Source organism: Aquitalea aquatilis (assembly GCF_005155025.1).
Lineage (GTDB): Bacteria > Pseudomonadota > Gammaproteobacteria > Burkholderiales > Chromobacteriaceae > Aquitalea > Aquitalea aquatilis.
Window position 1 is genome coordinate 745,378 of the sequence record NZ_CP039731.1, and the last position, 57,671, is coordinate 803,048.

The 57,671-nt window shown below is 54.0% G+C and carries 47 protein-coding genes (2 of these 47 only partly in view); 25 read left to right on the top strand and 22 right to left on the bottom strand.

Going from position 1 to position 57,671, the window contains the following annotated elements:
- Positions 1-702, bottom strand: partial view of a sensor histidine kinase gene (locus FAZ30_RS03420; RefSeq protein ID WP_199731053.1) — the 5' portion only. It extends 1,428 nt beyond the left edge of the window; the window shows 702 of its 2,130 coding nt (coding positions 1-702); the start codon lies at positions 700-702; its stop codon lies beyond the left edge, outside the window.
- A 183-nt stretch (positions 703-885) separates the two neighbouring features.
- On the opposite strand from FAZ30_RS03420, the gene FAZ30_RS03425 reads away from it, so the two are divergent.
- Positions 886-2,217 carry an MFS transporter gene (locus FAZ30_RS03425; RefSeq protein ID WP_124644532.1) on the top strand — a complete coding sequence of 444 codons (1,332 nt, stop codon included), beginning with the start codon at positions 886-888 and terminating at the stop codon, positions 2,215-2,217.
- 1,150 nt (positions 2,218-3,367) lie between these two features.
- On the opposite strand, the gene FAZ30_RS03430 is transcribed toward FAZ30_RS03425, so the two are convergent.
- Positions 3,368-3,697, bottom strand: coding sequence for an ArsR/SmtB family transcription factor (locus tag FAZ30_RS03430; protein WP_124644531.1), 330 nt, complete (start codon positions 3,695-3,697; stop codon positions 3,368-3,370).
- Between the two features lie 158 nt (positions 3,698-3,855).
- Between FAZ30_RS03430 and FAZ30_RS03435 the strand changes: the two genes are divergently transcribed.
- The 6 genes from FAZ30_RS03435 (at position 3,856) to FAZ30_RS20560 (ending at position 10,009) form a co-directional block, all read left to right on the top strand.
- Positions 3,856-4,893 (top strand): ScbA/BarX family gamma-butyrolactone biosynthesis protein, encoded by a 1,038-nt coding sequence (locus tag FAZ30_RS03435; protein WP_124644530.1) that lies wholly within the window; start codon positions 3,856-3,858, stop codon positions 4,891-4,893.
- Position 4,894: 1 nt separating this feature from the next.
- Positions 4,895-5,575: an HAD family hydrolase gene (locus FAZ30_RS03440; RefSeq protein ID WP_124644529.1), complete on the top strand. Its 681-nt coding sequence runs from the start codon at positions 4,895-4,897 to the stop codon at positions 5,573-5,575.
- The gene (locus FAZ30_RS03445; protein ID WP_137008728.1) at positions 5,572-6,789 is read left to right on the top strand and encodes a cytochrome P450; all 1,218 of its coding nucleotides are present in this window, start codon (positions 5,572-5,574) and stop codon (positions 6,787-6,789) included. The genes FAZ30_RS03440 and FAZ30_RS03445 overlap by 4 nt, the downstream gene beginning before the upstream one ends.
- An 18-nt stretch (positions 6,790-6,807) precedes the next feature.
- Positions 6,808-8,334, top strand: coding sequence for an MFS transporter (locus FAZ30_RS03450; protein WP_137008730.1), 1,527 nt, complete (start codon positions 6,808-6,810; stop codon positions 8,332-8,334).
- 217 nt (positions 8,335-8,551) lie between these two features.
- Complete coding sequence (locus FAZ30_RS03455; RefSeq protein ID WP_124644526.1) at positions 8,552-8,797, top strand: helix-turn-helix domain-containing protein; 246 nt, start codon at positions 8,552-8,554, stop codon at positions 8,795-8,797.
- 465 nt (positions 8,798-9,262) lie between these two features.
- The gene (locus FAZ30_RS20560) at positions 9,263-10,009 is read left to right on the top strand and encodes a hypothetical protein (RefSeq protein WP_205676643.1); all 747 of its coding nucleotides are present in this window, start codon (positions 9,263-9,265) and stop codon (positions 10,007-10,009) included.
- Positions 10,010-10,106: 97 nt separating this feature from the next.
- Here the strand turns inward: FAZ30_RS20560 and FAZ30_RS03465 are convergent, their stop codons facing one another.
- Positions 10,107-10,994, bottom strand: a complete 888-nt coding sequence (locus FAZ30_RS03465; protein ID WP_137008732.1) for a LysR substrate-binding domain-containing protein — start codon at positions 10,992-10,994, stop codon at positions 10,107-10,109.
- Between the two features lie 103 nt (positions 10,995-11,097).
- Between FAZ30_RS03465 and FAZ30_RS03470 the strand changes: the two genes are divergently transcribed.
- The gene (locus FAZ30_RS03470; protein ID WP_137008734.1) at positions 11,098-11,355 is read left to right on the top strand and encodes a carboxymuconolactone decarboxylase family protein; all 258 of its coding nucleotides are present in this window, start codon (positions 11,098-11,100) and stop codon (positions 11,353-11,355) included.
- Between the two features lie 10 nt (positions 11,356-11,365).
- Positions 11,366-11,929, top strand: coding sequence for a DUF4865 family protein (locus tag FAZ30_RS03475; protein ID WP_137008736.1), 564 nt, complete (start codon positions 11,366-11,368; stop codon positions 11,927-11,929).
- Between the two features lie 148 nt (positions 11,930-12,077).
- On the opposite strand, the gene FAZ30_RS03480 is transcribed toward FAZ30_RS03475, so the two are convergent.
- A complete protein-coding gene (locus FAZ30_RS03480; protein WP_124644522.1) occupies positions 12,078-12,755 on the bottom strand; it encodes a carbonic anhydrase family protein in 678 nt (225 codons plus the stop codon).
- A 107-nt stretch (positions 12,756-12,862) separates the two neighbouring features.
- Here FAZ30_RS03480 and FAZ30_RS03485 point away from each other — a divergent pair, with 107 nt between their 5' ends.
- The 3 genes from FAZ30_RS03485 (at position 12,863) to FAZ30_RS03495 (ending at position 17,389) form a co-directional block, all read left to right on the top strand.
- Positions 12,863-13,777, top strand: coding sequence for a LysR family transcriptional regulator (locus tag FAZ30_RS03485; RefSeq protein WP_137008738.1), 915 nt, complete (start codon positions 12,863-12,865; stop codon positions 13,775-13,777).
- 253 nt (positions 13,778-14,030) lie between these two features.
- A complete protein-coding gene (locus tag FAZ30_RS03490; protein ID WP_124644520.1) occupies positions 14,031-15,650 on the top strand; it encodes a methyl-accepting chemotaxis protein in 1,620 nt (539 codons plus the stop codon).
- A 650-nt stretch (positions 15,651-16,300) separates the two neighbouring features.
- Positions 16,301-17,389, top strand: a complete 1,089-nt coding sequence (locus FAZ30_RS03495; protein ID WP_168190807.1) for a polyamine ABC transporter substrate-binding protein — start codon at positions 16,301-16,303, stop codon at positions 17,387-17,389.
- A 93-nt stretch (positions 17,390-17,482) separates the two neighbouring features.
- On the opposite strand, the gene FAZ30_RS03500 is transcribed toward FAZ30_RS03495, so the two are convergent.
- A complete protein-coding gene (locus FAZ30_RS03500) occupies positions 17,483-18,376 on the bottom strand; it encodes a LysR family transcriptional regulator (protein WP_124644518.1) in 894 nt (297 codons plus the stop codon).
- A gap of 110 nt (positions 18,377-18,486) precedes the next feature.
- Between FAZ30_RS03500 and FAZ30_RS03505 the strand changes: the two genes are divergently transcribed.
- Genes FAZ30_RS03505 through FAZ30_RS03520 form a run of 4 tightly spaced genes read left to right on the top strand, consistent with a single transcriptional unit; the run spans position 18,487 to position 22,734 of the window.
- The gene (locus FAZ30_RS03505) at positions 18,487-19,554 is read left to right on the top strand and encodes an agmatine deiminase family protein (protein WP_124644517.1); all 1,068 of its coding nucleotides are present in this window, start codon (positions 18,487-18,489) and stop codon (positions 19,552-19,554) included.
- Positions 19,547-20,479: an N-carbamoylputrescine amidase gene (aguB, locus tag FAZ30_RS03510; RefSeq protein ID WP_124644516.1), complete on the top strand. Its 933-nt coding sequence runs from the start codon at positions 19,547-19,549 to the stop codon at positions 20,477-20,479. Before FAZ30_RS03505 ends, aguB begins: the two co-directional genes overlap by 8 nt.
- Before the next feature lie 17 nt (positions 20,480-20,496).
- Positions 20,497-21,573, top strand: a complete 1,077-nt coding sequence (locus tag FAZ30_RS03515; protein WP_205676644.1) for a polyamine ABC transporter substrate-binding protein — start codon at positions 20,497-20,499, stop codon at positions 21,571-21,573.
- Positions 21,574-21,627: 54 nt separating this feature from the next.
- On the top strand, positions 21,628-22,734 hold the full coding sequence (locus FAZ30_RS03520) for an agmatine deiminase family protein (RefSeq protein WP_124644514.1): 1,107 nt from the start codon (positions 21,628-21,630) through the stop codon (positions 22,732-22,734).
- Between the two features lie 329 nt (positions 22,735-23,063).
- Here FAZ30_RS03520 and FAZ30_RS03525 read toward each other — a convergent pair whose 3' ends face one another.
- The 3 genes from FAZ30_RS03525 to FAZ30_RS03535 form a co-directional block, all read right to left on the bottom strand.
- Complete coding sequence (locus FAZ30_RS03525) at positions 23,064-24,305, bottom strand: bacterial transcriptional activator domain-containing protein (protein WP_124644513.1); 1,242 nt, start codon at positions 24,303-24,305, stop codon at positions 23,064-23,066.
- A gap of 89 nt (positions 24,306-24,394) precedes the next feature.
- Positions 24,395-26,083: a FecR family protein gene (locus tag FAZ30_RS03530; RefSeq protein ID WP_158613615.1), complete on the bottom strand. Its 1,689-nt coding sequence runs from the start codon at positions 26,081-26,083 to the stop codon at positions 24,395-24,397.
- Positions 26,067-26,900, bottom strand: coding sequence for a DUF6502 family protein (locus FAZ30_RS03535; RefSeq protein ID WP_137008742.1), 834 nt, complete (start codon positions 26,898-26,900; stop codon positions 26,067-26,069). Before FAZ30_RS03535 ends, FAZ30_RS03530 begins: the two co-directional genes overlap by 17 nt.
- Positions 26,901-27,013: 113 nt before the next feature.
- On the opposite strand from FAZ30_RS03535, the gene FAZ30_RS03540 reads away from it, so the two are divergent.
- From FAZ30_RS03540 to FAZ30_RS03570, 7 genes are all read left to right on the top strand, one after another.
- Positions 27,014-28,063 (top strand): VirK/YbjX family protein, encoded by a 1,050-nt coding sequence (locus FAZ30_RS03540; protein ID WP_168190808.1) that lies wholly within the window; start codon positions 27,014-27,016, stop codon positions 28,061-28,063.
- A 38-nt stretch (positions 28,064-28,101) separates the two neighbouring features.
- Positions 28,102-28,749, top strand: a complete 648-nt coding sequence (locus FAZ30_RS03545; protein WP_124644508.1) for a hypothetical protein — start codon at positions 28,102-28,104, stop codon at positions 28,747-28,749.
- 1,376 nt (positions 28,750-30,125) lie between these two features.
- A complete protein-coding gene (locus tag FAZ30_RS03550; RefSeq protein ID WP_137008746.1) occupies positions 30,126-31,076 on the top strand; it encodes a hypothetical protein in 951 nt (316 codons plus the stop codon).
- A gap of 1,132 nt (positions 31,077-32,208) precedes the next feature.
- On the top strand, positions 32,209-33,426 hold the full coding sequence (locus FAZ30_RS03555) for an ABC-three component system protein (protein WP_137008748.1): 1,218 nt from the start codon (positions 32,209-32,211) through the stop codon (positions 33,424-33,426).
- Positions 33,423-33,911, top strand: coding sequence for a three component ABC system middle component (locus FAZ30_RS03560; RefSeq protein WP_137008750.1), 489 nt, complete (start codon positions 33,423-33,425; stop codon positions 33,909-33,911). The genes FAZ30_RS03555 and FAZ30_RS03560 overlap by 4 nt, the downstream gene beginning before the upstream one ends.
- Positions 33,908-35,869, top strand: coding sequence for a DUF3732 domain-containing protein (locus FAZ30_RS03565; protein ID WP_137008752.1), 1,962 nt, complete (start codon positions 33,908-33,910; stop codon positions 35,867-35,869). The genes FAZ30_RS03560 and FAZ30_RS03565 overlap by 4 nt, the downstream gene beginning before the upstream one ends.
- Before the next feature lie 100 nt (positions 35,870-35,969).
- A protein-coding gene (locus FAZ30_RS03570) for an IS3 family transposase (RefSeq protein ID WP_137008754.1) occupies positions 35,970-37,120 on the top strand; the annotation gives its coding sequence in 2 pieces (ribosomal slippage) (positions 35,970-36,207 and positions 36,207-37,120; 1,152 coding nt in all).
- Here the strand turns inward: FAZ30_RS03570 and FAZ30_RS03575 are convergent.
- Positions 37,107-37,466 (bottom strand): hypothetical protein, encoded by a 360-nt coding sequence (locus tag FAZ30_RS03575; RefSeq protein WP_205676645.1) that lies wholly within the window; start codon positions 37,464-37,466, stop codon positions 37,107-37,109. The two genes, FAZ30_RS03570 and FAZ30_RS03575, sit on opposite strands and share 14 nt — an antisense overlap.
- Before the next feature lie 603 nt (positions 37,467-38,069).
- On the opposite strand from FAZ30_RS03575, the gene FAZ30_RS03580 reads away from it, so the two are divergent.
- Positions 38,070-38,693: a hypothetical protein gene (locus FAZ30_RS03580; RefSeq protein ID WP_137008758.1), complete on the top strand. Its 624-nt coding sequence runs from the start codon at positions 38,070-38,072 to the stop codon at positions 38,691-38,693.
- Positions 38,694-38,867: 174 nt separating this feature from the next.
- Here FAZ30_RS03580 and FAZ30_RS03585 read toward each other — a convergent pair whose 3' ends face one another.
- From FAZ30_RS03585 to FAZ30_RS03635, 11 genes are all read right to left on the bottom strand, one after another.
- The gene (locus tag FAZ30_RS03585) at positions 38,868-39,521 is read right to left on the bottom strand and encodes a hypothetical protein (protein ID WP_137008760.1); all 654 of its coding nucleotides are present in this window, start codon (positions 39,519-39,521) and stop codon (positions 38,868-38,870) included.
- Between the two features lie 461 nt (positions 39,522-39,982).
- On the bottom strand, positions 39,983-40,879 hold the full coding sequence (locus tag FAZ30_RS03590; RefSeq protein ID WP_137008762.1) for an AbiTii domain-containing protein: 897 nt from the start codon (positions 40,877-40,879) through the stop codon (positions 39,983-39,985).
- Between the two features lie 297 nt (positions 40,880-41,176).
- A complete protein-coding gene (locus tag FAZ30_RS03595; protein WP_137008764.1) occupies positions 41,177-42,922 on the bottom strand; it encodes a protein kinase family protein in 1,746 nt (581 codons plus the stop codon).
- A gap of 5 nt (positions 42,923-42,927) precedes the next feature.
- Positions 42,928-43,656: a protein phosphatase 2C domain-containing protein gene (locus tag FAZ30_RS03600; RefSeq protein ID WP_137008766.1), complete on the bottom strand. Its 729-nt coding sequence runs from the start codon at positions 43,654-43,656 to the stop codon at positions 42,928-42,930.
- Positions 43,657-43,664: 8 nt separating this feature from the next.
- Positions 43,665-44,501: a vWA domain-containing protein gene (locus FAZ30_RS03605; protein WP_137010180.1), complete on the bottom strand. Its 837-nt coding sequence runs from the start codon at positions 44,499-44,501 to the stop codon at positions 43,665-43,667.
- A 241-nt stretch (positions 44,502-44,742) separates the two neighbouring features.
- Entirely contained in the window at positions 44,743-45,030 is a 288-nt protein-coding gene (locus tag FAZ30_RS20985) for a helix-turn-helix transcriptional regulator (RefSeq protein WP_137008768.1), read from the bottom strand.
- 481 nt (positions 45,031-45,511) lie between these two features.
- Complete coding sequence (locus FAZ30_RS03615) at positions 45,512-47,782, bottom strand: transposase family protein (RefSeq protein ID WP_137008770.1); 2,271 nt, start codon at positions 47,780-47,782, stop codon at positions 45,512-45,514.
- 44 nt (positions 47,783-47,826) lie between these two features.
- A complete protein-coding gene (locus FAZ30_RS03620; RefSeq protein WP_168190809.1) occupies positions 47,827-48,753 on the bottom strand; it encodes a PDDEXK family nuclease in 927 nt (308 codons plus the stop codon).
- Entirely contained in the window at positions 48,729-50,069 is a 1,341-nt protein-coding gene (locus FAZ30_RS03625) for a TniQ family protein (RefSeq protein WP_137008774.1), read from the bottom strand. Before FAZ30_RS03625 ends, FAZ30_RS03620 begins: the two co-directional genes overlap by 25 nt.
- Before the next feature lie 214 nt (positions 50,070-50,283).
- On the bottom strand, positions 50,284-52,026 hold the full coding sequence (locus FAZ30_RS03630) for a TnsD family Tn7-like transposition protein (protein ID WP_137008776.1): 1,743 nt from the start codon (positions 52,024-52,026) through the stop codon (positions 50,284-50,286).
- Entirely contained in the window at positions 52,023-53,399 is a 1,377-nt protein-coding gene (locus tag FAZ30_RS03635; RefSeq protein WP_137008778.1) for a hypothetical protein, read from the bottom strand. The genes FAZ30_RS03630 and FAZ30_RS03635 overlap by 4 nt, the downstream gene beginning before the upstream one ends.
- 867 nt (positions 53,400-54,266) lie before the next feature.
- Here FAZ30_RS03635 and FAZ30_RS03640 point away from each other — a divergent pair.
- Positions 54,267-54,785 (top strand): DUF6471 domain-containing protein, encoded by a 519-nt coding sequence (locus FAZ30_RS03640; RefSeq protein ID WP_137008780.1) that lies wholly within the window; start codon positions 54,267-54,269, stop codon positions 54,783-54,785.
- 566 nt (positions 54,786-55,351) lie between these two features.
- On the opposite strand, the gene glmS is transcribed toward FAZ30_RS03640, so the two are convergent.
- Complete coding sequence (glmS, locus tag FAZ30_RS03645) at positions 55,352-57,181, bottom strand: glutamine--fructose-6-phosphate transaminase (isomerizing) (RefSeq protein WP_124644489.1); 1,830 nt, start codon at positions 57,179-57,181, stop codon at positions 55,352-55,354.
- Positions 57,181-57,671, bottom strand: partial view of a DeoR/GlpR family DNA-binding transcription regulator gene (locus FAZ30_RS03650; protein WP_124644488.1) — the 3' portion only. 301 nt of this gene lie beyond the right edge of the window; the window shows 491 of its 792 coding nt (coding positions 302-792); its start codon lies off the right edge, out of view; the stop codon is at positions 57,181-57,183. The genes glmS and FAZ30_RS03650 overlap by 1 nt, the downstream gene beginning before the upstream one ends.

Genomic DNA, 57,671 nt, shown 5'->3' on the forward strand with positions numbered 1-57,671 from the left:
TTGGCGATGGCCGGTAATCCAGCGCACATCAGCCGGCGGCACCGGCTGGATACTCTGAAACAGCCATTCGGGCACCGCGCTTAGAAAGACAATGCCATGGCCATCGCGCAGCACCACCGGGTCGCTGCCACGCATCCACGCGGCCTGCAAAGGCTCCAGGCTGATCTTGACCACCACCACGCCCAGGATGACGCCCTGTACCCGCACCGGCTCGGCAATGAACAGGCCCGACTGCCCGGTGGTCAGGCCAAGACCGTAAAACAGCCCCCGCCGGCCATGCAGGGCATCTTCGAAATAGGGCCGCTGCCGATAAGACTGGCCGACAAAGCTCGACGGCAGCTGCCAGTTACTGGCGGCAAGCGTCAGCCCGCCACGGTCGATGAGAAACAAGGCGGCCGCTCCGGTGGTGCGCTGCAGATCGGCAAAGTAGGCATTGACCCGGCCCTGCAAGGCGGCATCCTGCGGGGTGTCGAGCAGGTTTTGTACGTCGGGCTGGCGGGCGGCGGCATAGGGCAGAAAATCGTGTTTCTCCACCAGGCCACGCAGACCCAGCACATGTGCAGCGGCGGCCTGGCGCAAGGCCACCGTTTTGGATTGCATCTCATGCTGCGCGGCCCAGTTGCCCGATGCCACGATCAGAACGAGTGCGCCGGCCAGCGTGATCAGCCTGCGCCAGTGGCGTGCATTGAACCAGGCAAGCATGGCATTTCCCACAAGGCAGAGCAGACGAACATAACAGCTGCCCCCACGCTTTGGAACACTTCTCCGTAGTCTTACGGAGAAGCATGCGACGAAGTTGCGGATGCTCGCCCGGCCCGTGGCTGCGATAGTAAAAGGCCAAAAACGGGGGAAACATGCCATCTCCCGCACAACAAAGGAGACAATATGAGCACCGCTTCCACCAGGCCGGCCAGCCAGAGCCAGGCCAGCGAACGCATTTCCGGCAAACGCTTGCGCGCCATCTTTGTCGGCTCGGCCGGCAATCTGGTCGAATGGTTCGATTTTTACTGCTATTCCGCCTTCGCCCTGTACTTTGCCAGCGCCTTTTTCCCGGCGCAGGACCCAACCGCGCAGATGATGTCCACCGCCGGCATTTTTGCCCTGGGCTTTTTCGTACGCCCCCTGGGTGGCGTGCTGTTTGGTCACCTGGGTGATCGCCACGGCCGCAAGACGGCACTGATGACTTCGGTGCTGCTGATGTGCTTTGGCTCGCTACTGATTGCCTGCGCTCCTACTTATGCCTCGGTCGGCATCCTCTCGCCGTGTATCCTGCTGCTGGCACGCCTGCTGCAAGGCCTCAGCCTGGGCGGCGAGTACGGTGCCAGTGCTACTTATCTGTCCGAAATGGCCGACTCCAAACACCGGGGTTTCTATAGCAGCTTCCAGTACGTCACCTTGATTGGCGGCCAGTTGCTGGCACTCTTGCTGCTGCTAGTGCTGCAGAAATTCCTGCTGGATGCCGCAGAACTGCGCGCCTGGGGCTGGCGCATTCCCTTTGTCATCGGTGCCGGGCTAGCCATCCTGGCCCTGCGCATGCGCCACAACATGCCGGAAACACAGTCTTTCGAAACCGCCCGCAAACAGGCAAAACCGATGGGCGGCCTGAAGCAGCTGGCACGTCACCCCAAGGAAGTGTTGCTGGTGGTGGGCCTGACCATGGGCGGCACACTGGCCTTCTATGTCTACACCACCTATATGCAGAAATTCCTGCGCCTGTCGGTTGGCCTGACCGACGGACAAACCACCGCCGTCTCCGCCGCCTCGCTGCTGTTCGCCATGTGCTTGCAACCCCTGTACGGCGCGCTGTCCGACCGCATTGGCCGCAAGCCGCTGCTGATCGGCTTTGCCCTGTTCGGCACCCTATTTACCGTGCCGCTACTCACCGCCATCCGTCACGCCAGCGGCCCGTGGGAGGCCTTTGGCCTGATTGCCTGCGCCTGGATCATCGTCTCTGGCTATACCTCGATCAATGCGCTGGTGAAGGCCGAGCTGTTTCCCGCCACCATTCGCGCCACCGGAGTGGGCGTCCCCTACGCCTTTGCCGTATCGGTGTTTGGTGGCACTGCCGAATACCTCGCCTTGTGGTTCAAATCGATCAATATGGAAAGCGGCTTTTACTGGTATGCCACCGCCGTGATCGGCTGCTCTTTGCTGGTCTGCTGGTTTATGCGTGACACCGCAGCCCATTCGCAGATTGATGCGGAAGCACGAGGATAAGCATGCGGCAGCCAGCCCGACCACAGCGGCCGGGAAGGGCTGGGGCATGACCGAATGTGGCAGCCGTCGGCAGGGGGCAGGTCACTCAGGCGATGACTGAGCGCGGTAATTTACAGCGCGCCATTGCATGAGGCCAAAGGCCCACTTGGGTCATGCTGTTCACACAATAATTTTTGGCTAGCGTTTTGACTGAAAGAACCGCTGAAAACACCAAAAGCACCGTTTCCACTATATGGAAAGGGTGCTTTTTTTAATCGCAGCAGACGATGAACAGGTTCTTACCGTCTGCACTGTTGTTTGAACAGTTTTTGCCTTGCCGTCACTGGACTTGGCACAAGAAGACGGCAATCCAGACAGAAACCGATCAAAAATCCCGGACCTAGCGACGACACCTTCGTCCCCGTCAAGCATGCCGACGGGTGGCACTGCTGCGGTTTTAAACGGCTGGCTGTTTGAGCGATTGGACGTTAGCCAATCGCGAGTTCCAGCCGTGCCGCAGCAGTGACGGGCCCCGGAGGGGAGCCGCAGGCCATGCTTGCCCGGGGTGGCCTGGGAGGTGAAGGAGGGATTGGCCACACAATCCCTCCTTCCCGTTTGCCGCGCGGCAGCGGCGTGAAAAACATCATCCGCGCTAGCGGATACCAGCCCGGTGTTCTCCAGCGCAAGTGCAAGGACAAAGCCAAGTTCGCGGGTCTCGCCCCGCCGTCGAGCTTCTTTCTTTTGCTTCGCCTGCCAAAAGAAAGAAGCAGCCAAAGAAAAGGCAACCCGCAGCGCTTCGAATTCCCGCCCCGGCCACACCGCCCAGCCGGAACTGGCGGCGCACTAGCGTCGCGCCGCTGCGAACAGCCGACCGCTTAAGACCCTGGGCGACATATCCGTGTCGGCTCGCACTGACGGGACCGGGTGGCAGCGCTTTTGTTTTGGCTTGCCGCAAAATAGGGCTTCTGCAGCGAATGCCATGCAGTTAAAGACTACGTGCTGGTTCTTCTGCTGGAGGAGTCGCTGAAATCACAAAAAAGCACCGTTTCCCATACTTCGAGACGGTGCTTTTTTATTAAGTAAACAGCCCTAGCCCACTTGGGCATCTTTGATTTACCGCCACCCGCAAATAGCAGGCTTGGCTACCCCACCGTCGCCGGCGGACCACGCTTTATGGGGCAATATCCTTGTCGGCTTCTTGCAGGATCAGGCCAAGCAAGCCCGGAAAGCGTTGTTCAATATCCTGACGACGCAACTGGGCCATGCGGCTGTTACCGCGATCCACCTGACGGATGAGGCCGGCTTCACGCAGGATGCGAAAGTGGTGTGAACGCGTCGCCTTGCTTAACTGCAAGCCAAACGAAGTGCAATGCCGTTCGGCATATTCCACATCTTCCAGCAGCGCCTTGACCACCCGGCGACGTGTCGGGTCTGCCAGTGCCATCAATACTTTACCCAGTTCAATTTCATCCCGTTCAGGGTGGCCTTGCTCATCCGGCATTCGTTCCTCTCCAAATAATTCATTTGACATACTGCATGATGCTGTTCTATAAAGCACTAGTTCGAAGATATTCGAACCTTCGACAAGTGTCAAACCATATGCGCATGACGATAGTGCGAGCCGCAAGATCTAGTGCACTTAAGAGCAGGAGTTGATCGATGAAGATTGATCTTGGCCACGCATCGCCGGGCCTGGCTTACGAAAGCACCGTTCCGCGTCATATGGTGCACCGCGCCGCAGTCAGCGAAGTGTTTCTGACTGGCGGCCTGCCCTGCAGTGATCTGCATTTCCAGTGCAGTGCGCAATTACCGCGCGCGCACCGCTATTTTAGTGATCACACCCACCCGCAGTCACACTACGACATGCTGCTGTTGCTGGAGGTGTTCCGCCAGGCTTCCATTTATGTCTCGCACGCTTTTCTGCATGTCAGCATCCAGGACAAGTTTATCTATCTGGATGGCGATACCCGGCTGCTGCAACGTTCCGCGCTATTGATGCGGGATTGCCCGGCCACCGCGCTGGTGGATGTGAAAGTAGTGGATGAGTATGTGCGCAACGGCGTGCGTGCTGGCGTGACGCTGGACATGACCTTGCTGATCCAGGGCGAGGCCGCCGCGCACAAGCGCATGGGCATCCGCTGGCTGGATGATGCAAGCTGGAGCCGCATGCGCGCCAAGGCAATACATAAAGTTGTCGTCAATAGCGACCCGCAGATTCAACTGCCCGCTCCTGCGCAGCCCTCGCTGGTGGGACGGGCTTACGCGGGTAATGTCGTGGTGGGAGGCGCTATCCAGGAGCAGGCTGGCGCGCTGACCGTCCCGGTGATTGTCGATCAGGGCAATGCCGGCATTTTCGATCATCCGCTCGATCATATTCCCGGCATGTTGCTGCTGGAGGCCTTCCGTCAGACCGCGCTGATCGCGGCCAATCGTTACCAGGGCATCAATCCGGAAGAGGTCTTGCTGTCGCGCTGCCAGGTGCGCTTTACCCGCTTTGGCGAATTCGGCCTCGCCACCACTTGCCGTCTGACCAGCGATGCGGTGTGCCTGGCCGACAACCATGAAACGGTGATGATGTCCTTGCTGATCGAGCAGGAAGGCCAGGTGATCGCCACGGCGTCGCTGGAACTGGCGGCGCTGGCCGCCAGTGCCGATGTGCGCCTGACCGCGCCGCTGACGCAGACAGCAGGGGTGTGAAATGCGTACTCCGAAAATGATCTGGTTTGATTTCGGCGGCGTGCTGTCGCCACCCATTCCGGCATTGTTCCAGCAATACCAGCACAAGACCGGCCTGGCCCCGGCGGTATTGCAGCAAGCCATGCGTGATGTGGCCGATGACATGCACCTGCCCATGCTGGCCCCGGTGGAAAATGCTGTCATCAGCGAGGCCGAATGGGGCGAGCGCCTGGAAAACGCCTTGCGCATGCGCCACCCGGACATCGATTTGTCACGCGCCCGGCTGCGCGAATTCGGTGCGCAGTGGTTTGCCGGTGTCACCCCGAATCGGGCCATGGTACAAGCGGTACGCCGCCTGAAGGCGGCGGCATACCAAGTGGGCATCCTGACCAATAATGTGCTGGAGTGGGAGCCCCACTGGCGGCCCATGCTGCGGCTGGATAGCGTGGTGGACCTGGTGGTGGACTCATGCAAGGAAGGCTGCCGCAAACCCGATGCCCGCTTTTTTGCCATTGCAGCGCAACGGGCCGCTGTCGAGCCGGCCGATTGCCTGCTGATCGATGACGTGGGCGAAAATATCGAGGCCGCGGCCAGTCTGGGCTGGCAAACCCTGTTGTTCCAAGACAATGCCCAGGCACTGCTGGAGCTGGAAAACATCACCCGGGTGGTCCTGCGTGAGCAAATGGAGCTGGCCGCATCATGAACGCACCTGTCTCTGCCTTGGCACCGGTACGGGTGGGCGACATCCCTCATCTGGATGCCACACCGGTATATCAAACCACCAGCCCGGCCAACGGTATCGCGCGCATCATCTTGCCCAGCGGCCATGTGGCTTATCACCTGACCCGCTATCAGGAAGTGCAGCAAGCGCTGACCGATGCCCGCTTGGTGCGGCGGCCCTGCAATACCGAGGACGGGCCGAGCTTTCTGCCCACCATCACCCCCAACGAGCTGTTACTTAACAATGATGGCGCCAGCCATGCGCGCTTGCGCAAGGTGGTGGTGAAGGATTTCAGCGCCGCCGGGGTGGCGACACTGCACCATGCGGTGGTACGGGCCACCCACGCCAGGCTGGATGCCCTGCAATCGCGGACAGGTGCGGTCGACTTGCTGGGCCTGGTGCTGGAGTCCATTCCATCAGAAGTGGACTGCCGTTTGCTGGGTATTCCACTGGCGGATCGCAGCTATTACCGGCCGTTGACCCATACCGTACAGATTGCCGACCCGCGTGATGTGCCGGAGTTGTTGCGCCAGTTCTGGCTGGTATACGACTACCTGATGGATCTGGTGACCGGCCGCCGTACCACAGTCCCCGACGGGCTGATTCACCGCTTTGTCGCCGCGCGGGACGAAAGCACGCCCCCGCTGAACGATGAAGAACTGGTCGGTATTCTGCTGGGCATTCTGATTGGCGGTGACCAGAACATCCTGACCGTGCTGTGCAAGGTGGTCTATACGCTGCTGGCCGCACCATCCTTGTGGCAGTCGCTGCATGAGCAGCCAGAGGATATTCCCGCCATGGTGGAAGAACTGCTGCGGCTGATTCCGCTGGGGACCACCTCTACCTTCCCGCGCATCGCCCTTGAAGATGTCCATGGCAGCTTTGGTGTCATCCCGGCAGGCAGCGTGGTGTATGCCGATGTGTTTGCGGCCAATCGCGATCCCGAGGTGTTTGCCGACCCCCTGCTGATTGATCCACAACGCAATGGCAGCAAGCATTTGCAGTTCGGTTACGGCATGCATCACTGCATGGGTGCCGCGCTGGCGCGTATGGAAATCACCACCGTGCTGGAAATACTGCTGCAGCGCATGCCAGACCTGCAACTGGCGGTGCCCGCCGCCAGCGTGCCATGGACCGACGGCACCATTCTGCGCAGGCCCTCATCCCTGCCGGTCTGTGGGTCAACCCTTCGTTAACAGGAAACGAGAATTACCATGAAGCAATCCATTGCAGACAAAGGACTGCTGGCGGTCATTTTGCTGGCCATCTTTGTCGTGCCCAGTTCCATTTCCGGCACCGCCCTTGCACTGCCAGCCATTGGTCGAGACATCCATGCCCCACTGACCAGCCTGCAGTGGGTGGTGAATGCCTTCAACCTGACCTTTGCCTGCTTCACCCTGTCATGGGGGGCGCTGGCGGACAGCTTTGGTCGCCGGACCTGCTTTAGCCTGGGCGCGGTGCTGTATGCGCTGGCTTCCTTGCTGTCGGCGCTGGCAGACAGCCCCATGCTGCTGGATCTGTCGCGGGCGCTGGCGGGTATTGGGGCGGCGGCGGTGTTCTCCTGCGGCATTGCCATTCTGTCTACCCGCTTCGAAGGGGCGGCCCGCTTGCGCGCCTTTGCCCTGTTCGGCACCGTCGCCGGGCTGGGCGTGAGTCTGGGCCCCACGCTGTCCGGGCTGATTCTGGAGCATTTCAGCTGGCGCACCATTTTCTGGTGCCACACCCTTGCCCTGCTGCTGGTCTTGCTGGGCAGCTCCATCATTCCGCGCGATCTTCCCCATCTCGGGCAAGGGCTGCAGTTTGATACCGTGGGTGCCGGCCTGTTCGTTCTGATGCTGCTCGCCCTGATGACTGCCATCGTGCAAAGCTCGCAATGGGGCTGGAACAGTGCGGGCATTCTGGCCCTGCTGGCGTTGGCCGTGGCCCTGCTGGTGCTGTTCATCTGGCAGGAAAAGCACCACCCCAAGCCCATGCTTGATCTCTCCTTGCTCACCAATCAGCGCTTTGTCGGCATGGCACTGGTGACGGTGGCCGCGTCCTTCGGCTTTGTCACCTTGCTCACCTATCTGCCCAGCTATCTTGCTGGCGTACTGCAATTGGCCCCCACCCGCACCGGGCTCACCATGTTGCTGCTCACCCTGCCCATGCTGGTCTGCCCGCTGCTGGCGGGCAAGCTGGTGGCCCATGGCGTATCCGCCAACCGCGTGCTGCATGCCAGCCTGCTCAGCTTGTTGCTGGGCATCATCTTGCTGGCCGCTGTCAGCCATCCGTCCAGCAGTTGGTGGCAACTATCCCTGCCCATGCTGCTGCTGGGCTGCGGCATGGGCCTGTCAGCTGGGCTGGTGGATGGGATGGCGCTGAAGATGGTGCCGGCGGAAAAGGCGGGCATGGCCGCTGGTTTGCTCAACACTTTCCGTCTGGGCAGCGAAGCGGTGGCCGTGGCGCTGTATGGTTCGCTGCTGGCCACGCTGCTGGGTGATGCGGCACACGGTGCGCTGACTGCCATGAGCAGCGATGCGGAACAAATACGCAACTGGATCAATGATGCAGCGGCAGGCAATCTGGCAGCGCCCGCCTCGCTCGCGGCCAGTCAGCTACAGGGCATTCTGATCCAGGGCTATGACCAGGCCTTCCATGGCGTGCTGTGGGTGCTGACCGCCATCATCATGGTGTTGACGGTGCTGATTGCCTGGCTGATCCGCCCGGCAACACAGCCCTCAGCAGCCACGCAGTCCTTGTAAGCAGGCGAAAACCCGACAGGGCTAGCCGCCGCCGGCAGACCGGTTTGGCGGAGCCTTGTCATCAGCGCCGCTAACAACACCTCGCCACGTACCTGGGCCAAAGTGCCACGCAGGGGCGGGGGTTTTGTTAGCGGGTCTTAGTGGTAACAAGACTGATCCAGCCATGCGGCAACATCAGCATGCTTTGCTATCTGGCCAAATTACTGTCGGGGGCTTTATGTCCAAGTTAGTTATTGATGATGGAAAAGTGCTGCTTGATCCACTGCGCCTGAAAAAATTGCGCAAAAACAAATGCTTTAGTCAGGATGACCTGGCAAGGCATGCCAGCAACAGTCGCTGTCCGGTATCCAGCGCCTCGATCAAACGGGCCGAACTGGGCTCGCCGGTACGCTACCGCACCGCCAAAAACCTGGCCTTGGCCCTGGATGTGGAAGTCGACAGCCTGTTTGCCCGCTTCGAATAATAAATCGACGATAATCATTTGCGACCGGTTTGATATTTATCTGATACCAAGATGATGCGGATGTGATGCTGAAAGTCATTCTCCAGATTTGTATATTTAATGTGCTGATGACTCAGCATATTATTCATTTTGGAGAAATTGCAAATGGCACAGACTTACAATATCTATGTAATCAATAAATCAGCAAATACACAGAATTTCTGGTTGTTTTTGAAACCACCGCAAGCGCTAGAGGCTGACCCTGCCGTATTTGCCAATTCCAGCGCTTGCCTGACTATCGACAGCAATTCGCAAAGTTTGAATAATTTCGGCGTTCCGCTGCAATATCGTGTGGGCTCGGGTGCCAGCAATCAGGCTGTCGGCCTGGAGGTGCAGATTTCTTCCAATGTTTCACTGGATGCAGATATTAACCAGGCCTTTCAGGCCAATTACCAGGAAACGGTTCCGCCAAAAAAAGGGCCGACCATGAAACAAACCGGTGCTTCCACTAAGGATGGCACCATTCAGATCACCAGCAATAATTTTGACAAACCCGGCAACGAAGAAAACAGCTGGTTTTCCAATATGAGTTTCGGCATTCAATCGGCAGCCGGTTTTATTGGCATGACCTGGTCGCCGGCACCGGGCATGACCCGTACCCTGGAGCCGAAGTTTTCCTTTTATATCAGCACCGGCTCCTTCGATTACAACTCACTGGCGCAATGGACCGATGTATCCAGCCAGGCGGCTACCGTGCAGCTGTCCGACTTCAAGCAATTCAATTGCACGGTGACCCTGCTGCCCAATGGCACATGGACTGTTTCCCCGGGCCGCCCGCCGCAGCAAGTCTCCGCCCAGGCTTATCAGGCACTGGTTTCCAGCCACCAGGCACTGTGCAATTCCCATGCCGAACTGATCAGCCTAGCTGATGCCATTGCTCCGCTGGGTGACGGCCTTGCCGCCACAGCCCAGCTGGATGTGATTACCGAAGTGGACTGGGATAATCAGCTCAAAGCAGTGAACGGCCCCCTCACATTCCTGTCCGGCCGCCTGCGCGTGGGCACGGCATTGGCAGCCGGCTTTGGCTTTTTCATCCTCAGCGGGGTGCGCTTTACCATCAAGAACGGTAGCTCGGGCGGTACGCAATTCGACTTTGAATACAACGGCACCCAGAGCGCCCAAAACATCAAGGATCTGCTGCATGCCGGAGTAGAAGCAGAATTCCGTAAATAAACCGGCATCTCGCCACTGACCCGGCCCGGATGTCGCGCGATGTCCGGGCTTTTTATCTGGCGGGCCTGGCTTGGTTAATCAGTATCCAAAGAAATACTCAGTAGCGCCGCAAACCATGCAGATAGCCATCCACAGCATGGCTGACCACTTCCGACAAACGTTCACAGCCCGTGGCAGCCGCTGACTCTGCACGATAGAGCATGAGGCGAATCTCTGGCAGTGCGGGTAGATCCTGACGCAGCTGCAGCGTATCCGGCAGGCCAAGCGGAGTCCGTACCGTCAGCCCCAGCCCGGCGGCAACCGCGGCCCAAATGCCACTCAGGCTGCTGCTACAAAACGCCTGCCTCCAGCCAAGGCCGGCTTGTTCCAAGGCAGTACAAGCGGCAGCGCGCATCAGGCATGGTGCCTCAAACGCCACCAAGGGAATGGCGCTGTCTGGCACACAGGTCACAGGGCTGGACTTGCTGTCTATCCAGCACAGCGGCAGCGTCCCCATCACCTGCTGATAGGGCCATTGCTGGCCACCATCCCAGGCCAATACCAGATCCAGCTCTCCCCTGGCCAATCCATCCAGCAGTTGCTGATTGCGCGCCACTTTTACATCCAGACGAAACTGCGGATGGGCCCGCGTGAATTGCCCAAGAATGGCCGGCAACAGTGATTCGCCAAAGTCGTCCTGCATGCCGAAACGTAGCCATCCTTGCTCCAGCCCGCTGCCCTGCACGGCTTGCACCGCCTCATCATTCAGTGCCAGCAGCCGGCGTGCATAGGCCAGCATGATTTCCCCGGCGGGCGTCAGCGCCAGTCCCCTGCCCGCCTTGCGCATCAGGGCTTGGCCAGCCTGTTCTTCCAGCTTTTTCAGTTGTGCGCTGATGGCCGATGTCGACCGGTTCATCCGCTGCGCGGCCAGCGCAAAGCTGCCCAGCTCCACACCAGCGACAAAACTGCGCAACACATCCAGATCCAGACTGATGCGACTCGCCATGACAGTCCTAAAAAATTGAACAATTAATCAAAAACATTTTGATTATCAAAATTATTCTGACTGGCTAAGCTGGCTTCTGTCAAAACCGGCCAAGGAGTCCACCATGACCACCGCTTCGTCAAACAGCATGCAGAGCATGGCCACCGCAGCGGCCAAGCTGGCCAACATCACCCCATCACTGTTAGTTGGCGGCATCTGGCAACGCACGCGACTCAGCCCGCAGAAGCGCAGTATCGCGACAGTAGCGGCGCTGATCGCGCGGTACCGGCGGGAGCAGCTGCCCTGTCCTTTGCAGCTGGCCATGGATAACGGCGTCAGCCGTGGCGAACCGGGCAAACGCATCACCCACCTGGCCTTTTAGGAGTAAACCCATGCTTGCCATGCAATACCGCTTTACCCTGCCAGCCGACTACGACATGGCCATCATCAGGCAGCGCATCCATGAGCGTGGACATCTGCTGGATGGCTTCCCCCACCTTGAGTGGAAGGCTTATCTCTGGTCGCAAAAGGATGGCCGACACCCAGGCTCGGTCAATGCCTATGCCCCGCTTTATCTGTGGCAGGACAACGCAGGGATCAACCAGTTTCTGGCCAGCCCCGGCTTCCGCGCCGTGTGCGAAGACTTTGGCAGGCCGCAAATCGATATCTGGTCGGTATGGGACTGCACGGGAAACCAGGCCATGCCTGCTGCTGCGATTTGCTACCAACAAACGCAAGCCATTGCACCAGGGACATCGCTCGCCGCGCTGCGCCAGCAGGAACACGAACAGGCCGCCAGGCTGCTCCAGCAAGGAGCCTTGTCCGTGCTAAGCGCTTACGACCCCCAACAATGGCGCACATTGCGCATGTCGGCTTGGCCTAATGAGCAAGAGTTCATGCCACAGCCAATCCACGGCGAGTGCTATCAGATTGGCTATGTGGCGATGAAGCGATGATGGCGCTGAATTACCATGCAGGAGACGCCTCCAGCATGGACTGTCCAGCATCCTGCAAACCTTGAAACCGGAAATTTCCTGGCCATCCAGGCCAGCAATAGCCAGCGCGGTGGCCGCGCCATTCACAAATGGTCAGTCGGCCGCGCCACTACCCGGCCACCATGCGCTGCATCGATAGCTCATCGTGCAACCAGGTGTCGTCGAAGAAGGTCACTTCGCCAGTGGCCAGATTGTGTTTGGCACCGATGATGCCGATCTCGCCGGCGGCGATCATCTGCCCAAGGATGTAGCTGCGGTTGATGATGGACCGCACCGAGCGGCGCACATTGAGGTCGGCAACATTCTCCACAAAGGTGGTGTTCTGCGAATTGCGCCTGGCCGGGTCCAGGGTGTGGCTCTCTTCGTACACCGCAGGCTGGATCTTCGACAGTAGCTCGGTCAGATTGCCCAGCTCCACATGGTCGCAGGCCCCCTTGATTGCGCCGCAGGAGGTGTGGCCGAGCACCACAATGAGTTTTGATCCGGCCACGTGGCAGGCAAACTCCAGGCTGCCGAGGATGTCGGTGTTGATCACATTGCCGGCAATGCGTACCGAGAAGATGTCGCCCAGGCCTTGGTCGAAGATCAACTCGGCCGATGTGCGGCTGTCGATACAACTGACGACGGTGGCAAATGGCCATTGGCCGTCGCGCGTCTCGTTGGCCTGCTGCAGCAAATCGCGGCTGGCACGCAGGTTATTGACGAAGCGGGCATTGCCTTCCTTGAGCAACTGCAAGGCAAGTGGCGGGCTGCAAGTGGCTTGGGTTTCGGAGGTATGTGTTTTCATGGCCGGACGTATCTTGATTGGCGACAATGGCGTGTGGTGGCCATGTTAACCACAACAGAAAATAATTAATAATCGATAATAGTTATCCCACGTATAGTTAAAAACCTATGAATGCCACTTTTCGCCAGCTACGCCTGTTTCTGGCACTGGCCGAGCACGGCAGTGTCACTGCAGCCGCCAAGGCATGCCATGTCACCCAGCCCACCGTGTCGATGCAATTGCGCGAGCTGGCCGACGCCGTCGGCCTGCCCCTCTATGAACAGATCGGCAAGCGCCTGCATCTGACCGAAGCTGGCGAAACGCTCGCCAGGACGGCGCGGGCCATGCTCGACGAATGGAGGGAGTTCGAGCAGGACATCAATGCGATGAAGGGGCTGGAGCAGGGGCGCTTGCGCGTGGCCCTGGTCAGCACCGCCAAGTACTTCGTCCCGCGCTTGCTGGGCAGTTTTTGTGCCCAGCACCCAAACATCGAGATTGCGCTGGAGATTCTCAACCGCGATGGCGTCGTCGCACGCCTGCGCGAAAACCGCGATGATCTTTACATCATGTCGATGCCGCCCGACAGCCTGGACCTTGAGCAACATGCCTTCCTGCACAACCCCTTGGTGTTGATTGCCCCCGCAGAACACCGGCTGCAAGGGCGGCGGCTGGCGCTCACAGACCTCCAGCAAGAACGATTCATCCTGCGGGAACGCGGTTCTGGCACGCGCCTGGCCTGCGATGCCTGCTTCGCACGCAGCGGCTTCCAACCGGTGGTGCGGCTGGAGTTGGGCAGTAATGAGGCGATCAAGCAGGCCGTATCCGGTGGCCTTGGCCTTGCGGTGATCTCGCGTCATGCACTGGCCGCCCGCCTGGAGGATGATCAACTGACCATTCTCGATGTGGCCGGCTTCCCGCTGCAGTCGCACTGGTTCACCCTGTATCCGCGCGGCAAAAGGCTTTCCCCGATTGCGGCCGTCTTCCTCGAGCATCTGCAGCAGTCGGCAGCCGAATGGAGCGAGCGCCGCGAATCTGGCATATAGCAAAAGCCAATGCCGGCTGCCTGCCTGCAAGTAGCCATCGTGGGCCACGGTTCGTGTCAGTTCCGGCTATTGGGGCCTAGCGGCCGGACAGGGCGCCTTCGCTTGCGAGAGGATTGGCAGCAGCGAGCCAGCTGCAGCCATCAACACATGATGTAGAAAGCCGACGTTTAGTCAGTTGCAGCGCTGACAAAATATCCGTCTACCATAAGTAGTGTTTGCATCTGTCCAATCCTTGTTCTGGAAGGCCCTGATAATGGGAAATCTCAAGATTTCAAGTCGGCTATACATATTGCTGGTGATTACGACGGCAGCCTTCTCGCTCATGCTGCTGATTACCCAGTTCGGCATGAGCTATCTTGGTGACCTGCAGGACGCTGGCTATAAACGCAACAGCGAAAGTAACGAGATGCTGATCACCGCAAAGATCGGCCCGGTCATGTATCGGGTCATTGCCGACAGCATCATCAACCGCAATTTGACTGAATCAGCCAAAGACTGGGCTGAAATCAAGATCACGACAGAAAAGATGCTGGCCCGTGCCAGCGAGCTTGCGGATACCCCGGAAGAGAAGAAGTCGGCAGAGCAGGCCAAAACGGCTCATCGGGCACTCATCTCCTTATACGAATCGCAAGTTCTGCCCCTCCTCAAGGCCGATGCCGATCTCAAGCAAATCAGGCCGCTTGACGACGAAATGGACAAATATGTCACCGCCATTAACGACGCCTTGACCCCTTTTGCCTCATCGCTGACAGCGGACGCCGAGGAAGCAGACAAGCAGTTTGATGCGACACGCGCACGCATCATCTCGGGCAGTCTGGCCACGGCCCTGGTGATGCTCAGTGCCTTGATCACCATCTCGCTGTATGTCAGAAAAAGCATTATTCAACAGCTGGGTGGGGAACCACGTTATGCCATGGAGGTTTCCCGCCGCATTGCCGCTGGTGATCTCTCGACCCGCGTGGAGATAGCGGGTACCAGCCAGGACAGTCTGATGGCCTCGATCAAGGTCATGCAGGAGCAGTTGGCGCAATTGATCCGCAAGGTGCTGACCAGCTCGGCCAATGTCTCCAGTTTGGCTGCCGAGCTGGCTGCGGCCTCCAGCCAGGTGTCAGCCAGTGCATCGCAGCAAAGTGATGACACCGTGTCCGTGGCAGCCTCGATTGAACAACTGACAGTCAGCATCGACATCGTGGCGGGGAATGCCCAGGAAGCTGAACAGATTGCCACGGAGTCAGGTAGCCGCTCTGACCAGGGGGCATTGCAAGTCAAGGACGCGACGGACGAAATGACCCGTATTGCCCATAACGTCAAGGAAACAGCCCAGCAAATGGCTACGCTCACTGCGCAGTCGCAACAGATCAGTAGTATTGCCAACGTGATCAAGGAAGTTGCCGACCAGACCAACCTGCTGGCCCTGAATGCAGCCATCGAGGCCGCCCGTGCTGGCGAGCAAGGCCGTGGATTCGCCGTGGTGGCCGATGAGGTCAGAAAGCTCGCGGAACGAACGACCCGATCAGCAGACGAAATTTCATCGATGATCGCCAGCATCCAGAGCCACACTGAGCACGCCACAGCGGCAATGCAACAAGGCAACCAACGGGTAACGGAAGGCGTGGTGCTGGCCGGCCGTGCGGGTGACTCGATGCGCCTGATCAGTGAAGGCTCCAAAGGTGTGGTGCAGGCAGTGACCGGGATTTCTCACTCTTTGCGTGAGCAAAAATCAACGAGCGGTGCCATTGCCAAGCGTGTCGAGCACATCGCCCACATGACTGAAGAAACCAGTACGGTGGTCTCGCAGGTGGCGGCAAATGCCGATCGCCTCAAGTCAATGGCGGATGAACTTAAACAGGCCGTTGCGGGTTTCAGGGTCTAGCCTGGACAGGGCGGCATAGCCGCCGATAAACAGCGGAAGACTAATTAAAGGGTAGCTTTCACCGGCCGTTTCTGACGCGAGAAGATCAACTTTAATCTTCTCGACAGACCAAACTGGGTCGGCAGCCATCGCTCACCCGTGGCGCATTGGCCGACCGCTTTGTCCGACGCACTGCCCCTCATCCCTTCCCCGCATCATCCCCAACGAAAAGAGGCCCTTGCGGGCCTCTTTAGATGTGCATCTGTTGGCAACAAGCTGGTCAGGTCAACGTCCTGCCGACTTCATTCTTTCTGACCACCCGTCACCTGACTACACCGAATCAAGTTCGTCGGAACATGGCAGAAGTATTTGATTCCAAATCACCTACATCTCGTTCGAAAGTCCGTCGGAGCCTAGCCCTAGTTCCTACCCACATCTGAGCTGCGAAATAAAAGTTTGTCGACCAATCCATACGTTTGCTGTGCTATCGCAGATAGGTTTCTAGTATTCGATGCATGAAAATAGTTGATCATTTCAATTACATAACATCACTTTTTTTCATCACTGCTTGATGGCAAAAATGTCAGCTCAAGAAAGCCAAGGCGCAGGTAGCAGCCTGGCTGCCATGACGTCAACAAGGGATGAGGAAATCGATGATGAAATCAATGCCAATGGCGAGCATTCTGCTAACCGGCTTGGCCATGCTGTTGCACAGTGGATTGGCAGCAGCCGATGACAAGCAATTGAATGTGTACAACTGGTCTGACTACATTGCTCACGATACGGTACGCGGCTTTGAGCAGAAGACCGGTATCAAGGTGAAATACGATGTGTTTGACAGCGACGATACGCTGCAAACCAAGCTGCTAACCGGCAAAACCGGCTATGACGTGGTGGTGCCGTCATCCACCGCCATGGCGCGTCAGATAGAGGCCGGCATTTACCAGAAGCTGGATAAAAGCAGGATGCCCAATTTGGCCAATCTGGACAAAAGCCTGATGCAACTGGTGGCCAGTGCCGATCCGGGTAATCAATACGGCGTGCCGTGGGCCTATGGCACGGATGGTCTGGGGTATAACCTGACTCGCGTACGTTCCGTGCTGGGCAAGGATGCCGTGCTGGATAGCTGGGATGTTCTGTTTGATGTTGAAAAGCTAGGCAAGCTCAAAGGGTGTGGCGTGTCCGTGCTGGATCAGCCTTCGGAAATTTTCCCCATTGTTCTCAATTACCTGCACAAGGACCCGAATAGTCACAATGCCGCCGATTATCAAGCAGCGCTGGAGCTGTTGAAAAAAATCAGGCCCTACATCACCCAATTCAATTCCAGCGGCTATATCAATGATCTGGCCAATGGGGATATCTGCTTTGCCGTGGGCTGGTCTGGTGATGTGAATATTGCCCGTCACCGTGCCCAAGAGGCCAAGCGCCATTATCAGATTGCCTACATCATTCCGCGCGAAGGTGCGCCCGTGTGGTTTGACGTGATGGTGATCCCCAAGGATGCACCCCATCCGGAAAATGCCATGAGTTGGATCAACTACATCCAGTCGCCGGAAGTCAACGCGGCCATTACCAATGAGGTGTTTTACCCCACGGCCAATGCGGCAGCGAGAAAGCTGGTCATGCCTGATGTGGCCAATGATCCGTCTATTTATCCGGGAGAGCAGACCCGGAAAATCCTGTTCTCCCTCAAGCCGATGCCGCCGGATATTTCCCGACTGGAAAACCGGCTGTGGGCCCAGTTGAAAACCGGTCGCTAAGGAGCAGTGCCCGTCGTGGAGACGTTTTCAGGCTTCTGGCCATGACGGTTTCGGGCTGCCATTGTGCAGCCCGCTTTTCTTGCGTCCCTGTGCCTATGCCTCGTCAGGCATGGCTGCGTGAGCACGCAACCAGTCAAAAACCTGACTGACCTTGGCCGAACGCGCCTCGCCCGCTACCCGGGATAGCCACCAGTTCTGACCGGGTAAAACCGGATAGCCGTTTACCCTTGCCAGCTTCCCGCTTTGCAAACTGTCCATGGCCGCCAGTTTTGACACCAGCGCCATGCCCCGTCCCCGTTCTACGGCATCCAGTACGCAGCGCTGGTCATCATAGATGGCCGCCATGTGAAAGCGTTGCAGCCATTGCCTGAATAGCGGTCCGGTTTGCTCGCCGGTGAGGTGTTCCTCCAGACATACCAACGGACTGTGCACAGCGTGCTCCTCAAGTGGCAGCGTATTCAGTCGCTCGGCGATGTCCTGTCTTGCCACGACGACCCATTGGTCTTGGAACAGCGGCACCTCCAGCAAGTCGGGCTGCTGAATGGGACGGTTGCCTATGGTGATGTCCACATCGATTTCATCGACATAGCGGGCTGTTTCATCGGTAGACAACAGCGGGCACAAGCCTGGCAAGTCGTGTTGCAGCTGTTCCAGTTGCGCTTGCAGCCAGCCATGCAGCAGGGGGGCCGGACACACCAGTACCACCAGACCGGGGTCCAGATAAGTGGCAATGCGTCCAAGCCCGCTGCGCAGGGTTTCCAGCGAGCGTTGCACCGTTCTTTGCAGTACCTCCCCCGCCATGGTCAGCTCCACCCCCCGTCCTATCCGGCGGAACAGGGCCTGACCGGTTTGTTCTTCCAGCTGCTGTATCTGATGGCTGATGGCGGATTGGGACAGGCACAGCTCGTCCGCTGCCCGGGCAAAGCTGCCCAGGCGCGCGGCGGCTTCAAAACCCATCAAGAGCTTGAGGGAAGGAATACGGTGCATGATCGCAACTCATGAGAAAAGTTGATCTATTTAGCCAATAAACGTCAATTTTTATCAAGAGTGATTGGTTTCATACTGCGTCTACCTACCCAATCCCGAGGAGACAAAAAATGATGTCATTTGATGCCCGCCGTAGCGGCTTTCGCATGCCCGCCGAGTGGGAAACCCAGCAGGCCACCTGGCTGGGATGGCCGGTGGCGGAATACCGGGAAGGGCTGTGGGGTGAGCATTACCCGCAGGTCTGCGCCGAATTTGCGCTGGTCGCCCAAACCATTGCGCGTTTTCAACCCTGCATCGTCACGGCCCATTTCAGTCAGGCAGAGCAGGCACAAGCGCTGTGCGGGCCGACAGTGCAAGTACTGGCAGTAGCTGCTGAAGATAACTGGGTACGCGACTGTGGCCCGATATTCCTGCAAGGCAAGCACGGGCAATTGGCTGCCGCCGTGTTCCGCTTCAACGCATGGGGCGAAAAATACCAGCCTTACGATGGTTGCCAGCAATTGGCTCAGGATATGGCCCGTTATGCCAATGCCACCATTTTCAATTCCCACCTGATCCTGGAGGGTGGCTCGTTTTACGTGGATGGGCAAGGCACTTTGCTGACCACGGAAAGTTGTCTGCTACACCCCAACCGCAATCCGGCATGGAGCCGTTCCGAAATCGAGACCGAGCTGCGCCGTATGCTGGGGGTGGAGAAAATCATCTGGCTACCGGGTAACCCGGACGAAGTGGAAACCAATGGCCACGTTGACGGCATTGCCTCGTTTATTGCGCCGGGCAAACTGTTGTGCCAGTCGGCCACGGAAGATCAGGGCGAGTACTACCGCATCATGCGGGAAAACCGCCGAGCGCTGGAACTGGCAAGTGATGTGCATGGCAACCGGTTTGAGCTGCTGGACCTGCCTTCCCCCATTGTCAGCGAGCGTTATGAGTCGGAACGCTACTGCGACTGTTACGCCAACTACATTCTGGTCAATGGCGCGGTGATCTCAACGGCGTTTGGCGGCCCGGAAGACGAGGCGGCAACACAGGTATTTGCCCAGGCATTTCCTGACCGGGACGTGATTCTGCTGCCGGTTACCCATATTTCCATTGGCGGCGGCAGCATGCATTGCTCCACCCAGCAACAACCGCGTGTTGTGGCCTCTCATTGGAAACAAGGAAATACACATGACTGAACGAACCCTGACGGTGGCTTCGGTACAGATGGCATCCGGTAGCTGGCATCTGGAAGACAATATGGCACGGGCGGAGCGGCTGATTCGGCAGGCAGCCAAACAGGGGGCCCAGCTGGTGTTATGCCCGGAATTGTTCATGATGCCGTACTTCTGTCTGGACCAGAATGCACGCCATCTGGAGCTGGCCGAGCCTTTTGCCGGCAATGCCCGCATTACCCGGTTTGCCGCATTAGCCGGTGAATTGGGCATTGTGCTGCCGATTGGCTTCTTTGAGCGCGCCGGCAATGCGGCTTACAACTCCATCGCCGTGGCCGATGCTGACGGCACGGTGCTGGGTGTCTATCGCAAGACCCATATTCCGGATGGTCCCGGCTACACCGAAAAATTCTATTTCACACCGGGCGATACCGGCTTCAAGGTATGGGATACGCGCTTTGGCCGTATCGGCATTGGTATCTGCTGGGACCAGTGGTATCCGGAAACGGCCCGCACATTGGCGCTGATGGGCGCAGAGGTACTGTGTTTCCCCACCATCATCGGTTCCGAACCGTTTGATGCCGCTTACGACTCCTCCGGCCATTGGCAACGCACCATGCAAGGCCATGCCGCCGCCAATATGATGCCGGTGGTTGCGGCCAACCGTATTGGCGCAGAGACCGGCTTTGGCAATGGCAACGACAGGCAGCAAGGACTGACCGGGGTATTTTATGGCTCCAGCTTCATTGCCGACCATACCGGTGCCAAAGTGGCCGAGGCCAATCGCAGCGACGAAACCATCCTGCTGCACACCTTTGACCTGGATGCCATCAAGGCGGATCGTCAATCCTGGGGATTCTTCCGCGACCGTCGTCCGGAAATGTACCGCACTTTGCTGACCAGCGACGGGCAGGCCTCCTGTTATCGCAAGACCGGAGAGTCCGCATGAAATCCAAACGCCTGGTATTGCTTGCTGCGCTGATCTTGTCGTCCCTGGCACACGCCGCAGAGGAAAAAGTCCTTAATCTCTACAATTGGTCCGACTATTTTGCCCCCGATACGCTGGCGCAATTCCAGAAGGAAACCGGCATCAAGGTGCGCTATGACAGCTATGACAGTGATGAAACGCTGCAGGCGAAGCTGTTGACTGGCAACAGCGGCTACGATCTGGTGTGGCCAAGTAATGACTTCATGGCAAAACAGATAGAGGCTGGAGCCTTTCGCAAGCTGGACAAGAGCCGGCTTGCCAATCTGGCTAATCTTGATCCTGCACTATTGAAACTGATGGCTCACTCCGACCCGGGCAATCAGTACGGTGTACCCTATATGTGGGGCACCGTCGGAACCGGTTATGACCGCAAGAAAGTAGAATCCATCCTGGGCAAGGACATGCCGGCTAACAGCCTGGATTTGTTGTTCGATCCGGTGATCGCAAAACGACTGGCTGCTGGCCACTGCGCATTGGGGCTGCAGGACTCTGCCAGCACCATCTTGCCGCTTGCCCTGCACTATGCCGGACGCAAAGTGCAAAATGCGGATAGCAAGGATTATCAGGCGGTGCGCAGCATGTTGATGAAGGTTCGGCCGGCCATCAGCCTGTTTGCCAATTCGGCCAACGCCAATGAGCTGATGGATGGAGAACTATGCGTGTTCGCCGGGTATTCGGGAGCAATCAATCTTGCCGCGCAAAAGAATCGCGAAGCGGGCAAGGGACGCGAACTGGTGTACAGCATCCCCAGCATAGGCACGCTGATGTGGTATGACAGCATGGTGATACCAAGAACAGCCCCCCACCCGGGCAATGCCCACCTGTTCATCAACTTCATCCTGCGGCCGGACGTTATTGCACATATTTCCAATGCCACCCGCTACGCCAATGCCAATTGGAAGGCGCAGCCGCTGCTTGACCAGGCGCTGCGCCAGAATCCGGGGGTTTACCCCCCAGAATCCGTGCGCCGTACCTTGTTCACACTCAGTACCCAGAGTGCAGAAAGCAGTCGGCAAGAGAACCGGCTATGGACTGCATTCAAAACCGGAAAGTAATGGCAAACCCGTACTGCCAGCCAGGCTGGCAGTATTTTGCAAGGAAAATACCCGATGAATAGCCGACGTGATTTTATCAAGCAGAGCCTGATACTGGCCGGAGGCGGTTTGCTCTCTGGCGGCATGGGCCTGATGGCAAACGCTTCCCAGGCTGCATCCACAGCGTGGCGGATGCCTGATGAGGGCGAATCACATGCTGCCACCTGGATGGCATTCGGGCCGGATGAAGAAATATGGGGTAGTCGCCTGCAGACAGGCGCTAGAGAGGCACTGGCCGAAATTGCGCGTGCCATTGCGCAGTTTGAACCGGTCAACATGCTGGTTCGACCTGAAGAATACGATGTGGCAGCACGCATGTGCGGTGACAAGGTCAAGCTGATTGAAGCGGCCATGGATGATTTGTGGCTGCGCGATACCGGGCCTGTTTTCGTAAAAAAGGCGAATGGAGAACGTGCGGCGGTCAGCTTCAATTTCAATGGCTGGGGTAACAAGCAGCCTCATGCGGATGACGCCAGGCTGGCCGGGCTGATTGCGGACAAGACTAGCGTTTCGCTACTGCACAGCAAGCTGGTACTGGAAGGAGGCGGTATCGAGGTGGATGGTGAAGGCACCGCCATCATTACTGAAAGCTGCGTACTCAATCCAAACCGCAATCCCGGGGTGAGCAAGGCCGCTTGTGAGGCCCAACTGAAGGCACTGCTAGGGCTGGACAAGATCATCTGGTTACCCGGCATTGCGGGTAAGGACATCACCGATGGCCATACCGATTTTTATGCCCGTTTTGCTAGCCCTGGCGTAGTGGTAGCAGGACTGGATAACGACCCGTCTTCGTATGATTATGCGGTTACCCGTCGTCATCTGGGCATATTGCGCAATGCCAGCGATGCCCGTGGCCGCAAACTGAAAATTGTTGAAATGCCTGGCCCATCGTCAATTCGTAAAAAATACGAAAATGACGAGTTTGCCGCCGGCTATATCAATTTTTATGTCTGCAACAAGGCGGTGATTGCCCCCCAGTTTGGTGATACCAAATCGGACAGCAACAGTCGAGCTATCCTGAGAGAGCTATTTCCTGGTCGCGAAGTTATCCAACTCAACATTGATGCCATTGCCGCAGGTGGAGGCGGGATTCATTGCACGACTCAACAACAGCCTGGATAGCTTTGGCGATGGCGATTGGTCCTAATGCCTGTAGACATCACCCCGGACTGCTTTACATCGCAAAGCAGACAGTCTCTTTTAATAGGCTCGAATAACAACTCAGGCCGATGATGGCTCAGTTGGCAGTGAAGACTCGCTGCCAACCATTGGCCTCGTGCCAACACCTATCTAGATTTCAATCTGCTCTGAAATTCCCAGAGCATGATCGACTTCGATACTGAATGGCTGTATTTCTCTGCAGCTTAGGTCGCTTTCGACTCTCGAAGAGACGTTCACATTAATGGAACTCAGACTTTCGAGAGCATTGCAATGAGGGATGCGGGCGGTCTTTAGCTACCAAAATCGTAACGCACACTAAAATTTGAATCAGCTCTACGATAATCGAAAAGGCGGATATTAGAGCGCTGACGAGAAGCTGATACCTGGCCGCGAATACTCAGTCCACGATAAATGTTCCAATTAAGCCCCACTGTCAAGTCCTCGAGAATATCGTATCGTTTTTCCATAAAGACCGGGTTGCTGTGATGATAATGACTATCTACTCGGCCAAACCAGCTGAACCATTCGAAATTTCTGAAAAGAGGACCACTTGCCAATAGCCGCATTCCGACCATATCCCGGTTACCATCGGCTCGTCGTACCGTGGCGGCATCTTGTCCGGCTAGTAGTGCCCAGCCAATAGAATTACGTCCAAGAGGAAAGGTATTGCTTATGGTCAGTACTCTCTCAACAAAACCATCCATTGCCGGCGGCCCCCCTATATAGTGGTAGTTACCGATATCCATGCCAATGACTGGCCAGATTGGGGAGTTGCGCACCGCTTGCCAATTCAGACTGCCAGTCAGTGATCTGCGTACTTGCTGACCTGCTTGCAATAATTGTCCATACTGCATTCCCGCAGACCATGCGCCCATGACCGTAGAATAATTGCCATTCGCACTCATGCTACGATCTTCTGTCGAAAAAACATGCAGATCATCATAGTTTCTGCGCGTATAACCTGCACTCAAATACACATCCATCGTAGGCGACAGCACCCATTCTCCACGGGCATGCACGGCGTTTCCCCAATAGTTGTCACCATTCTGGCGTGACAAGGGGTTAAGCTGAAAGCGTATATTTCCAAGTGCCGGCACTATAATTGAAGTCACATCGGTTGCCTGATTGGCATTACTATCGTACCCACGCACGGCCTCCACGCTAAAACCCCAATGTAGACCGCCACTCCTCATCTTCCCTGCAGGGAGTTCCGGAGAGTTATGCAAGGCCTCTAGTACAGCTTCGTCATCACCCAGCATTAACCAGGCCTGCGCTAGTGCGCGCCATCCTGCCTTATCCTGCGGGGCTTGTGTTACTGCACGCTCCAGTGGCAATAAGGCATCGGCGGGTCGCCCGGCCATCAGTAGTGCCTCGCCCAAAACGAGGTTATTTCTGGCCCTATCGGCACATTGCAGCTCTTGCTGTTGTAATCGGTGGGCTACTTCGATGACTCGACCTGCACGCCAATCTGCCTCCGCACCATCCAGTACTTCTTCACATACGCCAGCCATCGCCCGTGGTACTTGCAGCATGCCCACGCTGCACCACACCAATGGCAAGAGCATCAAGCGCCAAGGAGACCCAATACTGTACCGGCTGCAGTATCCTACTCCTGATGCAGTCATGGACGGCTGACCACCGCCGCTCCGCCAACCTTCTGCCCGCTGGTAATCTGCAGCCCGTAACTGGTGATGATGCCTTTGCCGGAGTTGCCGATAATCACTCCAGCAGCACTGCCAGCGCCTGTTCCACTACCGCAACCGTCACCACTGCATTGCACAGTAAGCGGCAACTTTCCCGCCCGGAATGTTGGCAGATCGACCGAGCCGTTGAATTGCGCATTCCATGTCCGCGCCTGGCTATCACTGGCATTAAGCTGATACGAAGTAACCCTTATTTGCGGACCGAATTGCACGCCGATTTGCAATGCATTGAGCTGTCCCCCTGCACCACCGCGCTCGTCGGACAGCATGGTCGAGCCGACCAAATTACCGAATGTTGCCGTTCCGGACAGATTATTCAGCACGGCACTGGGGGTAACACCGCCGGGTGCGTAAACAAAGTGATGGAAGTCAACATTGCGAATTGCACCACTGCCCGGGTCCACATCATTACCCCCGCCATACAAGCCCCAAATTACATCGGCGCCATCGACTTTGGCGAAGCCAAAATCGTACAAAATACTTACATCATCGGTGAAAAAATTAAATCCATTACTGGTATCGGCCACTGCAGATGGCAAACCCCACACTGGATCAAGCACAATTACCGATCGATTGCGGCGATGATTGATAACACCACCCACTCGAACGTCGTTGCCATCTAGATCCTGACTTGAGCCGACATAGGCTGATCCTCTCGGAGCCTGCGTTGTCATGTCGACATTTTGTACAATCGTATTCAGCGGCTTAAGAAAAATGGCAGCGGATCCCGAATCATCCACACTATTCAACTGATTGATGACCGCCTGAGCGGCCGTTGGATGCATAAGAGCCGACGGCAAATGCTGTAACAATTGCGGCGCTCCACCCCCCAGTGGCACAAATCCGGATTGGGATGGATCCAGATCAAGCGAACCTGTGCTACTAGTCAGCGTAGTACCACCTGCAAGTACGCGGTTGTAGGTGCCGGCAGCCACACCCGGCAGTGCTTGCGGAACATGAAATACCTCATGCGACGTCCCCCGCACACCGATTTGTGCCAACGGGGTATACAAGGCATACAGCTCTTTATGGATATGGCCGATTGCACCGGTAATGGCGTGTACGCTTCCCCAGGCCAAGGTGGCAGAGAAGCGCTCACTGCCATTCATGCTGTCCGGCAAGACAAAGTGATCAAGATGCAAGCGGCTGTGTGCACGCAAATCCAGTCGTCCACCATCCGCCATTGCCAGCTGCACCTGGCTGCCCTGTCCGGTATCGATACGGTCACCTTCACAGATCGGTTGGCCCGAGCTTAGGTTACGCGTTCCACCCACGCTGTTTTCTGCCAGTACGGTGCCATGGGCAAACATCACGCTGCCGGCAAACGGAACCCGGATTGGTGTACCAGTTCCTCCGATTCCCCCGTTGCCATTGGCAGCAAGTGCTGGCGTCGCCGGTGCGCCGCTGCCCCCGATACCACCTGTGCTGTTGGCCGACAATGCGGGGCCGGCCGGGGAGCCAGTACCACCGAGACCACCACGACCGGTATCACTATCCAGTACGAGTACTTTGTGTGAAACCGGATCGATTTCACATATCGGTGCAGCCATTGCCGCGCTTCCGATTAGCGCGAGCATTAGTAGACTAAGCTTAGCGAGGTTCTTCATCGGAGGCCTCATGATAGAAATACACTCCGAAATTAAAGCGCTCACCTTGTTCTGCCTTATCGCCATTTGATTCGAGCATTTGCTGCGCCAACCTGTTTACTTCGTGCAAGGCATCCATTGCACGTTGCGTCGCAAGTGTCTGCAAGACCGAGATTTGTTCTGGCGTCAGTCCGTCATAGAACACACAGCGCTCCATGAAGGGAGAGGGCGTTTCACGCAAGTTGGCACCGATGGCGGCCAGGTGGTCATGCACATTGCGTCCCATGAATTCAAGCTTGTCGTGAGCACTAGCCAACGGTACCGCGGCGCTCACATGCAGATGTACACCATCATTTTCATCCAGGGTGACCACTCCTGCATTCAACCACTCGTCTAGCAGCGCTCGCGGACGAATGTCTTTGCTGACCGACTGCACCAAAGATTCAAATGAAACCTCAAGCCCGGGACGGGCAAAGCGTGGCAACACGCGCGCTTGCTGCTGCTCATCCAGATAGCGGGCATCACCGGTCCAGCGTCCTAATACCTGTGCCGCCAGTGGTGCATCGAGCTTCGCCGGTTCCGCCCCATCACTACGCAGGCGTTTGACATCTTTCCGATGCACGCCAGTCAGCAGACTGATGCGACTGTCGGTTTGGGCCTTGCCTTGCAGTTTGAAATAACGGTCGGCGACATGCACATAGCTGGCTTTCAGTAGCTCGATCTGCGCGGGATAGCTCACGCCATGATCCAGCAGCAGGCGGACCAGCGGCTGCAACAGATGTTCGATGGTGCTCAGAAAGCGCCGTTCAGTCTGTAGAGGAGGTGGCGTATCGGACATGGTTGTACACGCTGAAAATATTGAGGCAATTCTAGCATGCTCATTGATGTGTGAAATATTCCCACGTATAATTTCATAAAACGCGGGAATATTTCCCACAAATGGAGCGAAATATGCTGAGTACGCTGTGGAATGCCACCTATCTGTATGGCCGTGAAAGAAACAAAATCTCCCTGCTGCGCCGCACAAAGTTCCTGTTACGCGCATTGATACAACTACCTCACTCGGTACAGTGGTTCCGCTTCTTGCAGGAACAGCCGGAGCTGGCCGCAGCGCTACCGCAACAGCGGCAATGGCTGCACAAACTGCAGCGTCCTTATCTGTGTGCAGACTATGACAGCCATAGCAAGCTGCAACTGCTGCATCAGCACTTTTCCATTTTTCTGCGGCTAATGCCAAAAGAGTTGCGTTTATCATTACTGCAAAATCAGGCTTTGCGAATGGCGTCGATAACAGGCAAAAATGGCGCGCTCTACCACATCAAGCTTTCACTGACGCAAACGATGGATAAAGAGGGTGAGTTGATGCTCACGCTGGTGGAGGAGTCCGGTGGATGCAACCTGGCCACGCTGGCTTTTTCCTTTGGCATTGACCAACAACAGGCGGCCAGAATCCATATCGGCTGTTTGCAAGGACCAAGCCATCAAGGTGGACGGGAACAATTCCGCGCGATCACCAAAGATCTGCACGGCTTGATGCCCAAGGCATTACTGATGAAGGCCTTGTATGCGCTGGCACGGCCGATGAACATCGATACCGTACTGGCAGTCAGCAACCGTGCGCATGTACACCAAGCTGCCTGGCACCGTTACACCGTCATTCAGGCAGATTACGATGCATTCTGGATCATGTTGGGCGGCTCCAGGCTCAATGATAGGCACTTCCAGCTAAAAACCACCGCTATAGAACGCCCACTCACGGAAGTCCCCGCCAATAAACGCGCGCAATACCAACGACGCCGCGCACTTGAAAACAGTATTGCCCAACAGTTCGCGGAGTTTTGGCAAGTAGAGCAAGAGGTAAAGTACTCTCAAACCACAACCCGTTCGGTCCTGGCAGGTTCAGCCTCCCCCGGCACAGACGTCCCTGACCACCGCAGGAACAGCTGGCCGCAATCTCCGCAAACCACCCCGAGCCATGAAGCGGGCCTGAGGCTGGCTTAAGTGTTTCGTACAGTCCATTCAGCATGCAGCAAGCACACGTGGCACTGCGGCTCGAAATCCGCATACTTCTGGCATTGCGCGGAATTATCGATGTGGCATTGCACTCCAGCATCAGCCACCCGCCATACGGCATGCTTGGCGATGGTTTTGGCCGCTGCGCCGACTATGCCATTCTTGGCAGCAGGATTCTGAAGCGACTTACCGGTGGCGGCTATCACACCGTGGCGGGTTCAGAGATGCTCAACTGCCACGAAGGCAAGCGGCTGTCCATCTCCGCAGACCGGAAAAGCCGCCGTACGGCCACACATCTGTCACCGCTATCCATGTTCCATTGCTGGATCGAAGCACAACACCTCGTAGGTACCCCCAACATCCGTGAGGAAATCATCGACTTCATCATCCGGCATGCGCATGCAACAGCCAACCAACTGGGTATTTCATACACGCTAGCGCCTCCTTCGCAACCTTTTCAATGGATATGGCGTGACGAGTTACGCCTGCCGGACCACCGGTGTGGACATCCGAGGCTGCGAAATACCGATGCCAGCCTGAAAACAGCCGATGTCGACTGCACCCGTTTATTGCATGCGTACGAAGTAGAAAATCCCATCTACTTCAGTCAACTGGAAGCCAGCGCCATGGAGCGCCGTGTCGACCAACTGATCCTGCCCCACGCTGAGACTTAGCCAGATGCCAAGCCTCCGACTCGCTCTCGCTGTTGTATTGCTGCTGATCCACACCAATATCAGCGAAGAAATATTGCCAGCCTCCGACATGCCAGGCGGATCCCGACTTTACCTTCACGGACCAGTTCTCCATGCAACGGGGCACGCATGCGCGTTCTGGATTCGGACCTGGCGAGCCTATTGTTTGCTCCGTAAGCCACGGCAGTCTAGATGATCACTCTCTGGCCAAAGAGTGTCAGAAATATTGTATAAACCCGCCGTTACTCCCCGCCTAGCGGACCGTTTTGGCCAAAAGCCCCCTTCCTCGAGCTTTCTGCTTGCACTTCTCTACATTCGTTGGCCAAAAAAGCAGAAGGGGCCAATGGCCCCTTCATTTCACTCAGACTCCGACCAACTTTATTCGGATCCGACAGACTTTATTCGGTGTAGTGCAGGCGGTAAATAGAAGTGTTGGCGCACAAAGCCACAAAGCACTAACACACTGAAATTCAATAAAATTTCTCACAAAACCAACACTTCACACTTGTAAAAGAACCCCACCTTTCAGGCTTTTTCGCTCTTGGGAAATAAATGCGTTGATTTTGACATCCCCTAACCTGAAAAATCAGCTCCTTTGGCGGCAAATTTGCCTGACTACCGCTCACACAGCTCGTGAGATGCCTGGTGCGCACCCCAGACCTCTCACGATGCCCCCATGCCCTACTAAGCGCCCAGTCAACAGCAGAGATATCAAACTAAGCTACACAGGCACATGCCAACTTGGTTGCCGCCGTGCTGCGGGAAAGCCAGCCAACTCTCATCTACGACCATTCAAAGTTTATCCGAGACATCCTCGACGCAGCCGAACTTGTTGGCCAGGATGCTTTGGATGAGATTCGCTCGGCAATTACTATGGCGACATACTCCGGAGTTCGTGGAGGAGCTCCCGGAGAGCCGTTTCCTGAGGACATCCGAATGCAACAACACTGTGAGCAGATGTTGGCATCACTGAGCCGGGCAGAACCAGCATTTGACCTATATGACGGACTACTCAAGGACGCGTGCTATGCAATTGCACGCCAACGTAAATCCAGGGAAGCGCTTGAGGAGGACGATGACTAACCAAGCGCCAAGCCAACATATCTATTGATACGGCACAGGATATTGAACTTTACGCTTGCAACAGCGAGTAGGGGCGTATCAAGCATGGGAGCCGCCGGCATACATACCGCCTGACAGGACAGGAGCTTGCGACTCCCTCGGAAGTGTCGAAGGCGCCGTGCATAACACCTCAGCCAAAGGCCAGGGTTCGTTGTATTCTGTCTTGAACATCGTTCGCCTCCGTCAAGCTTTAACGTGTACGGAGGTGCAGAAGAAATTGAGCGGGAGAGCACACATTGTGGCCAGAAGAAATACTGCTAGACACCATAGTCACTGAACTAGCCGGTGAGCCTGTGCCTGAGTACGGCAACGGTCAGAAAGGAATTGCGTATCTAAAGCACCGAGCAAAAGGTGCTCAAGCCCTGGCACGTCTGATACTACAAGGCAAAACACCCCAGTTTTATACGGGAGATTACGCAAATGCCAAAGCTATCGAACCAGAGGCTCTTCGTAAGAATATACTAGGTCGCTACGTCCAAAATGCGGATATAGAATCAAGGGCTTTTGGTGTGTGGATAAGTCACGTTGTAAATCAAGGTTATCGCATACCGCTCAATCTTTATTCTCATGTGCAACTGCCTATCGGATTTCGAACAGCCCAGTTTAATAAACGACTAGTCCGATACTGGCCACATGATAAGTCATGCAATGACGCAGGCAGTCAGATTTTGCGCGATGTCTTGGCACGTGAGCGGTTGCGTAAAATGGAGTTCCCCCTATGGAAACAATGGCAAAGACGTGGGTTGCCATTCCCTTCTCCAACTGACACCTATACCGTAGGCATCGCCCAGTCGCCTGTTCCTCTAGCATGGTGCTTCAAAGATGAATGGGACCGACTAAAGCCGGATAAGCGCTCTTCCCAAGTTGACGACGTTATCGCCCATGAACAGCCTGAGGAACCAGCAATACAACTAGTGGATAACAGTCGCATTGGCTGGCGCAAAACAGTTGCCGACTTGTTTCCGCTCGCACCTGAAGAACTCCGCAAGGGCAACCCGAAAGGCTTACTAAAGTGGATGAGCGCGCACCGCGACAACGATACCTTGAAGCCATATGATGGACGTAGTGACCAGTTCAGATGGACACTCAACAAAGGAAAACCAAAGACCGCCAGCATCCGCACACTGGGTAATTTCCTGTCTGAATTGCGTCAAAGTGCCACACCTAGTCGCACCTCTCACGGCTAGCCGCACAGCTAGCTTCACGCTTCACACCTACCAAGACGCACACTCCTCACTCACGGCATAGTTGGCCCCGTCAAAGCCGAGCCATCCCGGCTCGGCTACGTACGAGAAACCGATAATGCATAATACCCCCAGTAGCGGCCTAGTAGCCGCGCCCGTCAGCCCCGCGAACCAAGATACAGCCGAAGTTCAAAAGCTATTGGCTATCCTGCAACGCGGTCAGAAACCATCACTCGATTGGCTACTTGAGGAAGGTTTCAGCAGCCCAGTTATACAGAGAGTCCTTCGACACCCTCATGTTTTCACAATCAGTAGCGTGCGCATCGCAGATGGTGCCGCCATTCAGCGACTCTACTGGCAAGGAGAAGGGGAACGAGATGCAGAGCAATTTTAACTTGTGCCCATCACTACGTGCCTGTCTGGATATTCTGCGAGAAGGTCCAGTACTCCGTGAAGACTTGGACGATAAACTCGGGGTGTCGAACTCGCCCGGCTTGGTACGCCGGTTGCGTGCTGCAGGCTATGATATTGAGTGTCAAATGGAGCCACGTCCCTTTGGAAAGAAAAAGCCCAACGGAGACAAGCTCGCCGGACGCTACGCACTACGCGCCATAGATGATTATTGAGCCATAGTCCAAAGCGCCGGTTTAGTATGGCCGGCGCAGGTTCTTACTTTCGAAATCAGGCAGGTCTACCTCTTCCTACTTATCAATCAAGTCGCCGGCTGACATCTTTTTCGTGGCTTGACAATCCACATGCATGGTTTTCTGAGCTCAATACGTCCTGAGCTGCTTGTAGCGCACCATTACAACCTCGCATACGACAAATCTGTGTGACTTCAACTCGACCAATGCATGTATTGGTATGACATACCGCATGGACTGATGCCCGGGTTTGTGGGAAACTATAAAAATGAAATTGGCATAAAATGTTCTAATCGCAACAAAAATAACTTACCTACAGAGTGTAGCTCCAGCGCTTATGCACATAGTGTGTAGACAACAAAAATAAACGTGCAGAACAGCAAAACCCGTGTGTAAGACAAGAAAAGTGTTTGCTACAACCCGCATTATTTGCTACTCGCTTAGTTGTTCTGTACTTCTGGCCGATACAGGCCATAGCACGGTGAATATCCATGTCAACAAGTTCGGGCGACCTTTTCTCGGCAGGCGAACAAGGCCTTGGTTACATTTATCAGCCTAGATTGGCACTCTTTCAACTCCTTCAGTTACCAGAAGATACATCTGTCCTGATTGAGAAAGATGATGACCTAGATTTCATTGACAATAACGGGGTCAAAACCCTGGGCTCACTTAAGCATAAGGCCGAGGGCGAGCGGGTTACTGACCTTTCAACCGACTTCTGGAAGTCGGTTCGAATTTGGTTGTCACGCTACAACCGTGATGGTTGTCGTGAGGCAAGCCTCCGCTTCTTCCTATTCACAACCGCCTCCGTTTCTGAGGCTTCATTTTTGCACCGCTTAGTCAATGGAATAACAGCTCATGAGGAAGAAAAAATGCTTTCTGAGCTGGCTCGTGATGCTTTAGCCAAAACTAAGTCGGAGCTCATTCAGTCGATTGGTGCTGAGTTCACAAAGTTGGATGAAAAGGAACAAGAGGACTTTCTTTCTCGCATAGTGATTTTTGATGGCAGTCCACGAATTCAGAACCTACCCCCTCTGATAAAGGACCTTATGCGCAGCATAAGGCGCGAACATCGCGATGCGGTCTTCGAACGCCTTGAAGGATGGTGGAACGAATCCATCATCAACCTACTGGTTGGCAAGCGCACAGAGGCGATGACTGGATTCGAAGTATCAGACAAGCTGGCTGCCTTCGCCGAGGAGTACCAAGCGGATAATCTTCCCATCAATTTCAGACGCTCAGAGCCTGCCGGCGGCGTGAGTGTTGATAGTGACTCGCGCCTATTCGTTCGACAGCTTCGAGAGATTGGTGTCACATCAGACCGTCTCCGCAATGCAATTCTCGATTACTACCGTGCTTTTGAACAACGGTCTTTATGGGCTCGCGAAAACCTATTGGTCTCTGGCGAGCTTGAGGATTACGAAGAACGATTGGTTGATGAATGGTCACGCTACCGCGACGTTGTCTTTGAGGAACTCGATGAGAGTAGCGCCGAAGACGTCTTGGTAAAAGCAGGTCGGGCCTTGTACCGATGGGCGGACCTGGAGAGTGGCAATATCGCAGCACTACGCATCCGAGAAAGGGTGGCAGAACCATATGTCGTACGTGGAGGATTCCACATACTCGCCAACTTCGGCCCGCCACCAAAGGTCTATTGGCACCCTCGTTTTCTTGAGCGGCTAGAACATGCTTTGGGGGCCAAGAAATGAAGGCTTGGAACCAACGACCATTTGAAGTCCGCAATCTGTTCAATCCAGCATTCTGCGGCTTGATTCTCTTTAAAGCGTTACGTGGTTATGAAGAACTAGACGATGAAGGTATGCCTTTCTCACTTGCGTTGTTGGTGCTCCCTCTGTGCTTGCATAAGGAGTCACGTGAAACGCTCGAAAAGGGCAACCGCGGCTATCTCCTTCGAGTTATCGAAAAGAACCCCAAACTTCTGATTAACTTTGCATCACGAGCCGCCGACCTACTTCCCTTTACTCATGAAGCATTTGGCATGCTCATGGAACGCGGCTGCATCTTGGTGACACCTGATGGGCGCCTACGAACTGTTCCTAACCTCGTACGTAAGTCCGACACCGGCACGGCAGAGTCTGTCTCTTGCCAACGGGTCGCACGCTTCGTTGGAAAGGAGTTTGCTCGTATCGATGACCGTGTCACGGTGTATACCACCTTCGGAGTTCGCCCATGAAAATCAAGTCAATCCACATTTACAGCAAGGACGGCCAACGCAGGGATGTCACATTTTTTACCGAAGGTTTGAATGTCATCACGGGCCGCTCATCGACAGGCAAATCGGCCATCTCGGACATCCTCGAATACTGCATGGGGCGCTCTACCTTTAATGTTCCAGAGGGCGTTATCCGAGATAAGGTAGCTTGGTTCGCCGTTGTCTTCCAGTTCCCCCAAGAGCAGGTCCTTGTCGCAAAGCCCACCCCCCCGAATGGAGGAGAGAGCTGCAGCATGGCGATGTATCGCCGTGGGGTGGATATTGCCATTCCTCAGCTTGAGGATTTAGCAGCTAGCTCTGATGACGAGGCCGTCGAATCCCTGCTGTCTCGGCTTCTCGGTATTCCAGAAAATCTAACCGATGTTCCACAGAACAACTCGCGTACCAGTTATGACGCAAATATCAAACATACCCACTTCTATCTCTTCCAGAAGCAAACACTGGTTGCAAACAAGGACCAGCTCTTCTACCGCCAGAATGAGAGTTTTTTGGCACAAAGCATCCGAGACACCCTGCCTATCCTGCTGGGCGTTTCATCCAGCGAGAGGTACGAATTAGAAGTTAAGCTGCGGGCTGCCCAGCGTGAGTTGAAGCTGTCCTCGAAACGCTTAGAGCAAGCTCAAGCGACCATTGACGTAGCACAGCAGCAGGCCATCAGCCTTTACTCGGAAGCCATGGCGGTAGGGGTTCTTTCTAGTCAACGCGAACAGGAAGGTCCAAGCGAAGTCATCGAAGCGCTGCGCTCCGCATTGACTTGGACGCCAACTTCGATTCCGGACAACGATAGTGGCCGTATTGGCCGCTTGGAGAAAGAAATACTAGACCTCCGCAAGGAGCGTCGTGAGGTTCAGTCGAGAATAGACGCTGCACGCCAGTTTGCACGAAAGGCGGGAGGCTTTGAGAGTGAGGCCGGCGAACAGAGGGACCGCCTTGCATCAATTAAGGCATTTCCCAAAAATCCCTCCACCGGTGAGTGGCAGTGGCCATTCTGCGAGCAGAACCTAGCGATGAATTCTCCCCTTGCAGAGGTTCTTCTGAAGGAGCTTAAGTCGCTCGACGAAGAGCTAGAGGTTGTCGTAGGGGAGCGTCCTAAACTTGATGCTTATCTAGTCGACCTTGAGAAGAAAGTTGCCGAAACTACCAATGGTATCAAGAACAAAGATGTGGAATTGTCTGCTGCCATCGCTGCGAACGAACTACTGTCCCAAATGGGCTCGAGGAATAACGCAGCTGCACGTGTCGTTGGACGAATTAGCTTGTTTTTGGAGAATCTTGTCTCTGACTCCGAGCTCAAGGCGCGCGAAATCGAGCACCAGCGGCTCAAAGCTAAGGTTGATGCACTTGAAGAGAAAATTGATGCTGACAACAGCCGAGAGCGCTTAACCTCCATTCTGAGTAGCATCTCGGCTCAAGTCGCTCGCTTCATTGCCGGCTTTGAAGCAGAGTTTAAAGGTGTACCCGCTCGGATAGACCTAGCACGCTTGACTGTCGTATTCGACCGGCCGGAGCGGGCCGTACCGATGGGGAGAACTGGAGGTGGTGAAAATCACTTGGCCTATCACTTATCAGCATTGCTAGCACTACATTGGTTTGCGGCAAAGAACAACCGGCCAATTCCCCGTTTTCTTATCATCGACCAGCCAACTCAGGTCTATTTCCCTTCGGAAAAGGTCTATAAGGCAGTCGATGGCTCAGTTGAAAAAACAGAGGAGGATGCTGACTTAACTGCAGTCAGGCGGCTCTTTGCTTTCCTTCTTAACTTCACTAAAGAAGAGGTTCCTGGTTTCCAGATTATTGTGACCGAGCACGCCAATTTGCGAGACCAATGGTTCCAAGATGCGCTAGTTGAAGAACCATGGAGTAAACCTCCTTCCCTAGTCCCTGAGGATTGGCCAAACCTGAGTGAGCCCAAGGGCTAACGATATATTCGTTAGAACAAATGAGATGCTCGAATACTGAATCGTCCCTCCTTTCCTAGACACTTCGAGAGCCTCACACTAGGCCCCACAAGGAGGTGTCATGAGCAAGCCGCGTTTCCCCGAAGAGTTCAAGATTGAAGCGGTCAAACAGGTAACCGAGCGTGGTTACCCAGTGGCCGAAGTCGCCAGCCGCCTCGGCGTCTCTGCCCACAGCCTGTATCAATGGCTGAAACGCTATGACCCCAAGCGCGCCACACCGGTCGAATCTGCAGACCAACAAGCCGAAATTCGACGCCTCAAGGCAGAGCTCAAACGGGTCACCGAGGAGCGCGACATCCTAAAAAAGGCCGCCGCATACTTTGCCAAGGAGTCCGGGTAAGGTATGCCTTCATCCGGGCCCACGCGCAGCAATTTCCAGTTCGACGACTGTGCTGGGTCATGGCAGTGCACCCCAGTGGCTACTACGCCTGGAGAGCATCCCCGCATTCACCGCGAGCGCGTGAAGACCAGCGCTTGCTGGGGCACATCAAGCAGGCTTGGCTCGAAAGTGGCGGTGTCTATGGTTATCGCAAGGTGCATGACGACCTGCAGGCTCAGGGAGAGCGCTGTGGCAAACATCGTGTGGCACGACTGATGAAGCAGGAGGGCTTACGTTCGCAGACGGGTTACCACCGGCGTCCTGGGCATTACAGTGGCCGCCCGGCAGTGGTGGCACCGAATCACTTGCAACGCCAGTTCACTGTGAATGAGCCGAATAAAGCCTGGGTGACCGACATCACTTATATCCGCACGCATGAGGGGTGGTTGTACCTGGCGGTGGTGCTGGACCTGTTCTCGCGGCAGGTGATTGGCTGGTCGATGCAGTCACGTATCGATAGAGAGCTGGTGCTGAATGCCTTATTGATGGCGGTATGGCGGCGTCAGCCCAAGCAGGAGGTACTGGTGCATTCCGACCAGGGAAGTCAGTTCAGTAGCTACGACTGGCAAGATTTTTTGAAGGCACATCGCTTGGTACCCAGCATGAGTCGGCGCGGGAACTGCCACGACAATGCTGTGGCTGAGAGTTTCTTCCAGTTGTTGAAGCGGGAGCGTATCAAGCGAAAAACCTATCACGACCGGGAGGAAGCTCGTCGTGACATCTTCGATTACATCGAGATGTTCTACAACCCGAAACGCCGGCATGGTTCCGCAAACGGGCTATCGCCGGTAGAGTTTGAGAAGCAATATTTCCAACGGCTCAAGAGTGTCTAGAGAAGCCGGGGCGATTCAGATGCAGCACGCTCGGATTTCCCTTGGACAGCCGCTCAACCTCAGCTACGTAACCAAAACGTTTATGCAATGCCAGGGCAATGGCGCATGAACGGGAAAATCCACCTTCGCAATGCACAACTAATGAATGAACGTCACCTGGCAAGCCATTCACGAAGTCGAGGGTTTGGGCGGCTTGAGCAGGCGTGAACGCATCTTGCATTTTTTGCTGGGCCTTCTTGGAGGGCGAGGAATTCAGGAAGTCCACATCCGCGAAGCTCAGGCGGAGCAAGTACGCGAAGCCGTCAACCGCGGCAATCGGTCGCTCTGGCGCAGTGATGGAAATCATGGCTACCGCTGGCGGTCGGGGCAATTTTTCCGCTTCAGGGCGAGATAACGCAAATACCTGACGCCTCCCATCCTTCGGTGGATGGTACAGCTTATCGACTACCTCTTTGAGACGTCTCACAGTCCATTCCCCATTGCATATTTACGTACGCTCAAAAGTACATGTCGTCTGACCGAATCATAGCGTGCTCTGGGAGGGGGATGGAGGAGATAACCGCTAGAGGTGGGGCCTGGGTTCTTTGAAACCGTTCAGCACCTTGAGAATCATCGCTTACTATTGTGGCTACTGCTACGCAGTGGCAATGTGAGCAGACATCTCCGTAGAACAGAGAAAGCTAAAATACTGACTCAGTTGCCAGCAGCAGCCCAAGGGACTGGGTCGGTCTCGCTACCACGCTAGGGAAGGTCTGAACAAATCCACCCGCCTTCCCTAAGCAAAAGCCCCAAAACAACGATGACAACAAATCCTAATCGGTTAGATTGTGAGACACGTGAGAGCACAATTGCGTCCCTTTGCCATGCATTTCAGTGTTCCGCAGAATCGTTTCTGCCGTTTGTGCAGGACCCTGTACATGGTCAGGATTACGATGAGCACTGGCGAGACTTGCCTGAATTTCAGCAATACCTCTTCGAAAGAGTCGCCTTACACTTTGGCAACCCACAGTTGCCTTCAGAGGTCTGCTGGTTCCATGGGACACGAGTCCCACACGGAACCACATTCCGGGACGGCATTTTTCCCTTGGGGCAGCGGCTTGACTCCTTAAAAGAAGCCATCCTGGCCACACTGGACAACGACCAACATCAAGAACAAGTTCGTCAGGCTTTTGCCCGCAAAGGCGGTTGTGCCCACCATTTTCGCGAAAAGATAACAAATTCCATGCACTGGGGACCCTATGCCATTCTGATACGAGAGTTGGCCTTCCATGCAGAATCCTGTTCCCAACATGATTATCTGGCTATGCCGGAAATCATTGAAGACCTCTGTGAAGAGATACGTAACGCTTGTAAGTTGGATTTGTTGCCCATCTTCCAGGAACGTTGGCAACCCGCTCTTGTGAAATTCGTCGCAGTAGCTGATTCGCTGGTGGAAACCTATCTGGGGGTGGCTCTCTGTTATTTGAGGTCAGCCCTATTGGAAGGGGCTCCTGACAGTAATTCAGTTATGTGCTTTGATGGGGCAAATGTCCCGGTCTCTCCAGAACAAATCATCAGGGTGGACTTTGTCTAGCACATTACAAGTTTGGCTAAGCTAAAGCGGCCCAGGACAGGAGCTTTGGGACAGGGCTAGGGTTGAAATTTAATAGTCATACCCGGACTCCCAGCCCTCGTGCTCGGCGTTAGCGTTACTCATGCACCACGATAGTGAGTGCCGGCCATGGCAAGGGGAGCGTAGTGTGACTACTCAGATGAGCATGTGCTTATCGTACTCATTGATTACTATTTCATAGGCTATAAGAAATTTATTGAAGTTGCGGCTACCTAATGCGGAGCCGTGTGGATAATCTATGAGAAGGCGACCAACACTGAGGCCCTTTCTCGAACCGACGGGCACGCCGAGTTGGGCAAGAATTTTGTTGTAGTCTGAAACAGCTTTTGGTCCTCCATGGGCGATTCTGTTTCTAACCTTGTGCGCATGTGCCAGAGAGTCATAAGTAGGCTTGCCAATCAATTTCTCGAACCGACCAAAAAATCCGTTCTTCCCAAAAAGATTCTGCGCCCTGTTCTGGAGCACATTTGGTGATGCCCAGCCCATAACACCTGCCAATCCTTTGTCGGAGGAGCCCATGATGTTAACTGCTCGCTTTGGCTCAACCGAGAATTTCTTCCTAATTTCGATTTTGAAAGCCTCGCAGCAAAAACTCTCAAATTGCGCGGCAACCTCAAAGAAAATAAATGTGGCCGCATCCCTTCTATCAGGATTCATGAGGGGAGAATAAGCACCTCCATTCAGACTCCCGCCATTGAGGACGATGCGTGAATACAAATCATTTGCACGCCTAATTGACGCCTTGGCATCTTGTACGAGACGGTCCTTGATTTCTTTTTTGAGTGCCATGTACTTAGCTACCTAGTGCCTAAAGATTTCCATACCAACCCTAGGCCAGTCACTTAGAGCTAGTTGCGGTTAAAAACCTGACCAAAGCATACTGGAGTCAACATTACTATTCATTGGACAGCACTGAGATGATATTCTTTGACCGGGAAAAAGTATCTTCTTGGAACCTTTCTTGGGGGTAGCGCATCATGAATAATCTGGCGATATCCCCACGTAACAGTTAAGGGACTCGTCACTTATCAACTCGAGACTGACAGCTTTTTTTATTGAAGTGGCCGAGTTACTGCTCTTGGCCGGATGGGCAGACTATTTAACGGCAGAAAGAACAAAAATAGCCCGCCGCGCCCATGAACCATTTATCAGTCACCTGCCAGTGCGCACTCCCTCTTCAAGGCTTGAACAGTCTAACCATTGAGTAGAATTCCCACATGAGCCGGGGCTGCTAAAACTACCATGCAGTGTTAGCTTAGACCGTAGTATTTACTCAATGCATTTGCCAGAAATCCCCCTGCGGTTGCAATACTAATATCCCAACCACCGGTAGCAGCCTTACCCACCATTTTCCCTATCCAAGCACTAACCTTTGGTCCGAACTGCGTAGTAGATTGCGGAATTGGGTCATGATTCAGGGCACGCCCCAATTCTTTAACATCTTCTTCACCCACCCCGTTTTCGGTCAAATGGCGCTCCAGCGAAGAAAAATCCGCAGCTACTATTTTCTGCGAATTAGTTTGAGTGACTGATGAGCCACCATCGATGTTACCTAATACGCCTTGAAAATTCTGAATGTTGATGTTATGCATAGCTGCCTGCTTTTCTCTTTCAGAAAATAAAATCCCTTCACCTAGAATGCCATCTGCCTCAAGTGCAAGTGCCCAGTCTAAAATGGTTGTCCTTACTGCACTTAAAATAGCCGCCACCCTATTCACTCCTACGCTTCGAGTGGGGCGAAACTGAACGTAGTCACGTTGCATAGACATTAACAACTGCTCTTGCTCACGGGTGAAATCATAAACAACCGTTCCAGTGTTTTCATTATCCAGCAGTTGCTCTAGGGAGTGCACCGATTCAGATACTCTGATTTCAGAAAGCAAGTCATGCATCTGATGTGGAACTTGAAGTGGAATTAGCCCGCGCATAGGATTATATGCTTTGAGTTCCCCATGAATAATACGATAGTCAGGAATGTGCTCACGAAATTCACCCGTGTATCCGTTTAGCTCTGCTAAAACCCACTGTCGAAATTCAGCGAGTCCTAGCTTGGTTGCGACCATTAGAGCCTTGCGGAGCACATCACCAATGTCATTGGTACCGCTAGATGCAAGTTCCTGAAGTTCAATAACAACCGATTTTGTCATAGCAGGTCTCCAGGGGAGCAATATCACACCCCTCCATTACACCTTTTTCAAATAATTTTAATTAAATGGCATTTTACAACAACAAGCACATCCAAGCTGCATGACTCTTCGTAATCAACCTTTACCCATCGACCCCGCAATGCTTTGTCGACTTGGCTCAGTACGATTTCAAATGGCTTGCATTCTGTGTCTCAGTCGCTTTCTCTCAGATGTCTTTGTAATTCATACTTGCCTTTCGTTTCCTAAAATTTATTTAGCGGCAAGATTGGCAAGTTTTAGCAGTGAAATGATAAGAATTCAAGCATGGCGAGCGGCCAGTAACAGGTACAAAAAAAACAACCCAAGTCCCCAATACATCCATTTACGAATTCTCCCTTTCTTTCCTGTTACTTGGGTTTGTCGGACATTGGTTCGCGTTACGCTTTGAAAGGAACCAGTTGACTGTCTCGCTGGAGTTGATGTCGGTGTATGTTGTGCTTTCGGTTGCTGCGGCACCTGCGCTACCGATGTACTTCTATGTGCAATTGGGCTTTGGGCAGCTTGCTGGCTCTTCAACTTGGCCAGCAATTGTTGATTCGAAGATTGTGGTTGCTGAATTTTCGGCTGGGCCGGTGACTTTTCTGACGAAGGAGTATTTCCACGTAGTTGCGAAAGCAATTCGCTGTTATTAACGGCACCTCCCCGTGATACCACTTTGGCATTGTTTGGCCTACCAAGGCGATAAAGCGCTTCTTCTCCGTCCAGCAATAGGATTTGGTTGGGAGCGGAAATGGTTATGCTGATATGTTCATACGGCTGACGAGCTCTCGGTTTGCTACGATAAATAGGGTCAACCAACCCTTTGGTGCTGACCCATCGCCCCTCCCAACTTTTTGTCGGCTTACTGGAGAATTTGCTAAGGGCGGTACTCCAAATAGTGAGTTTTACGCATTGGCCACGCCAGTCAGCAAAATTGATGAATACATAGGGTTTGCCGTGCCGCGTCCTACTCTCACTCACTTCAATAATTCGGCCTACGAGCTCCACCATTTGGCCTATATGCCGCTGAAGCAACAAGTAGTCGCCGCCATCCAGCACAGGGTACTGGCTAAGATATGCTGCGCGTGCCCTGACCTGTGAACCCGTCCCCAAGGCCACTACAGCTCTGGGGGTGTACTGCCCGTTGATGAACTCTGCTAAGGAGGGGACTTCGCTGTAGCCCCCTTGGCAAATAGCCGCAAAATTTTTAACGTCTCGTTCAAGGCCGGATAGCTTGAAAAGTTGTGTAAACGCCCCTGATGACGGTGGGTCAATGAAGTCGTTGGCTCGGAAAATTATCGAGTCAGATTCACACTGGGTGGCCACCCACAACTGAGGGTGCCCCTGTAAGGCGCGCAGAGCCAAATCCAGCAGAATGAATGAAAACCGGTCCAGTCGACTATCAAAATGCCGAGCACCCCGCTTTGGGTGTTGGAAATTGAGATGCCCTATTTCCGACGAACCTAGTACCGCGACCTCCGGAACAAACATCCCATCATAGTCAATCAACTGTATGGTTCGACCATCTTTCGACACCATCAGGTTACCGGTCTGAATATCCCCGTGAGCAATTCCCTGCTGTTCCAGATATGTCGCCAGCGACCGCAGGGCCTGCTGCAAATTGGACAGCTTTTGACGGTCTTTGTGGTGGGCTTCAAGGAACTCGCCCAACGTTTCCCCGGAAGCCCAAGCCATTTTTACCAATGGGAAAACAGCGCCATCAACCCTAACGCCCTGTGATTGGTATTCGAAAGTTAAGAAATAAGGAGACGCTAGCGACCTCAACCGTTTCGCTATTGCGGTATAACGCTGCTCAAGTGCAGTGGACTCTTTATGAAAACACCGTACCGCATAACGGTTGCTCGATACGTCTACACGATAGGTGAGCGCAAAGCCCCCGCTGATAACCTCTGGCAGGCTGAGCATATTGGTCGGTATCGAGCCGGAGGCTAAGGACGCATCAATAAAGGCTGTCCTCGGCGATTGCAGTGCTACTTGGTATTGCTCAAGGCTGGGATAACGCATCAGGCTTAAACTTTCACTTCAAATGCCAATCTCACGAGAGTCGTATCATCGACTTTTATCTGTTTCGTCTCGCGAAGTGTCATTACCAGCTGTTCGAATTCCTCTTCTGAACCGATGGTGAGCAGTTGCTGTAATGTGGAATGGCCCTTTACCGACGCTTCTAGCAACCATTTCCCCAGGGCATCAGTCATCAGCAGGACCACTGAGCTGTTGTGGAGGGACCAGGTCGTTGAGTGCTGGCTGTAGAACTGGCTGGCTGTTATAAATTCATTGGCGTTACTACGTGTTGAGAGCAACGTCGGGTCTACATCGAATTGCTCAGCATGGCTGTAGGGAAAGGTTTTTAAGGCAGTGCCATTTTCGACCAGGACGGCCAGGCTATCGCCGACACAGAGGAGTTCCAGCTCCACCCGCTCGGGCTGGAACTCTGCCGCCAGCAAGGTAGCAAAGGCCCCTTGCTCAATACCTGACTGTTGAATCCACGATAGCTGGTCGAAGTCGTAGCTCGCACGGTATTCGCGGATAAGAGCTGTCACCCATTCATGGTTTACCGCCGGAGACTGAAGAAAACGCGCCGTCAGCATGTTCGCCCAGATGCGCGAATCGTATGCTGTGGAGGCCCCATCAGAAACGGCGAACCTGCCTGCCGCCTCATCGATGGCCAGCGCATCTTCGTTCAGCTCTGGCTGTTCCAGTTCTTTGGGAACTGACGCATGGAACTCTACACGTAACATTGAATGCTCTACCGCATTTGCGACGGACGTGTGCCGATGTCAAAGAATTCGACAATCTCAGACGCCTCTGCATTGAACATGAACCCTCGGGATTCATGAGAGACGCTAAACCCTTTGCCTTGGGCATAGCTAACTAGATGCTGGGGCAATTGGCTGGACATTCTGAAGAGCAGCTTGGAGTACTGGTCGGGTAATCCACCCTCCGCAGCGGGGAAACGGATAGGGTTGCCCGCCTGCACGCTCACATGCAGGTTCAGTAACAACACGTTACCGTCATTGGTCTGAAATTGACGCAAGGTGTCCGCGACTGCTTCTGGGTCGCCATCTGTGGATTCCCCATCGGTCACATGTAAAACCGTCGGAGGGTAGCTATCCGGATTCGCATCACACCAGGCAGCGAGCTCTTCGGCCGCTTGAGTCAACGCGGCGCACATGGGGGTGCCGCCATCGGCCTGTGGCTCGAACCAGATAGGAAATTTGACTGTTTGCTCGATGAGGCCGCCCGCCCCGTCATCCATCTTCTTGCGGCGCTCTTCTATACGTAACGGGTTGGCGCCGATACTGGAAATTGGATGCAAAATGCTACCACCCAGAGAGCCTTGAAAACCGTTACAGGCCCCCATGCCCCCGTAACCGATAACACCAATTTGGAAGTAGTCGCGAATCCCTTCTGGCTTCGAGCAACGAGTGATGAGGTTCATCAGCGTACGGTTGAGCACATCCGCAACGAATTGAGCTTTAGTTTTGTCGGAAGCAGCCATCAAGTCCCCCATGGAACCTGATTGGTCAACTAAGAACAGAAAAGCGGTCGGTGTACTGCGTTGGATGGAGGCTTGGTATGGCATGGCGGTCCCCTTTTGATAACGCATAATCATTACATTCCAAATTCATGCCCACAAGGCATAAAAATCAAATTTTCATGATATGGAGCACGGAGAAGAGGAAGATACAGGTTCGAGGGAGCTCACTGTGCGAACGCCTGCATCTGCTCCTAGCTCTACTGTTCTTGAGAACGTCAATGCCAGGCCGGCAAGGCCATTGCCATAAAATTGGACAAGGCAGTTGCCGCAATCGGCTTCGATAAGGTTAATCTTTCTTCTGTGGCTTACGCTTCTGCGATGCGCGTAGTCGTGGCTTGGCAGCTCGAGTTAGTGTGAGCGGATTGATAGTAGGCACTGGGGCAATGGTTTGCAGCCATGACTCCCGGCCCAGGGTGCGAAGCACCCTGAGCAAGGTATTGACTGATGAGCCTTGTCCGCTCTCAAGGTTTCGCAGAGCACGAACACTTATTCCCGCCCTCGCCGCCAAGGTCTGCTGGTCGATGTTCTTGTTCAGTCGAAGCCTTCTGAGCTTTTCGCCCAGCTCAGCTTCCATTTCTTCTGACGTTAGATTTGCAGCTGCCACAATTTCACTCGCTTGGTTTTCCGAAGCGCCTTGATTGACCGATAACGTACCAAGCTATCAAACAGCCGCGCCCAGTGCATCGGCCTAACAATAAAACGAGTAGTATGGTTCGCACCACAACAGGCAAGATTCTGCCTTTAAACGACTTAAACCAGTTTAAGAGGCAAAATTATGCCTGTAATGACGAATGGCCGTATTGCTTTAAACAGGACATGGAATACCACACCCGCCTGGGCAGATGGGTTGCTCCATGTAGGTGTTTTAGGAGTTAGCGCGCTCATCAAGTTTCGGAGCAACGATACGGGGAAACGACTTGTGCTGCGGTTAGATGGCGAAGGAATGATTCACCTCAAGCTCGCTCTTTGGCAAGACGCCTCTGTCCGCCGGCGCACACGCGACGGACTATCCATCGGATGAGCTCTCCGCAGCCGTTTCCCATACGTACCAGCCCTTAACCATCGATGAACAAATCCTGTTCGTCATCAATCCAAACCAAGTCGTTATCGTGACCAATGGGCTTGGCGAAATCGCTCTCCTGTAAGGGCGCCTGCTTGAACTCAGAAATAATGGATTTCACCTTCTGGCGTTCTAGGTGTCTCCGGGCCTGCTCTTTCGGTGTACCAACCGTCTCGACCACAGGAACCGCCACTGCTGCGTTACGCTCAACATTGTCTATCTTGGCTTGTGTGACTTTCGAAACCACCGCGGCATATGCCGCCCTCTCAGCACTAATGGCAGCATTCACGTTCTTGCGGGCGATGAATTTTGCTTCTGCAAACAGGTGATTTCGGTAGCAATTTTGGTATTTTGTTAAAAAACCATACCCATCCTCGAATATCTTCTTCGTCGACGCTGTAGCTTCAAGCAGCCCAAGTCCTTGGCCAGTCAATTCCCAGAACAAGACAAACGGAGCATTTGGTATCTCGTAAGTTTTTATTTTACAAGTGGTCTCATTGTGCATTGATTCAAAAGTACGCGCATAGAGCTGAAGTTCTGCCGAAGTATATTTTCTACCATCGATTGTAACAATTCCATTCGAAGCTTTCTGTTCTCGAGGAATACATAGCCTTCTAAAAACATCTTCTGGAGCAAGGTCCCACTGGGCATCACCACGTCTACGGTTTTTGTTGTAACGATATATCTCGGCAGGGCAAGCGGGAATTTTTTCCTTCATCATATCCGATGTCAAAAGATGTCTTGCATCGGTCTCCAGATTACGCCTACTAATTGCCTTAAGCAGGGCTTGCATGAATTTCTCCAAGGAAACAGCTCCCTTCTTGGCATTTTTTTGTCTTTTCCTGTCCTCATCTTTATCGCCAGTTTTGAATATAGAACCAGACAAATTACTCAGCTCTTCTTGGAAATACTTCATCACCTGCTCAGCGTGCCCTTTGGATGGCGGGCTACCCGGAGGAGCCATTTTTGCAGCCACTCTCAACCTATCGACAAGCGACGTTTGTACCCTCAACGATACTCCAGGCCCCCGGTCAATAAATAAATCAGTGGCACATCCATAAACCATACCGGCCAGATATGGCACCCCCCACCGATGAAGCTCACGAGTCTTGGACGTGTATGCCGAAAAAACACAATTTAAATATGCATCACCATTTTCAGGACCAAAGCTCACATCCCAACCAACAATAGCCAGGCTTGCCCGGTCAACCGCCAGCAGGACAGTCGGTTTCCCAACCCCATCAATCCTCACCTCTTCACTACCAAAAAGAAGATAATTGTCTGCAGGAGTTCCATCTATATCCAAAATAGACAATTGGTCATGCACAATGTCTTGAGCACTGCCTCCTCTTCGACCTGCCTTAACTTCCCGACTTTCATCTCGCTCAGCCCTAAATTGCTTAAGAAGCCTCCTGCCAATCCTCTTCATATTATCGTCCCCGGAAAAATTTCTGGGGTCGACTTGGTATGTAACTAGACATCCATCCTTATCACGATTAAATGCCACACGACTAACAAGCCAACGCTGAAATATTTTAGGGAAATTATCATTACTATCCCATGCTTCTTTCCTTAAAAAGCTAGCGTATTTTGCAAGCTGTTGCTTGGTTAGGCGCTTTCTCTTATATCCTTTACTCCCAAATATCTTCTCGCTATCAGTTCGCCTACCAAGCGGCGTATGAGTTCCATCTTCGTTTCGCAAATCTCGCCGTGAGACGCCTGGAGCACCTTTTCTCCAATTATGGTCTACAAGCGCATTCTCATGTTCGCCATAAAATTTATGCATTTCAAACCACTGCCGCACTGCATTCTCACTAGCGCAGAATCGAGTTGCAGCGTCACTAACGGCTCTTGCATTAATTGCACGGCTCCAAAAAACAGAATCCCCCCAACATCTCTCAATATACTCGACAGCGTTTCTTCTCCGGTCCAATTCTGGACTACTTCCTGGAGGGACGCTGCATTGAGTCATTTCCTCTGGGATGCCAAACTCTGCCACATGCACAAGCATTCCATTCGCAAGAGCATTATCTACAAAACTGCGCGCCCATTTCTTTCTATTACCGACTTTTTTCGAGGGCGAATTCGGTATAAATATTTTACTCACTAGAGCATTACCCTTGACCGATTTTACCACCCCCAGCTCAACAACGCAGACACTCAATTCATTATAAGCAAGGACCCTAAATATTAGTTCTTTACCGCGCCCAACAATAAGTGATAGATTACTGTTGCGTATAATTACCGATTTTTCTGCAGCATCCACAATTAAACTCCAGTCAAATTCAGCAACATAAAAAGCTACAATCGTCAGTCCCCAACCAAAACCAAGGGCTTATCAGGCAAAATTTCATGTTCATGGTCAAGCGTTAGATAGCCTAAGAAATTCGCAATCGCGAAAATCCGATAGCCTGCATCCCTCCCCAACCCTAAATATCCAGCAGCAGCACGAACTCTCTGGTCGCATATTTCAAACTTATTCTCACTCAACAATATGGTCGCCATATTTGATGCAACCTCCTGATATGCTGAAACATCATTTACCATTTTCATATACTCAAAAAGACGTCTGTTATTAATATGCTCACGAGTGGAAATTGAATGCTCAGTCATTATTTCGTGTGTACAACCCCACCAATGAAGCAATTCCACCTCACGTAGATGCCTTTTCTGTACCGATAGCTGTTTTAGCTTTTCATAAGGCTTCACTGAAATGGCATGATAGTGAAACCCCGAGCCCCCTGGTATTTTCAAAGTCAGGAGAAAATCAATAGTTATCACGCCACGTTTTGGCATACGCAAATTCATTTCTTTGCATTCCTGATACATGCCGCGCTCCCACTCTGGATATTGTGCACGCACCTCAACAACAAATGGATTCATCCCAAAATGATAGAGGCAGCGTTCCTCAAGTCCAGAATGGTTTGGCGTAAGCCCTCCACCTTTAAAGCCAAAATAATTTCCAGCAATACCAATTTTGCTATCTTGTGCTTTTTTCCAAGCTTCAAATTTCGGTGTTGATGGATGCCCACGCGGGTCATGTTTCGGTAATTCAGGAGGCCATGACAGAATCGTCTTGCCAACCAAATCCGCCAAATAAAAACCTGTTGCATTTTCTGGTCGTGGAAAACTCTCAACGTAGTCAAGCTTACCGGTACGGAGAATACGTTTTGCATCATCCGGGGTGTAGGGCAGATGACTACAATCAGCAATTAACCTGCGTTTTGGGTATGCCATCGTGAGCATTTTTCCTGCTTCAGGTCGTTTCCTTTCACCCGCTTCTTCCACTCAGCAAAGGTTTCTGAGCAAGCAGCAAGTGACATTTGAATACCTTCGCTCGCAAGCACCAAGTTAGTAGTGGTTTCGCACGACACATTGGAGAGAAGATAAGCTTTAGTGATTCGCTGCATTGGCCTTTCTTTAAGAGATAACTCGTATCTTTTCTGTATATGCCTAGTAAGCTGCTCAATTTTTCGCACATTAATAAGCTCTTGAGTTACATAACACCGTTTTCTGGCCCTTGACGGTAGAGTGCGGTCGTACCATGCTTTATCGATATTCAACAGATAGCGGAGTGCAGCCTTGCCGCCAGGTTGCGTTTTCAATTCTGCTCTATAAATAGCTGGATTTTCATGCAGTAATTCAAGTAACCATTTTCGATATTTCAACCTAAGATTAGCCTGCTGCTCCCACGGAAGACCACCAACCCATTCAATGTATTGCTCTTTCGTTCGATGCCTATCCTTTCGGCGCTTGTCAGGGATTTTTTTATCCAACTCAGGATTAGAAAAACGAATACCAACCGTTTCTTGGCCTACTCGTAGCACATCTGAGAAATTATCAAACCCGCCAAAAACCGCATGTATGACCGCAAGATTTTGAATGGGATTGCGAATAGGACCATAGTGACCCAAAGAACCTACCAGACGCCTCAAGGTATCCAAGCCGATACCTAGGAACGAGCGATAATCCGGTCCAATAGCCTGATATAGCGCCTCATTCAGCCTGTCGTGCAGGCTCCGGCAGTTTCCAAAGTAATGGTGCAGAGCCTGTGTGACAGACTCCGAGGACACCATTGAAGAGCCCGTGCCTCGAAGAATTTGGTCGGCCATACTGGCGACCGATATGGCCATTTCTTGCGTTTTGTTATCTAGCCTTGCGACTACCCTCAAATGGCCGCCACATACACAGCGTCTCATCGGACGCCAGTTCGTCCGTACACGACGATGACCAGCTTCACAGGCCTCACAGAACGTGAGTAACGGTCGTTTATGTTCTGGGCACGCCAAAATTCCCGGCATCAAGGCAAGTCGGTGCCAGATGGCATAACCATTCTGGTGGATGTCGCGTTCCATGCACTCTGGGCACATAGTCATCCTTCCTCGAAAAGCGCCATTCGTCATACCAACACGAGCAGCCAGCCCCTTTATTGCGATTCCCTTGTGATGCTCACGTAATGCTTTTGAATCTTTTTCCGTCAAGAATTTTGCATAAAGCGGAAATCGAGTATGACCATCAATTAATTCGTCAACAGGTGGAAGTTTGGCCTGCAATTCCTCCCCTAGGTGGCCAAGCCCAGAGGGGAATATCCATCCTGGTCGTCTTGTAGAGTCCGCTACAGTGCTTGGCCGTATAAGGACCTTTCCTTGACTCCTCTCAAATGACTGACGCACAATAAATCCAGTCACATCTTCTTCAGGCACTATGTGCATGGTGAACAATTGCGGATTTCTACGCACCACTGACAATACCCCTAAATTTAAATAATCAATCTGTTTTTTTCTTTAATACCTTACGAATGGTCTCTTCGCGAAGGCCAGCCTTCTTTGCAATAGCACATGGTCTACCGACAAGCCCAGCAAGGCGCTTGAGACGCGCTCGAACAAAATCATCTCGATGCTCCTCCTGCTTTTCTACAAAACCGCTATCCTCACACTTCTTCAAGGCATAGAAAGGGACTCGTGTAAGTTCTTGGAAACGATAGCGGGACATGTTGATGCGCTTTTTATCTGGCGCAGTACAAACATCAGCTGCCTCAGCGATTGCGCTATTTAAGTTGTAAAGTAATTTGCATGGCGGGCTTGCACGCACTCCATTATTAGGCAACTGGGAAGTAGGCTGATTGGCCATAAACCAGTCATGCGCATTTCTATATAAGCGCATCCATAATGTTGGGTATTTTTTCCGTAAACTATTGCGAGACATTTCAGGATTTGTCTGGATAACATTTAGCCATTCCGCCTTATCAGACTCTATGCGAGCACTCAGCGCTTTCTCGCGAGGAAGCGGTACGTCTGTCAAAATTGCAAGTTGGCGGTACACGCTTGTTAGCGAAATTTGGAATTTTTCGGCAACTTCTGACGGTGACTTACCATTCGCTAGCTCTTTCTTGATTTGGTTTGCAATAGATTCCTTCAAAGTTTTAGGACGCCAACTGACATTAAGTTCATAACGTTTGCACAGCACGTTGAGTAGCGAGACACTAATACCCATTGCCATTGCTGTTGCCTGTAGGGTTTTATGTTTAGCCAGCTCGACTACAACAGCTTCACGCAACGGCATTACCTTTGGACTTGCCATTCTTCTGCGCTCTGCCTCAATGGGTATGGCTGCCGTGGACTGGGTTGGACCGGTGTATGGCTGTTGCTCAGCAAACCAAGCAAATAACACACACCATTCGGGGTGGATGCTTTTTTCATTACGCAATAGCGCACGTATCGCATTTTCAATATGCCGCTCCGACTGGCATAGAATTTTTAAACGCTCATCAGAAAATGCTCCATCAAAAAAAATCGAAAACTTCCGTGTAAAATCTATAAGGTGGAACCGATTTCTCTCATCTATCCAACCTGACAATTTAAATAAATGAATAACACTATCTTTGTCGTATCTTGATAGATGCACAGGCGTCTCCATGCAATATTCAATTCGTTTCCCTAGTTCCATAGTCATAGCCACTTGGTAACTATTTGGTTTTGACTGGCAGTGGGCATCAAAAAGTAGCAACTGTCTCTTGCTGGCACACAATGGAACACCATGAATAGGGCAGACATTTACGAATGGCACGCCCATGCGCCGATGGATGAATGAGAATCCAAACTCTCTTTTTTGCTGCTCTTCACATTCGGAACATTGCAGATAACTCTGTTCACTGACGCTAAAAAGCAAAGGAAGTCGGCAGAGCCGAACAGGCCCCTTATACATATCAATCAACCTAGCCCGCTGAGCAGAAAACTTCGCCTTGGGCAGGCCGCAGCAAATGAAGTTGAATTCGGTATGCTTATCGATGAGCGTATCGATATCGCCATAGAGATAGCCGAGCTCTTGATGGAATAGACCAAGGTAATTTGGCATTCCATCAAGACTGGGGCGTCTATTAAGAAGCTGGCGGCATGCCAGAGACAAAGAGTGCACGCCGCCATAACTCAGTATGCGAGTGAGGAAGGCGTTCACAATCTCCCCGTCAGGAAAGTGCGGTGCCACCAAAATGTTCCGATTCATGGCGGTCATATCCGACTCAAGATTGCTTCGTCCAACCACTCGTGCACCTGAGGCTTTTCAAAAAGCGCCGCTGGAAGGTGGTCGAGATTCTTCAAGACAGCCAACTTGCCTTTACCAGAGGCCACTTCTTGCGTCCTCGCTATGGCACTTCGGGCACCGGCATGCAGCTGTAACGCCCGCTCAAATATTTGCCTCACGGCGTCTTCGGTAAGGCGGCCTGGCTGCTGCATCTCAGGTGCCGTCACGAGCGTGACGTGCAGCGCCCGAAACCCCTGAACCAGCCAACCAAATCGACCAAATGTCATGCCATATACCCACTCAGGGAGCGCAACTGGCATCTCACAATGCTCTGGAAGCACTCCCTCCTGCCACAACCAAGTAACCACTTGCCGCCAGACACCTCTGGCTTTCGGAACCACGCCATCTACCAACGGAGCAGGCTTGGGAATCGGGTCGAGATGCAGACCAGGGCCGTTGACCAGGTTAGAGGCCGTAGTGCCCATGAAGCTTGTGCTGTACATGAATGCGCTGGTGCCTGAGATGAGCACTGGGATGCCTGTGTGCTCTCGCAACTTAAGCAGGAATTGCAAGATGGCCGCTGTATGGCCATTGACGTTTGCAAAGCCACCACCATCGAGGACAACCAGGCCGACATTCAGCAGGGTGCAGATTGCAATCGCCACATTCTCGCCATTCCCTCCCTCTATCTCGGACAGTGCGTTGATATCGGTGTCGTAACCTCCAACCACCGACAGCACGCGCTCACGCATATCCCGAAGCATTCCCCGGAGAGTTCCGCAGGTTGGATAGGTTAGGTAAAGAACCGGCATCACCCACATACATCGCGGGGCGGGATGCTCTCCCTCGACCAAAAATGGCCTACCCAAGATTTCAACCAACCGCCGCAAAGTCGCAGTTCGCCCCATTAATGAGGGTCCTGTCAGCCAGAATCCTGTGTCGGTGATAGAACTGAGACATACAGGCAGTGGTCGCAATCTCTCGCCATGCAGAACCTCCGCGGTTGCGTGGAAATAACGCCGAAACTCCTCACAACCAAACTGCTTGGCGCGGTATACCTCACGAATTTTGGCTAGAACCTGCGAAATAAACGTCAGTGTCTCCGTTAGCGGGAGATAGGCCCCGCTGAAACTGGAGAGGGCTTGGATTTTGGTCTCGGGGTCGGCCTCTCGCAGTTCTGCTGCATGAGGCACAGCCGGCCACCGCATCTTATTACGCAACTCTGTGGCCGACAGTACCCGCATGATTTCGGCCATGCGGGGGCTCAATAGGTCGCTCACGGCAACTGAAGTGGAACTCAAGACAACTTCCCGCGGCATCACTTGCGGGGCACGGGAAGCCGTGGTGACCAGTGAGTTATGCATGGTGGCCACCTATCAAGGCAGCTTCGAACCATGACGCATACAAGCTGCACCGGGAAAAACGATGAGGCAACGGGCAGTAGGTGTGGTCCCTGGACGGGCAACTTACGATAAAAGAGTCTGGGCGGCGGGAGTATAGGCGGCCGCCATCCTTGACGCGGATAGTCATTTCCATTGATTGCATCCATAGCTTCGCCCCCCTGCAGCCAAAAAATTGCCCGCAGGGGTTGACAGAGCACGCCATGCATGAAACCATCCCATCTGAATTGGGAGTTTGGGCGGCTTCAAGTTTGGCTTGCCACTAAAACAAACTCAGTGGAGGGATTTCTGGCTGCAACCAGAAACCCTCCATTTTCATTTGTGGTGCATAGATTGTTGGTGCTGCTATCGAATTAGCGATTACATGCTTGTGCTCCAGCCCACTGTGATTGAAAAATGGTGTAACGGGGCAGTTGACAAAAGGCCAATCTCCGGTATATCATGGGATAATATCGGGTTTTTTGCCCGCGCATAAAGCAAAAGAATTAGCATTCTACTGCCCACACCCTCCCCAAAGCAAGGGCTCGCGCTCGCACAGCAGTTCTGTGCGCACGCACACAACCAGCCTGTTGCAATACCCTCGCTTAACTCAGCTTGCAAACCGCCAAGCCATCTCTTTGCTCACTCTGTTGCGCCATAAGCTCCCTTCTTAGCCCACATGCAAGCCAGCACACCAACCATTGGCAGAAACAGCCGACCTTTCTACAATTGAGCTACTTCAACGCTGCTATCGGGGTCCTTGCCCATTCCAGACGGCGAGAGCTCTCCTATAAAATATAGGTATTTACAGCGTAAACAATAGACGTAAATTTCGAGAACACAAGGAAATTTGTGAGCGAAAAAATTGCTCCCTGGGCAAGCTTGGCTGCCCGTGTCGTTCGCGTTGCCCTCATGCGAAAAGATGTAGGCTATGCCGAGCTCGCCAGGCGGTTAGCTACTACATTTGGCATGCACGAAGACGAAAAAGCGCTGGCGTCTCGTGTCGCGCTCGGAAGGGTACGTTTGGAGTTATTCCTGCAGATTCTTCATGTGATTGATGCCGAGCCGCCTATGCTTTGGCAAACAGCATTTGATGTTGCAACCCCATGGGAAGAGCGTGCTAAAGCTGTCATTCTTAGCGAAATCCGTCAAATCCCACCAGTGAGCATCGATGAGCTTGTCGCTCGGCTAACCACACTTGGCGCCAACTTCACACAGAAGACCCTCGCCGCTCACGTAACGTCTGGAAATCTATTCTTACCCGACTTCCTACGATGCCTCGTTATCCTGCGCAGCAGAAGTTTGGACGCCTTTATTGAATACCGAGACTTGGTTTCGGCCGCAGCATCCACACCTGCAAGCGGCGACTAAACAAACCAAGCATCATTGCCATACCCCAAACTTCGTCACCCGTTCCTCGACGAAAAAGTATGTATTGACTTACATTTCTACAGAAAGCTACTACCCCTACAGAACCCATTACCAACGTCAGTCAACAGCCCTTACCAGCTATACCCCCATCGCAGGCTGCAGACCACACATCATCCAAGACGCCCAAGACGGAGGGGCTCAGATGGCCATCTCCCTGCACAACCGAAGGCGTGGGTTTTAAGCTATACGGATATAGCCCACTAGATGTGCTACTCATAAAATCTGCTTGTGAGTAATACCGAAGACGTGAATACCACCGTACTGAGTAGTCAACGCTACGGCAGCAAGAGGAGGTTAGGCGGTCGCGCCCAGGACGAATTCTAAAAAGAATGGGGGGTGCTTCTTGTGCAATTCTGGCTGGAAATGTCGCGACAAATAAATACGTTGGGAAGCTATGCTGGCGTGGGTTTCCAGGCAACCGAGGCTACGAAAACCCACGCTTCTTCGAAACTAAAAACCAACGCTTCTATTTACCGCTTACAGTAGTCAAGTCATCACACGCCTGCTTACTCAACCGTCACACTCTTAGCCAGGTTGCGTGGTTTGTCGACGTCCGTGCCGCGGGCCAGGGCGACGTGGTAGGCCAGCATCTGTACCGGAATGGTGTGGACGATGGCGGACAGCACGCCGACATGGCGTGGAGTGCGGATGACATGCACGCCGTCGGACTCGCTGAAGTGGCTGTCCAGATCGGCAAACACAAACAGCTCGCCGCCACGGGCGCGCACTTCCTGCATGTTTGACTTCACCTTTTCCAGCAGGGCGTCATTAGGAGCGATCACCACCACCGGCATGCTTTCGTCCACCAGCGCCAGCGGGCCATGCTTCAGCTCGCCTGCCGGGTAGGCTTCGGCGTGGATGTAGGAGATTTCCTTGAGCTTGAGCGCGCCTTCCAGGGCAATCGGGTAGTGCAGGCCACGGCCCAGGAACAGCGCGTTCTGCTTGCCGGCAAACTTGTCGGACCAGGCCTTGATTTGCGGTTCCAGATTCAGTGCGTGCTGCACCGAGCCCGGCAGCTGACGCAGGGCTTCCTGATAGCCGTGTTCGGCAGCGGCATCCACCCGGCCACGCTGCTTGCCCAGGGTAACGGCCAGGGCGAACAGACCCACCAGCTGGGTGGTGAAGGCCTTGGTGGAGGCGACGCCGATTTCTGCGCCGGCTCGGGTGTAGAACACCAGTTCGCTGGCGCGCGGAATGGCGGATTCGCGCACATTGCAGATGGACAGGGCCATGCTGTGGCCCAGCTCCTTGGCGTATTTCAGCGCTTCCATGGTGTCCAGCGTTTCACCGGACTGGGAGATGGTAACCACCAGATGCTTGGGGTTGGCAAAGGCATCACGGTAGCGGTATTCGCTAGCGATTTCCACATCGCAGCTGATGCCGGCAATGCTTTCAATCCAGTACTTGGCCGTCAGGCCGGCGTAGAAGCTGGTACCGCAGGCCAGAATCTTGACGCCCTCGACTTGCGGCAGCAGTTCGCTGGCACGCGCACCAAACAGCTCGGCGACAAAGCCGTTTTCCAGCACCGCTTCGATGGTGTCGGACAGGGCCTTGGGCTGCTCGTGGATTTCCTTTTGCATGAAATGGCTGTACGGGCCCAGTTCCAGCGAAGCCAGCGAAACATCAGACACATGCACGGCGCGCTCGATGAGCTGGTCGTTCTTGTCATGCAGCAATACGCTGTCGCGGGTAAGCAGGCCGATATCGCCTTCTTCCAGGAAGATGACACGGCGCGTGGCAGACAGGATGGCAGAGACGTCGGAGGCAATGAAGTGCTCGCCCTCGCCCAGTCCCACCAGCAGCGGGCAGCCCATGCGGGCGCATACCAGCTCGTCCGGACGGTCCAGCGCGATGACGCCGATGGCGTAAGCGCCGCTCAGCTGGCGGGTGGCCTGCTTGACGGCATCGAACAGGCTGACACCCTTCTGGTAATGATGGTGTACCAGATGGGCGATGACTTCAGTATCGGTTTGCGATTCGAACACATAGCCCAGGGCCTTGAGGGCTTCGCGCTGCTGTTCGTGGTTTTCAATGATGCCGTTGTGCACCACGGCAATGCTGTCGTGCGAGACATGCGGGTGGGCATTGGGTTCGGTCACGCCGCCATGGGTGGCCCAGCGGGTGTGGCCAATGCCCAGCGTGCCCTGCAGGTTTTCGGCGGCAGCGGCGGCTTCCATTTCGGCCACGCGGCCAACACGGCGCACCCGGCTGATGGCCGTGCCGGTATGCACGGCGATGCCGGCGGAGTCATAACCGCGATATTCCAGTCGCTTCAGGCCGTCTACCAGGATGGAAACCACATTGCGCGCCGCAATGGCGCCGACGATGCCACACATTATTTTCTCCTTGCACTGTCACTGTTCGAGGGCGCGCAAATCAGCGTGATGCCCTTCGCTTTGATCATGTCCGCTGATGCGGCGGGCAGGGCCTCGTCGGTAATCAGGGTGTGAATGTTGTGCCACGGCAATTCCAGGTTGGGAATGCGGCGGCCTATCTTGTCCGACTCCACCATGACGATGACTTCGCGCGCCACTTCAGCCATGACCCGCGACAGCCCCACCAGCTCGTTGAAGGTGGTGGTGCCGCGTTCCAGATCGATGCCGTCGGCACCGACAAATAGCTGGTCGAAATCGTAGGAGCGCAGCACCTGCTCGGCCACCTGCCCCTGAAACGATTCGGAGTGCGGGTCCCAGGTGCCACCGGTCATCAGCAGGGTGGGTTCGTTTTCCAGCTCGCGTAGCGCAGCGGCCACATTGAGCGAATTGGTCATCACCACCAGGCCGCGCTTGTTACCCAGCAAGGGAATCATGCCGCTGGTGGTGGTAC

Bases quoted from the DNA above. Each gene is read 5' to 3' on its own strand.
- FAZ30_RS03535 (WP_137008742.1), bottom strand. From the start codon at position 26,900: ATGTCCGATACGCCACCTCCTCTACAGACTGAACGGCGCTTTCTGAGC.
- FAZ30_RS03435 (WP_124644530.1), top strand. From the start codon at position 3,856: ATGAAGATTGATCTTGGCCACGCATCGCCGGGCCTGGCTTACGAAAGC.
- FAZ30_RS03540 (WP_168190808.1), top strand. From the start codon at position 27,014: ATGCTGAGTACGCTGTGGAATGCCACCTATCTGTATGGCCGTGAAAGA.
- FAZ30_RS03530 (WP_158613615.1), bottom strand. From the start codon at position 26,083: ATGAAGAACCTCGCTAAGCTTAGTCTACTAATGCTCGCGCTAATCGGA.
- FAZ30_RS03555 (WP_137008748.1), top strand. From the start codon at position 32,209: ATGTCAACAAGTTCGGGCGACCTTTTCTCGGCAGGCGAACAAGGCCTT.
- FAZ30_RS03505 (WP_124644517.1), top strand. From the start codon at position 18,487: ATGATGTCATTTGATGCCCGCCGTAGCGGCTTTCGCATGCCCGCCGAG.
- aguB (WP_124644516.1), top strand. From the start codon at position 19,547: ATGACTGAACGAACCCTGACGGTGGCTTCGGTACAGATGGCATCCGGT.
- FAZ30_RS03470 (WP_137008734.1), top strand. From the start codon at position 11,098: ATGACCACCGCTTCGTCAAACAGCATGCAGAGCATGGCCACCGCAGCG.
- FAZ30_RS03465 (WP_137008732.1), bottom strand. From the start codon at position 10,994: ATGGCGAGTCGCATCAGTCTGGATCTGGATGTGTTGCGCAGTTTTGTC.
- FAZ30_RS03495 (WP_168190807.1), top strand. From the start codon at position 16,301: ATGGCGAGCATTCTGCTAACCGGCTTGGCCATGCTGTTGCACAGTGGA.
- FAZ30_RS03585 (WP_137008760.1), bottom strand. From the start codon at position 39,521: ATGGCACTCAAAAAAGAAATCAAGGACCGTCTCGTACAAGATGCCAAG.
- FAZ30_RS03455 (WP_124644526.1), top strand. From the start codon at position 8,552: ATGTCCAAGTTAGTTATTGATGATGGAAAAGTGCTGCTTGATCCACTG.
- FAZ30_RS03445 (WP_137008728.1), top strand. From the start codon at position 5,572: ATGAACGCACCTGTCTCTGCCTTGGCACCGGTACGGGTGGGCGACATC.
- FAZ30_RS03500 (WP_124644518.1), bottom strand. From the start codon at position 18,376: ATGCACCGTATTCCTTCCCTCAAGCTCTTGATGGGTTTTGAAGCCGCC.
- FAZ30_RS03430 (WP_124644531.1), bottom strand. From the start codon at position 3,697: ATGCCGGATGAGCAAGGCCACCCTGAACGGGATGAAATTGAACTGGGT.
- FAZ30_RS03620 (WP_168190809.1), bottom strand. From the start codon at position 48,753: ATGGCATACCCAAAACGCAGGTTAATTGCTGATTGTAGTCATCTGCCC.
- FAZ30_RS03525 (WP_124644513.1), bottom strand. From the start codon at position 24,305: ATGCTGCAAGTACCACGGGCGATGGCTGGCGTATGTGAAGAAGTACTG.
- FAZ30_RS03425 (WP_124644532.1), top strand. From the start codon at position 886: ATGAGCACCGCTTCCACCAGGCCGGCCAGCCAGAGCCAGGCCAGCGAA.
- FAZ30_RS03485 (WP_137008738.1), top strand. From the start codon at position 12,863: ATGAATGCCACTTTTCGCCAGCTACGCCTGTTTCTGGCACTGGCCGAG.
- FAZ30_RS03480 (WP_124644522.1), bottom strand. From the start codon at position 12,755: ATGAAAACACATACCTCCGAAACCCAAGCCACTTGCAGCCCGCCACTT.
- FAZ30_RS20560 (WP_205676643.1), top strand. From the start codon at position 9,263: ATGAAACAAACCGGTGCTTCCACTAAGGATGGCACCATTCAGATCACC.
- FAZ30_RS03520 (WP_124644514.1), top strand. From the start codon at position 21,628: ATGAATAGCCGACGTGATTTTATCAAGCAGAGCCTGATACTGGCCGGA.
- FAZ30_RS03605 (WP_137010180.1), bottom strand. From the start codon at position 44,501: ATGCCATACCAAGCCTCCATCCAACGCAGTACACCGACCGCTTTTCTG.
- FAZ30_RS03600 (WP_137008766.1), bottom strand. From the start codon at position 43,656: ATGTTACGTGTAGAGTTCCATGCGTCAGTTCCCAAAGAACTGGAACAG.
- FAZ30_RS03560 (WP_137008750.1), top strand. From the start codon at position 33,423: ATGAAGGCTTGGAACCAACGACCATTTGAAGTCCGCAATCTGTTCAAT.
- FAZ30_RS03630 (WP_137008776.1), bottom strand. From the start codon at position 52,026: ATGACCGCCATGAATCGGAACATTTTGGTGGCACCGCACTTTCCTGAC.
- FAZ30_RS20985 (WP_137008768.1), bottom strand. From the start codon at position 45,030: ATGGAAGCTGAGCTGGGCGAAAAGCTCAGAAGGCTTCGACTGAACAAG.
- FAZ30_RS03575 (WP_205676645.1), bottom strand. From the start codon at position 37,466: ATGATTTCCATCACTGCGCCAGAGCGACCGATTGCCGCGGTTGACGGC.
- FAZ30_RS03475 (WP_137008736.1), top strand. From the start codon at position 11,366: ATGCTTGCCATGCAATACCGCTTTACCCTGCCAGCCGACTACGACATG.
- glmS (WP_124644489.1), bottom strand. From the start codon at position 57,181: ATGTGTGGCATCGTCGGCGCCATTGCGGCGCGCAATGTGGTTTCCATC.
- FAZ30_RS03590 (WP_137008762.1), bottom strand. From the start codon at position 40,879: ATGACAAAATCGGTTGTTATTGAACTTCAGGAACTTGCATCTAGCGGT.
- FAZ30_RS03450 (WP_137008730.1), top strand. From the start codon at position 6,808: ATGAAGCAATCCATTGCAGACAAAGGACTGCTGGCGGTCATTTTGCTG.
- FAZ30_RS03490 (WP_124644520.1), top strand. From the start codon at position 14,031: ATGGGAAATCTCAAGATTTCAAGTCGGCTATACATATTGCTGGTGATT.
- FAZ30_RS03565 (WP_137008752.1), top strand. From the start codon at position 33,908: ATGAAAATCAAGTCAATCCACATTTACAGCAAGGACGGCCAACGCAGG.
- FAZ30_RS03595 (WP_137008764.1), bottom strand. From the start codon at position 42,922: ATGCGTTATCCCAGCCTTGAGCAATACCAAGTAGCACTGCAATCGCCG.
- FAZ30_RS03440 (WP_124644529.1), top strand. From the start codon at position 4,895: ATGCGTACTCCGAAAATGATCTGGTTTGATTTCGGCGGCGTGCTGTCG.
- FAZ30_RS03635 (WP_137008778.1), bottom strand. From the start codon at position 53,399: ATGCATAACTCACTGGTCACCACGGCTTCCCGTGCCCCGCAAGTGATG.